This window comes from Azotobacter bryophylli (assembly GCF_042643485.1).
GTDB classification, from domain to species: Bacteria; Pseudomonadota; Gammaproteobacteria; order Pseudomonadales; family Pseudomonadaceae; genus Azotobacter; species Azotobacter bryophylli.
Map to the genome: position 1 here is coordinate 1 of NZ_JBHRSJ010000029.1, position 55280 is coordinate 55280.

Here is a 55280-nt window from a genome sequence, read left to right on the forward strand (position 1 = left end):
CCAGCGCGGCCCGCCGGCCGGCGGGCGAGCTGCGCCGCAGGCCGGCCTCGGCGCGGCGCCAGGGCATCTGCGCCGGCCACGGCAGCCGCCGCAGCCGGGCCAGCAGGCCATCGCCCAGATGCCGGAGCGACCGGGTCGCGGCGCGCCAGACCAGCACCGTCCGGGCGGGGCGGGCCGGCTCGGCGCCGTTGCGCCAGAGCAGCAGCCACAGGGTCTGCACCGCGAAACGCAGCGGGTCGCCGGGGCGCGGGGAACGCCCGGCCAGCTGCGGATACCAGTCGGCCCAGCGGCCCAGCAGCGGCTGCCAGTTCGGTCCTTCCAGGCGCAGCAGCGCCCAGGCCAGCAGGTTCAGCAGGCTGAGCAGCAGCGCCGTCGGCGCGCTGGCGCCGCGCTCGCCGCGCAGCCGGCGGTACGACCAGAGGCGCTGCCGCCAGCCGCCGGCGGGTGCCGGGTACGCCAGCGTATTCATGCGCTCACCCCGCGCGGCGCCGCCGTCTGCCGCGCACGGGCGGCCAGGCACCAGACCGCCAGGCTGTTCAGATCCTGCGCGGCCAGGCTGTGCGGCGCGTACAGGCCGACCGGCAGCTTATTCGCCAGCGCCTCGGCGAGCGCCTCGTCGGCGTGCACGCACTGCGGCACCAGGCGGCTGCCGAGGCTCTGCTGCCAGAGCAGGCGCAGATCGCGCTGCAGGGCGCGGGTCGGATCGAAGCGGTTGAGCAGCAGCGACTCACCCTCGCCCGTCCAGCCCTGGAGCAGCGCATGGCAGGCCGCGTCGGCCTCCAGCACGCGCAGCGCGAGATCCAACGGGCCGGCCGCGGCGTGGCCGGCGAGGCGCTGCGGCATGTCGAACAGCAGCCAGTCGAAATGCGCCGCCAGCTCCGCCCGGCGGGTGCTCCAGAATTCCGGGGTGCCGAGCAGGAAGCGCTCGAGCTGGCCCTGCTCGGCCGCCGCCAGACGGCCGTAGGGCAGCAGGCACAGGCCCTCGCGCAGTTGCCAGAGTGAGTCGGCCCAGAGCCGCTGGTCGAGCAGCGAGCGCGCCCAGCCGCCCTCGTCGGCGAACGGCAGGTTGCCGTGCAGGCGCAGCAGGTTCTCCGGACACAGATCGACCAGCAGCACGCGTTGGCCGAGCGCGTGCAGGGCCTGTCCGAGCCCGGCCACCAGGCTGCTGACGCCGCAGCCGCCGCGCAGTCCGACGAGCCCGAGACTGGTCATGCCGGCACTTCTTCCCGGCTCGCCGCGCCGCTCGGCAGCGCCGCGCGCGGGGCGAGCTCGGCCAGCAGCGGCCAGCGCGCGATGGCCTGTTCCAGCTCGAGGCGGACCGACAGGTCGAGGTAGTCCAGCCCGTTCAGGCCTAGGCGCTGGCGCAGGGCGTCGATGTCGCTTTCGCTCGTGCCGGGTTCGTCGTTTCGCATCACGGGTACCTCTTCCATCGCTCAGGGCTGGCTCTGCGGATAGGGCAGCCACTGCCCCTGGTCCTGCAGGCGCACATAGGGCCGGCCGGCATACTCGAGCACCACGCTGCCGGAGTTCTCCGATACCTTGGCGGTCTGCGGCAGGTCGCGCGCCAGGCTGGCCAGGTCGTAACCGGCCTGCCCGGCCGGCGGGCCGGCGTACAGGCGGGTCAGCAGCTCGGCCAGCGCCAGGTAGCTGGTCGGCGTGCCGATCCGCTGCGGCCCGGAAGCGCCGTCCAGCGGCAGGCCGACCAGCTTGACCCCCACCGGGATATGGGTGATCGACGGCGAGGGAATCTCGCGCATGCCGGCGATCTGCAGGCGGTCGCCGTGCAGCGAGGCGCCGTGCTCGGGGATCAGCACCACCACCGTCGGCCGTCCGCTGCGCTCCAGCTGGCCGACGAAGGCGTCGAGATCGTCCAGCATGCGCTGCGCGCGTTCGGCATAGCCGGCGCTGCGGGTGCCGCCCTCGGGGCGGACGATGCGGTTGCCGTCGTGCAGGGTGATGGTCTGGTACAGCAGCGACACCCGCTGGGACGGATCGGCCTGGCGCTGTTTCCACCAGGCCTCGAGCTGGTCGAGGTCGCGGTTGATCGGCGAGGCGTCGAAGCCGACCAGCGCGCGCGGCAGGCTGTCGGGCGGGAACAGCGGCGCGGGCAGATGGCCGCTCTGGCGGATCGCCTGCAGGTAGTTGTCGAAACGGCCGTCGTGGTTGAGTGCCAGCTCGATGTGGTAGCCGAGCCGGGCCAGCTGGTCGAACAGCTGGCACTGCTCCGGAGCCGGCTCGTACAGCGCGGCATGGGGGCTCTGCCCGCAGTTGGCGCGCTGCAGGCGCAGGGCCGCCGGGCCGCTGTAGGCGGTGGCCGAGTTGAAGTCGTCGAAGCGGATGTCCAGCCGCTGCAGCAGCGGATGCCGGTCCAGGCCGACCGAGCGCAGGTCGTCCCATGCCAGCGAGCAGACGTTGAGGAACAGCAGGTCGAAGGCCGGCCCCGGGCGGGCGCTGTCGAAACTCACCTGGCGCTCGGCTTCGCCGCGGTAGAAGTCGGCCAGATAGCGCTCTAGGGTGGCGTTGTCCGGCGGACCACCGGCACCGGCCGGTGCCGCGTTGCCGCCTGCCTGGGGCGCGGCGGCCTGCGCCATCGGCGGCAGCGCCGTCGCATAGGGCATCGGCAGGGCCTGCAGGCCGAGCCAGAGCAGCCCGGCCAGGCTGACCGTGGTCAGGCGCAACCAGGGCGCCAGCAGCTGGTAGGCCAGCAGCAACAGCAGTGCGGCGCCCAGCTCGTGCCAGTCGACGAAACGCCCGGCCAGCTCCAACAGATAGGCCGGCGAGAACTCCAGCAGCGCCTCCTGGCGCTCCAGCAGACGCTCGAGCGGCGGCAGCCAGCTGTCGTGGTAGAGCAGCGCGATTCCCGCCGGCAACGCCAGAACGGTGCGCAGGTGCGCCGCCCAGCGCGGCAGCGGCAGCAGCAGCGCGGCGGCGAACAGCAGGTTGGGCAGCGCCTGGAAGTTCAGCAGGCCGAACCAGACCAGGGCGAACTTGGCCAGGAAATACAGATTCCAGGCCCCCAGGCCGCGCCAGCGCGGGGACGACGCAACGGCGGGCAGCGTCATGGGCGTCCCTCCCCTTGCAACGGACGCCGGCGCGGCGGATAGGCGCGCAGATGGCGCGACGGCAGGAGTCGCGCCAGCCAGCCGGCCAGGCGGCGCAGGACGGCGATCAGCAGCAGCACCAGGGGAGCGCTGAGCAATGCGGTCAGACCCAGCAGCTGCCAGAATTGAACGTCGCTCATGGCGCCCCCCCCAGCCCGGCCAGGCCGATGCGCGCCGGCGCCAGCGGGCCGGCGGCCGGCGAGGCGCGCTCGGCCTCGCCCGGCTCCGGCAGGCGCTCGACCCCGGCCGCCGCGACGGCGGCCACCAGCTCCTCGGTGCCGGGGAAGATCCGGTAGCCGCTGAACAGCTCGCGCCAGGACAGGCGGAAGACGTGCCCCAGGGCCACGTCGAGCACGTCCTGGCGGCAGGCGAAGAGGAACAGCCAGAGATTGCCGCCGGCCACGCAGGCCAGGTCGCCGGCGCGACGCAGACGGCACTGGCCGAGCACCAGGGACAGGTTCAGGCCCTCCACCGGGCTCAGGCACAGCAGCAGGTGGTTGACCTCGCCGCCCTGCTCGGCGTCGAACAGGTCGACCACCGCCGCGGCGAACTCGTGGGCCGGCAGCAGTCCGCGCAGCGCCGGCGGGCGCAGGCGCTTGAGGGTCGCCCCCAGGTCTTCCGGCAGGCTGCGCGTCCACATCTGCCCGGGCAGGGTGTCCAGCAGCCCGAGGAAACGCGACAGGCCGGTGCCGAAGGGCACGACCAGGCTGGCGCCGCAGAGCAGCAGCAGGCGTTCGTCGAGATGGCGCAGGCAGGGCGCGATCTCGCGCACCACCAGACGCAGCGCCCGGCCGCGCCGCTGGCGCAGCCGGTAGAGAGACTCGGCCAGCTCGCCGACCCGGCCGTTGTCGGCGACGACGAAGACCACGCAGGCCGCAGTGGCGCCGCCGGCAGCGTTCAGCAGCGATTCGTCGTCGTCGTACAGGCGCCAGTGCTCCGACAAGGGCGGCGCGCCCTCGAGCGCAGTGCGCCGGGCCAGGTAGAGATGCCGGTCGCTGGCGGCGGCGGAAACGTCGGCGCGGGCGCTCTCGCCCTGGCAGGCGTAGCCGCCTTCGAGCCGAACCAGGCGCGCCTCGACCGCGGCCTGCACGCCAAAGGCGTTGCGCCAGTAGTGCACCTGGTAGTTCAGGGAGCCGTCGCCGTGGGTCAGTTGGGCCAGGCCGGAGAGGAACTCGTTGCACGCCAGCAGCCGCTCGCACGATCTCGCCACCTGGCCGTGGCCGAGCACCAGCAGGCTGCAGCCGCACTGCAGCAGCCAGCGCTGCAGCTCGCCGCACCAGGCTTGCAGGGCGGGATCGGAGAAGGCGTCCCAGCAGGCCGCCGGCGCCAGCAGCAGGATCAGTTGGCCGCGCGGCGCGCGCAGGCGCCGCAGTTCGCGGCCGAGCAGTCGCAGGGCGGACGCCGCGTCCTCCTCGGCGAAGGCGTAGGGCCAGAGCATGCCCGGCCCCTGGTCGGCGCCCAGCGAATCGAGCAGCGTCGTCGGCGAGCCGCCGCACACCACGAGGATGGCCCGCGACTCCGTCGGCAGGCCGGCCAGCACCTGGCGGCCGAGCGCCTCGGCATCCCCCGCCTGTTCGCAGCTCAACCAGTAGAGGCCGCCCTGCCGCAACTGCGCCCACTCTTCCCGCAACCCGGGAATGGGCAATGCATAATTATTATTGTTCAAGCGCGCCCTACTCCCGATAAACGCGTCGTCGCCCGATCCGGGGGTACATCTAGAGCCATGACAACCGCTGCCAGGGAGCGCCTTGAAACCAGCACCGACCGAAAAGCAAGTTATGAAGCTGTCAGGAACTGTGACGGGTACCACATAAGTGGCATATTCGTGCCAATTTATTCAAAATTTCGTGAAAAGTCGAAAAGTTTGACGTGGCAAATTGACGCACTCGCTGTAAGGGAACTTCGCTGCACCCGCGCGGTCCCCGATGACCAGCGACGACCGCGCCCCGGCGCGCCGCTACGGTTATAATTCCGCCCTTTCCGGCCGGCTGCCCGGCCTTCGTCTCCCGCATCAGCAGGAAGCCTCATGGACAGCATCAACTCCCGCATTGCCGAAGAACTGGGCGTGCGCCCGCAACAGGTCACCGCCGCCGTGGCGCTGCTCGACGAAGGGGCGACCGTGCCCTTCATCGCCCGCTACCGGAAAGAAGTGACGGGCAGCCTCGACGACACCCAGTTGCGCACCCTCGAGGAGCGCCTGCGCTACCTGCGCGAGCTGGACGAGCGGCGCGCCGCGATCCTCGCCAGCATCGAGGAACAGGGCAAGCTGACGCCCGAGCTCAAGCGCGAGATCCAGCTGGCCGATACCAAGACACGCCTGGAAGACCTCTACCTGCCGTACAAGCAGAAGCGCCGCACCAAGGGCCAGATCGCCCTGGAAGCCGGTCTCGGCGAGCTGGCCGACGCGCTGTTCGGCGACCCGCAGCTGAACCCGGAAAGCGAGGCTGCGCGCTTCGTCGACGCCGAGAAGGGCTTCGCCGACGTCAAGGCCGTGCTGGAAGGCGCCAAGTACATCCTCATGGAGCGCTTCGCCGAGGACGCCGCCCTGCTCGACCGGCTGCGCGGCTTCCTCAAGGCCGAGGCCACCCTGAGCGCCCGCCTGGTGCCGGGCAAGGAGCAGGAAGGCGCCAAGTTCAGCGACTACTTCGAGCACGACGAACCGCTCAAGGGCGTGCCCTCGCACCGCGCGCTGGCGATCTTCCGCGGACGCAACGAGGGCGTGCTGAGCGTCGCCCTCAAGGTCGGCGAGGAAGCCAGCGGCAGCGCGCATCCCTGCGAGGCGATGGTCGCCGAGCGCTTCGGCATCGACAACCGCGGCCGCGCCGCCGACAAGTGGCTGGCCGAGGTGGTGCGCTGGACCTGGAAGGTCAAGCTCTACACCCACCTGGAAACCGACCTCTTGGGCGAGCTGCGCGAGCAGGCCGAGAGCGAGGCGATCACCGTGTTCGCCCGCAACCTGCACGACCTGCTGCTGGCCGCACCGGCCGGCCCGCGCGCCACCCTCGGCCTCGACCCGGGCCTGCGCACCGGCTGCAAGGTGGCCGTGGTGGACGCCACCGGCAAGCTGCTGGACACCGCTACCGTCTACCCGCACGCGCCGCGCAACGATTGGGATGGCACCATCGCCGTGCTCGCCGCGTTGTGCGCCAAGCACCGGGTCGAGCTGATCGCCATCGGCAACGGCACGGCGAGCCGCGAGACCGACAAGCTGGCCGGCGAGCTGATCCGCCAGTTCCCACAGCTCAGGCTGACCAAGATCATGGTCTCCGAGGCCGGCGCTTCCGTGTATTCCGCCTCCGAGCTGGCCGCGCGCGAATTCCCCGAGCTGGACGTGTCGCTGCGCGGCGCCGTCTCCATCGCCCGCCGCCTGCAGGACCCGCTGGCCGAGCTGGTGAAGATCGAGCCCAAGGCCATCGGCGTCGGCCAGTACCAGCACGACGTCTCCCAGCTGCAGCTGGCGCGCTCGCTGGACGCGGTGGTGGAGGACTGCGTGAACGCCGTCGGCGTCGACGTCAACACCGCCTCGGCCGCCCTGCTGGCGCGCATCTCGGGCCTCAACGCGACCCTGGCGCAGAACATCGTCGCCTTCCGCGACGCCAACGGCGCCTTCAGGAGCCGCGCGGAGCTGAAGAAGGTGCCGCGCCTGGGCGAGAAGACCTTCGAGCTGGCCGCCGGCTTCCTCCGCGTGATGAACGGCGACAACCCGCTGGACGCCTCGGCGGTGCACCCGGAGGCCTACCCGGTGGTCAAGCGCATCGCCGAGACGACCTCCCGCGACATCCGCTCGCTGATCGGCGACTCCGGCTTCCTCAAGCGCCTGGACCCGGCGAAATTCACCGACGAGACCTTCGGCCTGCCGACCGTCACCGACATCCTCAAGGAACTGGACAAGCCCGGTCGCGACCCGCGCCCGGAGTTCAAGACCGCCGAGTTCCAGGAGGGCGTCGAGAGCCTCAAGGACCTGGTGCCCGGGATGATCCTCGAGGGCGTGGTGACCAACGTGACCAACTTCGGCGCCTTCGTCGACATCGGCGTACACCAGGACGGTCTGGTGCACATCAGCGCGCTGTCGGAGAAGTTCGTCAAAGACCCGTACGAGGTGGTCAAGGCCGGCGACATCGTCAAGGTCAAGGTCATGGAGGTGGACATCCCGCGCAACCGGGTCGGCCTGTCGATGCGCATGGGCGACACCCCCGGCGAGAAGGTCGACGGCCCGCGTGGCGGCGGCAAGCCGCGCGGCAACGCCCCGCGCAGCGAGCGTCACTCGGCCCAGGACAAACCGGCCCCGGCCAACGCCGCCATGGCCGCGCTGTTCGCCAACGCCAAGCAACTGAGGAAATGAGACCGTGAGCGCCCAAGAAGAAGCGATCGGCGTCAGCAGCGCCTTCGGCCGCCTGCTCGGCCTGGAGATCCTCAAGGCCGAGCGGGGCGAGGCCCTGGTGCGCCTGAGCATGCACGACGGCCTGCGCAACCTGCACGGCAAGCTGCACGGCGGCGCGCTATTCTCCCTGATCGACACCGCCATGGGCCAGGCCAGCCTCAGCCTCAGCGACGGCAAACCGGGCAGCGTGACTTTGGAGTGCAAGGTCAACTACATGCGCCCGGTCAGCGAGGGCGAGCTGACCTGCCACGCCAAGGTGCTGCACGACGGCACCCGCACCCAGGTGATCGAAGCCGAGGCGCTGCAGGAAGGCAAGCTGGTGGCCAAGGCCGTGGCCACCTTCGCCAAGCTCTGAATCGCCGCGTGCGGCCATCCGGGGCCTCTTGTAGAGTGCCCCGCAAGCCCCCATATTGGGCCGATCGTGCCTGAAGGAAGTCCGAACTTGAGCGAGCCATTCTCCCGCCGCCTGGCCCTGCTGGGCGAGCCCGCCAACCTGCCCCTGCTCAAGCAGTGCCGGCATGGCATCGAGCGCGAATGCCTGCGCGTCGATGGCGACGGCCAGCTGGCGCTGACCCCGCACCCCGCGGCACTGGGCTCGGCCCTGACCCACCCGCAGATCACCACCGACTATTCCGAGTCGCTGCTGGAGTTCATCACCCCGGCGGAAACCGACCCGGCGGCGACCCTGGACGACCTCGATCGCATCCACCGCTTCGCCTACAGCAAGCTCGCCGGCGAATACCTGTGGAGTCCGTCGATGCCCTGCCCGCTACCGGCCGAGGAGATCATCCCGATCGCCCGCTACGGCAGCTCCCACATCGGCCAGCTCAAGCACGTCTACCGCAAGGGCCTGGCGCTGCGCTACGGCAAGACCATGCAGTGCATCGCCGGCATCCACTACAACTTTTCCCTGGCCGAAGGCCTCTGGCCGCTGCTGCAGCAGGCCGAGGGCGACCGCCAGAACGCGCGCGACTACCAGTCCGAGCGCTACATCGCGCTGATCCGCAATTTCCGCCGCTACAGCTGGCTGCTGATGTACCTGTTCGGCGCCTCGCCGGCTCTGGACAAGAGCTTCCTGCGCGACCATCCGCACCACCTGCAGCAGCTCGACGACGAGACCCTCTACCTGCCCTGGGCGACCAGCCTGCGGATGAGCGACCTGGGCTACCAGAACAACGCCCAGGCCGGCCTCACGCCCTGCTACAACGACCTGTCCAGCTATACCGACAGTCTCCTCCAGGCGGTCTCCACGCCCTACCCGCCCTATGCCGAGGTCGGCACCCAGCGCGACGGCGAGTGGCTGCAGCTGAACACCAACCTGCTGCAGATCGAGAACGAGTACTACTCGAGCATCCGCCCGAAACGGGTGACCCGCAGCGGCGAGCGGCCGCTGCAGGCGCTGATCGCCCGCGGCGTGCAGTACATCGAGGTGCGCTGCCTGGACATCGACCCCTTCCTGCCGCTGGGCATCGACCTCGACGAAGCGCGCTTCCTCGACGCCTTCCTGCTGTTCTGCGCCCTGCAGGACAGCCCCCTGCTCGGCGGCGAGGAATGCCGCGACTGCAGCGCCAACTTCCTCAAGACGGTCAAGGAAGGACGCCGCCCCGGCCTGCACCTGCAGCGCCGGGGCCAGCCGGTGCTGCTGCAGGACTGGGCCGCCGAGCTGCTGGCGCAGATCCGCCCGCTCGCCGAGCTGCTCGACCGGGCCGACGGCGGCGACGGCCATCGGGCCGCCCTGCGCGCCCAGGAGGCCAAGGTCGCGGATGCCGCCCTGACCCCGTCGGCCCGGGTGCTCGCCGCCCTGCGCGACGGCGGCCAGAGCTTCCGCACCTTCGCCCTGCGCCAGAGCCGACTGCATGCCGAGCACTTCCGCAGCCGCCCGCTGGACGAGAGCGAGCGCCGGGCATTCGAGGACGGCGCCCGCGCTTCGCTGGAAGAGCAGGCCGAACTGGAGCGCAGCGAAGTCGGCGACTTCGGCAGCTTCGTCGCCGCCTACCAGGCGAGCATCCTCGGCATCGGCGTCTGACTCGCCGCCCCTCCGACGCATGTCGCAGCGCGCGGCGAGCGGAACGGCCGCTATACTGGCAATTCGGAGCCAAGCCGGCTCCGCCCCCGACCCGAGGAGTTCAGCATGAAGTTACGTTCCGCCCTGGCCGCTTGCGCCCTGCTCAGCCTGCCCCTGCTGGCCGTCGCCCAGGACAGCCCGGGCCAGCAGGCGATCCGCGAGAACAAGGCCATGATCCAGAGCCGGCTGGCCGACCTCGACTCCGAGCGCAAGGCCCTGGTCGAGGACAACATGGACCTCGACGAGGTGGAAGGCGCGAAGTTCTGGCCGATCTACAACAGCTATCGCACCGAGGCGGACAAGCTGAGCCTGGAGCACCTGGCGATCCTCATGGACTACGCCAGCGCCTACAACCAGGGCGCGGTGACCGACGCGGAGGCCCGCGAGTTGCAGAAGCGCTCGCTGGAGCTGGAAGAGGAGCGTCTGGAACTGAAGGAGAAATACCTCAAGCGCATCGCCAAGGAAGTCTCGCCGCGGCGCGCCCTGCGCTTCCTGCAGATCGAAAATCGGCTCAACGCCATGACCGTCATGGCGATCTCCCAGGAAGTGCCGCTGGCGCAGTGATCCGCCCGGCCAGCGCGCCGGCCTCTCGCGGCTTCCCCGGCCGCGAGGCGCCGGCGCGGCCTTCCCCGCTCCCGCCGCCTCACAACGCCTTCTCGAACACCTTGGAATTGCGCTGGTAGTTGTACAGCGAGGCCCGCGCCGCCGGCAGACGCTCGACGCTGCTCGGCTCGAAGCCGCGCTCGCGAAACCAGTGGGCGGTGCGCGTGGTGAGTACGAACAGGGTCTTCAGGCCCAGCTTGCGGGCCCGCGCCTCGATGTGTTCGAGCAGTTCATCGCCACGCCCGCCGTGGCGATACTCCGGATTGACCGCCAGGCAGGCCAGCTCGCCCCAGTCCGAGTCCGCCACCGGGTAGAGCGCGGCGCAGGCGACGATCAGGCCGTCGCGCTCGACGATGCTGAACTGGCCGATCTCCCGCTCCAGCACCTCCCGCGAACGGCGCACCAGGATGCCCTGCTCCTCCAGCGGCCGGATCAGGTCGATCAGGCCGCCGACGTCCTCGATGGTCGCCTCGCGCAGCCGCTCGAACTGCTCCTGGGTCACCAGGGTGCCGCCGCCGTCGCGGGTGAACAGCTCGGTGAGCAGCGCGCCGTCCTCGGCGTAGCTGACGATGTGGCTGCGCCGCACGCCGCCGCGGCAGGCCTGGGCGGCGGCGTCCAGCAGCTCGGCCTGGTAGTTGCTGCCCAGGCGCTCCAGATGCGGCGCGATCTGCTGCGGACGCAGCTCGCGGATCAGCGCGCCGTGCTCGTCCATCAGCCCCTGCTCGGCGCCGAACAGCAGCAGCTTGTCGGCGCCCAGGTCGATGGCGGCGCGGGTCGCCACGTCCTCGCAGGCGAGGTTGAAGATCTCTCCGGTCGGCGAATAGCCAAGCGGCGACAGCAGCACGATGGCGCGCTCGTCGAGCTGGCGGCCGATGCCGCGGCGGTCGATGCGCCGCACCTCGCCGGTGTGCTGGAAGTCGATGCCGTCGACCACGCCGATCGGCCGAGCGGTGACGAAGTTGCCGCTGACCACCCGCAGCCGCGCGCCCTGCATGGGCGAGGCGGCAATGTCCATGGACAGCCGCGCCTCGATGGCGAAGCGCAACTGGCCGACCGCGTCGATCACGCACTCCAGGGTTAGCGCATCGGTGATGCGCAGGTCGCGGTGGAATTTCGGGGTGAGCCCGCGAGCCGCCAGGCGCGCCTCGATCTGCGGACGCGAGCCGTGCACCAGCACCAGGCGCACGCCGAGGCTGTGCAGCAGCACCACGTCGTGGATGATGTTGCCGTAGTTGGGATGCTCGAAGCCCTCGCCCGGCAGCATGACCACGAAGGTGCGGTCGCGGTGGGCGTTGATGTACGGCGAGGCGTGGCGGAGCCAGTTGACGTAGTCGCGCATGGAAAACCTGTCGATGGAAAGTTCGTGTCTGCCGGCCCCGTCTTGCAGGAGCGGATTCGTCCGCGATTCGCGCTGCTCGAATCGCCAATGAATCGGCTCCTACGGGGTCGCTGCCGGAGCGAGGCAGTAGTGCCCGATCAGTTGGCGCAGCAGCTGCAGCGTCGGCTCGATCCTCGAGAGCTCCAGGTATTCGTTCGGCTGGTGGGCGCAGGCGATGTCACCCGGCCCGAGGATCAGCGTCTCGCAGCCGAGCTGCTGAAGATAAGGGGCTTCGGTGCCGAACGCCACCGCGCCGGCGGCGTGTCCGGTGAGGCGCTCGGCCAGGCGCACCAGCTCGCTGGCGGCCGGCTCCTCGAAGGGCGGCACGCTGGGGAACAGCGGGCGGAAGTCGATGCTCACCTGGCGCTGCTCGGCCAGCGGCTGCAGCTTCCGGAGGATCGCCGCGCGCAGCTGCTGCGGGTCCATGCCCGGCAGCGGGCGCAGGTCGAACTCCAGGGAGCACTGGCCGCAGATGCGGTTGGGGTTGTCGCCGCCGTGGATGCAGCCGAGGTTGAGGGTCGGCTGCGGCACGTTGAACAGCGGGTTGCGGTATTCGCGCTGCCACTGGCTGCGCAGGTCGAGCAGCTCGCCGATGGCCGCGTGCATGGCTTCCAGGGCGCTGCGGCCGAGGCTGGGGTCGGAGGAGTGGCCGCTCTGCCCGCGGATGTCGATGCGCTCCATCATCACCCCCTTGTGCAGGCGGACGGGCTTGAGGCCGGTCGGCTCGCCGATCAGCGCGGCGCGCCCGAGCGGCCGGCCGGCGGCGGCCAGGGCGCGGGCGCCGGACATCGAACTTTCCTCGTCGCAGGTGGCGAGGATCAGCAGCGGTTGGCGGAACGGCCGGTCGAGCAGTTCGCGCACGGCCTCGATGACCAGGGCGAAGAAGCCCTTCATGTCGCAGCTGCCGAGTCCGTGCCAGCGTCCGTCGCGCTCGCTGAGTTCGAGCGGGTCGCTGGCCCAGAGCGCGCCGTCGAAGGGCACGGTGTCGCTGTGCCCGGCCAGGACCAGGCCGCCGGGGCCCGAGCCGTAACTGGCCAGCAGGTTGCATTTGCCGGGCGCGACTTCCTGGATCTCGCAGGCGAAGCCGAGATCGCCCAGCCAGCCGGCCAGCCGCTCGATCACCGGCCGGTTGGGCAGGTCCAGGGCCGCCTGGGTGCAGCTCACCGACGGCAGGGCGATCAGCTCGGCGAACAGCTGTTTCAAGGGTGGGATGGCCATTCGCTGGGTTCCTCTGCAAGGGTCGGACCATGATAGGTCGTGTCGCTCACGGAGAAAACCGGCTCGGCGGCCGTCGGCGAATGAGGAACGAAGGTCCTCAATCTGGCATAATCTCGCCCCCTTCTCCGAACGGTCATCAAACCTTCATGTTCGATCTTTTCAGCGGGCTCGACGGCTGGGTCATGGTCAGTCTCGTTCTCGCCCTGCTCTTCGTCCTCACCTTCGAGTTCATCAACGGCTTCCATGACACCGCCAACGCGGTCGCCACGGTGATCTACACCAATGCGATGCCGCCACGCCTGGCGGTGTTCTTCTCCGGGCTGTTCAACTTCCTCGGGGTGATCCTCGGCGGCGTCGGCGTGGCCTACGCCATCGTCCACCTGCTGCCGGTGGAGCTGCTGATCAACGTCGACACCCGCCACGGCCTGGTGATGGTGTTCGCGCTGCTCACCGCGGCCATCACCTGGAACCTCGGCACCTGGTACTTCGGCATCCCGGCCTCCAGCTCGCACACCCTGATCGGCTCGATCCTCGGGGTCGGCCTGGCCAACGCCCTGCTCGCCGGCATCCCGCTGGGCGAGGGGGTGAATTGGCAGAAGGCCATAGACATCGGCATGTCGCTGATCGCCTCGCCGCTGGCCGGTTTCGGCATCGCCGCGCTGCTGCTGCTGGCGTTGCGCTGGTGGCGGCCGGTCAACAAGATGCACGAGACCCCGCACATCCGCCGCGAGCACAAGGGCAAGAAGCACCCGCCGTTCTGGAACCGCCTGGTGCTGGTGGCCTCGGCCATGGCCATGAGCTTCGTGCACGGCTCCAACGACGGGCAGAAGGGTATCGGCCTGATCATGCTGGTGCTGATCGGCATCGTCCCGGCCAAGTTCGTCCTCGACCAGAGCAGCACCCCCTACCAGATCGAGCGCACCCGCGACGCGGCGGTGCATCTGCAGCAGTTCTACGAAGGCCACCACGACCAGCTGCGCGATTACCTGGCCCTCGGCAAGCACAACGCCGGCACCGAACTGCCGAAGAAATTCCGCTGCGATCCCCAGCTCACCGAGCCGACCATCAGCGCCCTGCTCGGCAACCTGGGCACCGTGCAGGACTACAAGGAGATGAGTCCCGAGAGCCGAGTCCAGGTGCGCCGCTACCTGCTCTGCCTGGACGACACGGCGAAGAAGGTCGGCAAGCTCGGCGGCCTGTCCCTGCGCGAGAAGGCCGACCTGGAGAAGCTGCGCAAGGACCTCACCGCCACCACCGAGTACGCCCCGCTCTGGGTGATCGTCGCCGTCGCCCTGGCCCTCGGCCTCGGCACCATGTTCGGCTGGCAGCGGGTGGTGCGCACCGTCGGCGAGAAGATCGGCCGCCAGGGCATGACCTACGCCCAGGGCATGTGCGCCCAGGTCACCGCCGTCGCCGCCATCGGCCTGGCCAACGTCTTCAGCCTGCCGGTCTCCACCACCCACGTGCTCTCCTCCGGGGTTGCCGGTACCATGGTGGCCAACCGCAGCGGCCTGCAGGGCGGCACCGTGCGCACCATCCTCACCGCCTGGATCCTGACCCTGCCGGCGGCCATGCTGCTCTCGGCCGCCTTCTTCTGGCTGGGCACCAAGCTGTTCGTCTGAGCGGCTCTCCGATCGCCGTGCGGGGCCCTAAGCCCCGCCGGCGCGACCGCCCGACGCGGACCAACCTATCTACGAGTCGACGATGGTCAAAGAAACCGAGATCAAACTGCGCGTCAGCCGCGCCACCCTCGCCGCCCTGCGCGAGCACCCGCTGCTGAAGAAGCGCAACAAGAGCGGCTGGCAGCGCCACGAGCTGTTCAACCAGTACTACGACACCCCGGAGCGCGACCTGGCCCGCGCCCGCGTCGCCCTGCGCCTGCGCCGCGACGGCGAGCAGTACATCCAAACGCTGAAGAGCCGCGGCCAGAGCGTCGCCGGGCTGTCCGAGCGCAACGAGTGGGACTGGTACCTGGAGCAGCCCAGCCTGGACCTGTCCCGGCTCGACGACCAGTGCTGGCCGGCCAGCCTGGCGGAACTGGACAAGCGCAGCATCCAGCCGGTGTTCAGCACCGACTTCGTCCGCGAGAAGGCCGACATCGCCTGGGGCCGCGGCAAGGCCAAGGTGGCCATCGAGGTGGCCCTGGACCTGGGCAAGGTGGTCGCCGGCGAACGCGAGGAAGAGATCTGTGAACTGGAGCTGGAGCTGCGCGAGGGTGAGCCCGCGGCGCTGCTGGAGCTGGCCATCGAACTGGCCGCCGACCTGCCGCTGATGCCCAGCGACATCAGCAAGGCCGAGCGCGGCTACCGCCTGTTCGATCCGGACAGCTACGCCCTCAGCCTGCCGCAGCCGACCCTGCACGCCGGGATGCCGCTGGACGACGCCTTCGCCGCGCTCGCCTGGCACCTGCTCGGCAGTAGCCAGCGCCTGGCCGAGCAGTACCGCTGGAGCGGCCACTGGAAGCTGCTGGAACAGTGGCTGCAGCAGCTCGTCGACCTGCGCGCCCTGCTCGGCAGCCTCGGCCAGGCCGCGCCGCGTGCCAGCTCCCACGACCTGCGCGGCGCGCTGGACGCCCTGCTGAACGACTGGCGTCCGCGCCTGGCCGCCGGCCGCGACGACGAAACCGCGCGCCAGGCGGCGCGGGAAGGGTTCGCCGCCGAGCTGGAGAACACCCGCTGGGGCCTGTTCTCGCTGAACGCCTCGCGCTGGCTGCTGGCCCGCACCTGGAGCGAGAAGCGCAGCGCGCGCGGCCAGCGGCAGGGCGCCGCGCCGCTCGGCAACTGGCTGAGGCATCTGCTCGAGGAAGAGGCCCAGGACCTGCCCCTGGCGCGCTACGAACGCCAGCCGGAAGACCTCGCCGAGCAGTTGCCGCGGATCGAGCGCCTGCTGGCCTGGCTGCGCCTGGCCCGCGTAGCGCTCGAAGTGCCGGAGGCCGACCGCCTGTACGGCGAGCTGAGCAAGCTGGGCGAGCTCGCCGCCCGCCCGCTGGACGACGCCCAGCTCGAGCTGCGGGCCGCCCAGGCGCACACCCTGCTGACGCTCAAGGCCTGGAAAGCCCTGCTGAAGTAAAAAGCGGAACGCGACAGCGACGGGCGCCGACCTGGATCACGGAAAGCGACCCGGGGAGCGTCCAAGCTTGGCCCGCCGCCGGCGCGGGCCAATGCCGCCCGGGGCCGGCCCAGCCATTCGAGGAATTCCCATGCAGTCCCACGCTTCATCCCGACAAGAAGACCGCTGGCTCGATCTGGGCGATCTGCTGCGCGAACTGGTCGCCCAGGGCCGGCTGGAGCAGGAAGCCGCCGAGCAGTGCCTGGCGATCCGCCGCAGCGCGCTGAACAACCAGCAGCACCCGCTGGAGTTCGTCGCCGCCCAGCAGCTCGACGACCGCCAGCGGCCGGGCCGGAAACTCGACCTGGAAACCCTCACCGCCTGCCTCGCCCAGTTCGCCGGCCAGCCCTACCTGCGCATCGACCCGCTGAAGATCGACGTGGCGGCGGTCACTCCGCTGATGTCCTACGCCTTCGCCCAGCGCCACCAGATCCTCGCCGTGGCGGTCTCGCCCGAGGCGGTGACCATCGCCAGCGCCCAGCCCTTCGTGTGCGGCTGGGAGGACAACCTGGTCCACGTGCTCAAGCGGCCGATCCGCCGGGTGGTGGCCAACCCGGCCGACATCCAGCGCTACACCGTGGAGTTCTACCGTCTGGCCAGATCGGTCAGCGGCGCCAGCGCCACCGACCAGAAGATCAGCGGCGTCGGCAACTTCGAGCAGTTGCTCAGCCTCGGCGCCAGCGACCAGGAGCCGGACGCCAACGACTCGCACATCGTCACCATCGTCGACTGGCTGTTCCAGTACGCCTTCCAGCAGCGCGCCAGCGACATCCACGTCGAGCCGCGCCGCGAGGCCGGCACCGTGCGCTTCCGCATCGACGGGGTGCTGCACAACGTCTACCAGTTCCCGCCGCAGGTGACCATGGCGGTGGTCAGCCGGCTGAAGAGCCTGGGCCGGATGAACGTCGCCGAGAAGCGCAAGCCGCAGGACGGCCGGATCAAGACCAAGGCCCCGGACGGCGGCGAGATCGAGCTGCGCCTGTCGACCCTGCCCACCGCCTTCGGCGAGAAGATGGTGATGCGCATCTTCGACCCCGATGTGCTGCTCAAGGGCTTCGACGAGCTGGGCTTCTCCGCCGACGACCTGCGCCGCTGGCAGAGCATGACCGCCCAGCCCAACGGCATCATCCTGGTCACCGGGCCCACCGGCTCGGGCAAGACCACCACCCTCTACACCACCCTCAAGCAGCTGGCCACGCCGGAGGTGAACGTCTGCACCATCGAGGACCCGATCGAGATGATCGAGCCGGCGTTCAACCAGATGCAGGTGCAGACCAACATCGACCTGACCTTCGCCAGCGGCGTGCGCGCGCTGATGCGCCAGGACCCGGACATCATCATGGTCGGCGAGATCCGCGACCTGGAAACCGCCGAGATGGCGATCCAGGCGGCGCTGACCGGCCACCTGGTGCTCTCCACCCTGCACACCAACGACGCGCCCAGCGCCATCACCCGCCTGCTGGAACTGGGCGTGCCGCACTACCTGCTCAAGGCCACCATCCTCGGCGTGATGGCCCAGCGCCTGGTGCGCACCCTCTGCCCGCACTGCAAGGCGCCGGCGCAGCTGGACGCGGACGACTGGCAGGCCCTCACCCGGCCCTGGAACGCCCCGCTGCCGACCGGCGCACACAAAGCGGTGGGCTGCCTGGAATGCCGCGAGACCGGCTACCGAGGACGCGCCGGGGTCTACGAGATCATGCTACTGAACGATGCCATCAAGCCGCTGATCAATGCCGACACCGACCTCACCGCCCTGCGCCGCGCCGCCTTCAAGGACGGCATGCGCAGCCTGCGTCTGTCCGGCGCGCAGAAAATCGCGACCGGCCTCACGACCCTCGAGGAAGTCCTGAGAGTCACCCCACAAAGCGAGCACCGATAACCGGCTAGGATGCCGCCTCGGCAAGCGCGACGGCGGCCTTCCGCGGGGCGCCACGCTTGGCCTCCCGGCCCATCCTCGAGAGATCCATGAACACCCGCCGCACTCCCCGCCCCCGCCCCGACCGTCTCCGGAACCGCTGATGCTGACCTATCTGCACATGCTGTCGGGCTGGGACTGGCTGAGCCTGGGCATCGTGCTGCTGATCCTCGAGGTGTTCGACGCCGGCGGCTATCTGCTGTGGATCGCCTCGATCGCCGCCAGCCTCGGCCTGCTCCTGCTGTTCTTCCCGCTGCCCTGGGAGCTGCAACTGCTGCTCTTCGCCGGGCTCTCGGCCCTCGCCGCGGGGGTCTGGCAGCGCTGCCGGCGGCGCCTGCCGCAGGGTTTCTGAACGATAGTCCCAAATTTTTCGCACGGGTCCGGAACTAGCGAAGCGGCGGGCAATCTGATCGCGGTCTTTTCCCCGGAGTACCCCCATGCACAGAAAGATCGCCCTCCTCGTCCTGGCCCTCGGCGCCGCGCCCATGAGCCCCGCACAGGCCGACGAGGACGGCTGGCGCGACCTGATCTCCACCGGCATGACCAGCGCCTCGACCTACCTGACGGTCAAGGACGACAAGCTGATCGTCGCCGCCCAGGACGACGCCGGCAGCTTCGTCGCCAGCGACGGACAGATCCGCGGCCCCTATCTGGAGGCCGCACTGCGGCAGATGCGTCGGCAGCAGCCGCAGCTGCAGGCCAGCGACATGGAGCTGGCCACGGCGATCCTCGCCGCCTCCGCCGACGCGCCCGGGCAGCGCTTCGCCGGCCACTGACGCCCTCCGCCCGACCTCCCGCAGGCGAAGGGATTCGCCTACTCCCGATACTCCTCCAGCGGCACGCAGGCACAGAACAGGTTGCGGTCGCCGTAGACGTTGTCGATCCGGTTCACCGTCGGCCAGTACTTGTGCGCCCGGGTGTGTGCGCTCGGCGTCACCGCCTGCTCGCGGCCGTAGGGCCGCTGCCAGTCCTCGAGCAGATCGGCCAGGGTGTGCGGCGCGCGCCTGAGCGGGTTGTCCTCGGCCGGCCAGTCGCCGGCCTGGACCTTGGCGATCTCCGCGCGGATCGCCAGCATGGCCTCGGCGAAGCGGTCCAGCTCGCGCTTCGACTCGCTTTCCGTGGGCTCGATCATCAGGGTGCCGGGGACCGGGAAGGACATGGTCGGGGCGTGGAAGCCGTAGTCCATCAGGCGCTTGGCCACGTCCTCCTCGGTGATGCCGGTCTCCGCCTTGAGCGGGCGCAGGTCGAGGATGCACTCGTGGGCCACCCGCCCGTTGCGGCCGCTGTAGAGCACCGGAAAGGCGCCGCTCAGGCGATGCGCCAGGTAGTTGGCGTTGAGGATCGCCACCTCGGTGGCCTCGACCAGCCGCGGCCCCATCATGGCGATGTACATCCAACTGATCGGCAGGATGCTGGCGCTGCCCCAGGGCGCTGCGCTGACCGCTCCGTTGCCCGGATTCGGCCCCTCCAGCGGCACCACCGGGTGGTTGGCGAGGAAGGACGCCAGGTGCGCCTTGACGCCGATCGGTCCCATGCCCGGGCCGCCGCCGCCGTGGGGGATGCAGAAGGTCTTGTGCAGGTTCATGTGCGAGACGTCGGCACCGATGTCCCCCGGCCGGGTCAGGCCGACCTGGGCATTGAGGTTGGCGCCGTCCATGTAGACCTGGCCGCCGTGGTCGTGGATCACCTCGCAGATCTCGCGGACGCCCTCCTCGTAGACGCCGTGGGTCGAGGGATAGGTGATCATCAGGCAGGACAGCTCGTCGCCGGCTTCGGCCGCCTGGCGCCTGAGGTCGTCCAGATCGACATTGCCGGCCTTGTCGCAGTCGACGATGCGCACCCGCATGCCGGCCATTTGCGCCGAAGCCGGGTTGGTGCCGTGGGCCGAGGACGGGATCAGGCAGATGTCGCGCCGGGCGTCGCTGCGGCTCTGGTGGTACTTGCGAATCGCCAGGAGTCCCGCGTACTCGCCCTGAGCGCCGGAATTGGGCTGCATGGAGAGGGCGTCGAAACCGGTTATGGCGCACAGCCAGCTCTCCAGCTCGGCGATCATCGCCCGGTAGCCGGCCGCCTGCTCGCGTGGGGCGAAGGGGTGCAGGGCGGCGAACTCCGGCCAGGTGATCGGCATCATCTCGCTGGTGGCGTTGAGCTTCATGGTGCAGGAGCCGAGCGGGATCATCGCCTGGTCCAGCGCCAGGTCCTTGTTCTCCAGGCGCTTGAGGTAGCGCAGCATCTCGGTTTCGCTGTGATGGGCGTTGAACACCGGATGCTGCAGGTAGGCCGAGGTGCGCTGCAGCTCGGCGGGAATGCCGCAGGGCAGTTCCCCGGCATCCAGTTCGGCGATTTCCAGGCCGTGGTCGGCGCCGAGGAAGACGTCCAGCAGCCGCGCCACCGTCTCCTCCGTGCAGGTCTCGTCCAGGCTGACGCCGAGCCGGTGGCGGCCGAGGATGCGCAGGTTGATCCGCGCGTCGCGGGCGCTCTCGATGATCGCCGTCTGGGCACCGCCGACGTCCAGGGTCAGGGTGTCGAAGAAGTGCCGGTTGATGCGCTGCACGCCCTTGCGCTCCAGACCGGCGGCGAGAATCGCGGTCAGCCGGTAGACGCGCTGGGCGATGCGCCGCAAGCCTTCGGGCCCGTGGTAGACGGCGTAGAAGCCGGCCATGTTGGCCAGCAGCACCTGGGAGGTGCAGATGTTGGAATTGGCCTTCTCCCGGCGTATGTGCTGCTCGCGGGTCTGCAGGGCCATGCGCAGGGCGGGGTTGCCGCGGGCATCCTTCGACACCCCGATGATCCGCCCGGGCATGGCCCGCTTGTAGTCGTCGCGGGTGGCGAAATAGGCCGCGTGCGGGCCGCCGTAGCCCATCGGCACGCCGAAGCGCTGCGCCGAGCCGAACACGATGTCCGCGCCCAGCTCGCCGGGCGGGGTCAGCAGCAGCAGGCCGAGCAGGTCGGCGGCGACGCAGGCCAGCGCCTGCCGGGCGTGCAGATGCTCGATCAGGGGCTTGAGGTCGGGAATTTCGCCGTGGGTGTCCGGGTACTGCAGGATGGCGCCGAACACTTCCTGATCGCCGAGCTTGTCCAGGGTGTCCACCACCAGTTCGAAGCCGAAGGTCTCGGCGCGGGTCTGCACCACGGAAATGGTCTGCGGATGGCAGTTCTCGTCGACGAAGAAGCGGTTGCTCCTGCTCTTGGCCACCCGGCGGGCCATCGCCATGGCCTCCGCGGCGGCGGTGGCGCCGTCGAGCAGGGAGGCGCTGGCCAGATCGAGGCCGGTGAGGTCGATGGTCAACTGCTGGAAGTTGAGCAGCGCCTCCAGCCGGCCCTGGGCGATCTCCGGCTGATAGGGCGTGTAGGCGGTGTACCAGCCGGGGTTTTCCAGCACGTTGCGCTGGATCACCGGCGGCGTGACGGTGCCGTAGTAGCCCATGCCGATCAGGCTGGTCCACAGCTCGTTGCGCGCGGCATGCTCCCGGAGCTTGGCCAGCGCGGCCTGCTCGTCCAGCGCCGGCGGTAGATCCAGCGGCCGCCCGAGGCGGATCGCCGGCGGCACCGTCTGCTCAATCAGCTCGGCGCGGCTGGCAAGTCCGAGGCTGGCGAGCATGGCCTGCTGCTCGGCGGCGTCGGGGCCGATATGCCGCTCGAGAAAGGCGTCGGTGGACTGGAGCTGGGCGAGGCTGGGGGTCAGGGACATGGACGCACTCCCGTAGAAAAGCGAAAGCCTCGACGAGCGAGGCTTTGCAGGATTTAGAGAAGTTTTCCGAACGCGTTGCGCCCCGGCACCCTCATCCGGGCGTCAGGACGGAACCTGCGCAGGCTGCGCGGCAGGGCCGGGCAACCTCCGGGGCGATCAGGCCTCGGCTTCACAGGCGGTCTGGTAGGCGGCGGCGTCGAGCAGCTTGTCCAGCTCACCGGCATCGCTCGGCTTGAGCTTGAAGAACCAGCTGCCGTAGGGATCGCTGTTCACCAGCTCGGGGCTGTCGGTCAGGGCCTCGTTGATCGCCACGACCTCGCCGGAGACCGGCGCGTAGATGTCCGAAGCGGCCTTCACCGACTCAACCACGCCGGCTTCCTGACCGGCGGTCAGCTGCTTGCCGACTTCCGGCAATTCGACGAAGACCACATCGCCCAGCGCGTCCTGGGCATGGTTGGAAATGCCCACGGTCACGGTGCCATCGTTTTCCTGACGGGCCCATTCGTGACTGCTCGCATAACGCAGGTCGGCGGGGATATTGCTCATGTCATTTCCTCGAGTGATGGCGAATAGCGTCCGCCTAATTTAGATCAAGGCCTTGCCGTTACGAACGAATTTAGCCTGCACCACGCGCACCGGGTACCACTTGCCGCGGATCTCCACCTCGGCCCGCACCCCGGTCGCCGCCGGCACCCGGGCCAGGGCGATGGACTTGCCCAGGGTCGGCGAATAGCTGCCGCTGGTGATTTCGCCATTGCCGAGGCCCTCGACCCGGACCGTCTGGTGGGCGCGCAGCACGCCGCGCTCCTCCAGCACCAGCCCCACCAGCTTGGGCTGGTCGCCGGCGGCGCGCTGGGCCTCCAGGGCCCGTCGGCCGACGAAGTCGCGGCCGGCGGGCTCCCAGGCGATGGTCCAGGCCATGTTCGCGGCCAGCGGCGAGACGTTCTCGTCCATGTCCTGGCCGTAGAGGTTGAGCCCGGCCTCCAGGCGCAGGGTATCGCGCGCGCCGAGGCCGATCGGAGCGATGCCGGCGCCCACCAGTTCGTTGAAGAGATCCTGGGCCTGCGCCGCCGGCAACATGATCTCCAGTCCGTCCTCGCCGGTGTAGCCGGTACGGGCGATGAACCAGTCGCCCTCGGGCAGGCCTTCGAAGGGCTTCAGCTGGTCGATCAGCGCGGCGCGCGGCGCGGAGACCAGCTCGGCGGTGCGCGTGCGCGCCTGCGGGCCCTGGATGGCGAGCATGGCCAGGTCGTTGCGCTCGCTCAGCTCGACGGCGAAGCCGTCCGCCTGCGTGCGCATCCAGGCCAGGTCCTTGGCGCGGGTGCCGGCGTTGATCACCAGCCGGTAGCCGAAGTCGGTGCGGTAGACGATGAGGTCGTCCACCACCCCGCCGCGCTCGTTGAGCATGGCGCTGTAGAGCGCCCTGCCGGTGGCCTGCAGGCGGCCGACGTCGTTGGCCAGCAGGCGCTGCAGCCAGGCGGTCCCCTGCTCGCCGCGGACATCCACGAGGGCCATGTGGGAGACGTCGAAGACGCCGCAGTCGCGGCGGACCTGGTGGTGCTCCTCGACTTGCGAGCCATAGTGCAACGGCATGTCCCAGCCGCTGAAGTCGACCATCTTGGCACCCAGGGCTAGGTGCAGGTCATAGAGGGGGGTGCGCTGTCCCATGGGGATTCTCCTTCCGTGCCTGGCGAGATGCGGGCGGGGCGCTGAGCGAAAAGTCTCTGAGCGGGCCATGATCCGGTAAGGCCCTGTCCGTGAGACCGTATCGAATGGCGCGCATTGTAGCTCCAAGGCATCCGCCGGTCATCGGCGAGACGACGAGGGAACCCGCCGGCCGGCACCGCCCCGGCCCGCAGGCCAGGAACGGCGCGGCCGGCCTGGCTACCCCCGGGCCAGCAGGGGCAGGTCGCCGCTCAGGCCCAGGGCCTGACGGACGAACAGGGCCTTGGCCTCGGGCAGCCGCTCGACCAGCTTCATGCCGGCGTTGCGCAGCCAGCGCAGCGGCAGCGGGTCGGCCTGGAACAGCCGCTCGAAGCCCTCCATCGCCCCCATCATGGCCAGGTTGTAGGGCATCCGCCGGCGCTCGAACCGGCTCAGCACGCGCTGATCGGCCAGACGCTCGCCGCGGGTGCGGGCGTGCAACAGGGTTTCGGCCAGCACCGCGGCGTCGAGGAAGCCCAGGTTGACCCCCTGCCCCGCCAGCGGGTGGATGCTGTGCGCCGCGTCGCCGATCAGCGCCAGTCCGGGCTCGGCGTAGCGCCGGGCATGGCGCTGACGCAGCGGAATGCACAGCCGCGGATCGACCTCCAGCACCTCGCCGAGACGCCGCTCGAAGGCATCTCCCAGGGCCTCGGCGAACGCCTCGTGGTCCAAGGCCATCAGGCGCTTGGCCTGTTCCGGAGTGGTCGACCAGACGATCGAGCACCAGTGCCGGTCGCCGTCCCGCTCCAGCGGCAGGAAGGCCAGCGGGCCGTCGTCGGTGAAGCGCTGCCAGGCGGTGCGCCGGTGCTCCTCGGCGCAGCGCACGCTGGTGACGATGGCATGGTGCAGGTAGTCCCACTCGCGGGTGGCACAGCCGGCCAGGCGTCGCACCGCCGAGTTGGCGCCGTCGGCGGCGATGAGCAGCGGCGTGCGCAGCTCGCGGCCGTCACCGAGGGTCAGCAGCCAGCCGTCGCCGGAGCGGCGCAGATGATCCAGCCGCGCGCCCGGCAGCAGGCCGACGTCGCTGGCGCGCAGCCGCTCGAGCAGGGCATCCTGCACCACGCGATTCTCGACGATGTGGCCGAGCACCTCGGCATGCACGCTGGCCGCGCCGAAGTGGATCTGCCCGGTGCCGGAGCCGTCCCACACCCGCATCTCGCCATAGGGGGCGATGCGCCGCGCGGCGATGCCGTCCCAGGCGCCGAGGCGCTCGAGAATGCGCTGGCTGGCGCAGGACAGCGCGCTGACCCGCGGCTCGAAGGGAGCCTCCGGCGCCCAGGGCGCGACCTCCAGCGATCCGCCGTCCAGCAGGAGAACGTCCAGCCCTTGCCCCTGCAGGGCCAGGGCCAGGGTGCTGCCGACCATTCCGGCACCGACGATGATCAGATCCGCGTCCATCCTTTCCTCATCACAGTAATCATGGGCGTCGCGCCCGCCGTCGAAGAGTTCCGCCTCAACCATCCGCCCGGATTCCGAGGCCCATGGCCTGGCGGGCGAACCAGCGCTTGGCCGGCGGCAGCAGATCGAAGCCGAGCAGACCGAGACTGCGCCCGCCGGCGAGCAGCGGCGCGCCCGTGGAGAACAGCCGGGTGACCCGGTCGGAGAAGCCCACGGTCAGTTGCTGGTCGAGGCGCTGGCGCTCCCGGTAACGCAGCAGGGTGGCGAAGTCGCCGGGCGCCGCCGGGCTCTCCAGCAGCGTCTCGGCCAGGCTCAGGGTGTCGCGCAGGGACAGGTTGTAGCCCTGCCCGGCGATCGGGTGCAGGCTGTGGGCGACGTTGCCGAGCAGCGCCAGATGCGGTCGCACCTGCTCCTCGGCCTCGATCAGGCTGAGCGGATAGAAGTTCCGGGTGCCGACCTGGCGGAAGGTTCCCAGCCGATAGCCGAAGTTCTGCTGCAGCTCGGCGAGGAACTGCCGGTCGTCCAGCGCCAAGAGGCGTCCGGCGTCCTCGCCAGGACGGGTCCAGACCAGGGCGCAGCGGTTTTCCGGCAGCGGCAGCAGGGCCAGCGGGCCGTGTTCGGTGAAGCGCTCGAAGGCCCGGCCGCAATGGGGCTCGCTCGGCGTGACGTTGGCGATCACCGCGCTCTGCCCGTAGGGCTGCTGGCGAACGCCGATGCCGAGCTGTCCGCGCAGGCCGGAGCGGCCCCCGTCGGCGAGCACCGCCAGCGAGCAGTCGAGGCTGCGTTCGTCGTCGAGCTGCAGGCGGTAGCCGTCGACCAGGGGCTCCAGGCCGACCACTTCGGCCGGGCAGTGCCAGGTGACCACTTCGGCATCCAGCGCCCGCCACAGGCAGCGGCCGAGCCAGGCGTTCTCCGCCACGTAGCCGAGCGCCGGCACGCCCTCCTCCGCCGCGCGCAGGCGCGCCGCGCCGAAGTGGCCGCGGTCGGAGACCTGGATCTGCAGGATGGGTTCGGCGCGACGGGCGATCTCGCTCCACAGGCCGAGGCGCTCGTAGATCTGCCGGGTGCCGTAGGAGAGCGCCGAGGAGCGCGCGTCGTAGCTGGGCTGGTAGTTGTCGCCGGGGGCGAACGGCTCGATCAGGACGATCTTCCAGCCTCGCCGCTTGGCGCCCTCCTGCAATGCCAGGGCCAGGCTGGCGCCGACCAGGCCGCCACCGATGATCGCCAGATCCACCCGTCCCATGCTCAGGCCACCTGCTCGCGTGCGGCGGCCATCAGCGCCTCGATCTCCTCGACGCTCTTCGGCACGCCGCCGGTGAGGATCTCGCAGCCGTCCCGGGTGACCACCACGTCGTCCTCGATACGCACGCCGATGCCGCGCCACCTCGCCTCGACCTTGAGGTTGTCGGGGGCGATGTAGATACCGGGCTCGACGGTCATGGCCATGCCCGGCTCGAGCACCCGCCACTCCCCGCCGATCTTGTAGTCGCCGACATCGTGCACGTCCATGCCCAGCCAGTGACCGGCACGGTGCATGTAGAAGGGCTTGTAGGCGTCCGCGGCGATCAGCGCGTCGACCTCGCCCTCCAGCAGCCCCAGCTTCACCAGGCCCGCGGTGATGACCCGCACGGTAGCCTCATGGGCCTCGCTCCAGTGCTTGCCGGGAGCGATGTGCTTGAAGGCTTCCAGATTGGCCGCCAGCACCAGTTCGTAGATGGCCTTCTGCTCCGGCGAGAACTTGCCGCCGACCGGGAAGGTGCGGGTAATGTCGCTGGCATAGCAGTCGATTTCGCAGCCGGCGTCGATCAGCACCAGGTCGCCGTCCTTGAGCGGGGACTCGTTCTCCCGGTAGTGGAGGATGCAGGCGTTGCGCCCGGCGGCGACGATCGAGCCGTAGGCCGGCATCTTCGCCCCGCCCTTGCGGAACTCGTAGTCCAGCTCGGCCTCCAGGTGATACTCGCTGAGCCCCGGTCGGCACGCCTGCATGGCGCGCACGTGGGCACGGGCGGAAATCGCCGCGGCTTCGCGCATCACCTTCACTTCGTGGGCGCTCTTGTAGAGGCGCATGTCGTGCAGCAGGTGATCGAGAGCGACGAACTCGCTCGGCGGCTGGGCGCCCTGACGGGCCTTGGAACGGATGGTCTTGATCCACTCCATCAGCTGGTGGTCGAAGGCCTCGTTGCTGCCGATGGCGTAGTAGACGCGGCTGCGGCCCTCGACCAGGCCCGGCAGGATGTCGTCGATGTCGGCGATGGGGAAGGCGTCATCCGCGCCGTAGTCGCGCACCGCGCCTTCCTGCCCGGCGCGCAGGCCGTCCCACAGCTCCCGCTCGGGGTCGCGCTCGCGGCAGAACAGCACGTACTCGCCATGGGCCCGCCCGGGAATCAGGGCGATCACCGCCTCCGGCTCGGGGAATCCCGACAGGTACTGGAAGTCGCTGTCCTGGCGGTACACATGCTCGACGTCGCGATTGCGGATATGCACCGGCGCGGCCGGCAGGATGGCGATGCTGTTGGGCTCCATCTGCGCCATCAGCTCCTTGCGCCGACGGGCGTATTCCGATTTCGGGATGCGGATCATGCACGCTCCTCGTAGACAGTGAAGGCGACTGCGCCGGGCGGCTCAGTGCAAAGAGGGTTTGGCCGGTGCCTCGACCGGCTTGGCGCATTCGGCGAAGAGCAGGAGCGGTGCGACGCGCAGGTATTCCATGACCTCCATGTAGTCGCTCTCGCCATCCTCGGTCTCTTCCAGGGAGTCCTGAACCTGGGCGATGGCGGCGATGTCCTGCAGCACCTCCATGGCCTCGGCGCTCAGCGCGCGATCGCCGGCGGTGAAGCCGAAACCGGTGAGGAAGCCCTGGCACCACTGCCCCAGGGCGACGGCGCGCTCGGCCAGCGGCGCCTCGTCGGACGGCAGCAGCAATACCAGGCTCATCTCGCCGCCGGCCAGTTCGCCCTTGACCATCTCCTGCAGACCGACAAGCGCTTGGCGCACGTTGTCCGGCATCTGGCTGCCGACCAGATCGGTGGCGTCGCTCAGCCAGGGCTCGATCTCGAAGCCGGCCCCCGCACAACTGCGACCGAGCAGCAGACCATGCAGTTCCGCCGGGGATGCCGCCTGGCCGGTGCTGGCCAGCAGGGCGGCGAAGGCCGCATAGGGGGATTTGTCGATGGACATGATGGACTCGCTTCCTGGTACCTCGGCGCCGCACGCAAAAGCCGGCAGGGGGCTATAGGCGCCGAAGGGGGTGAATGGCTAGAATAAAGCATCCGTATCCTAGCATCGGCGGGTGCGCCAGGACCAATCCGAGCGCAGCCGCCGGGCTATCCTGACAGGCCGCCGACGATCCGGCGAACAAGGCGAATCCAGCCGAAAAAGCGGCGTTTGCCCCTGACAGCTCGACCTTCCGCCAACGGCCTGACATCCCGTTTCACTCGCAGTCCACGTAGGGGATTCCATGGAAGATGCCAACCTTCAAGCCCTTGCCGCCAAGGTGGAGCTGCTGATCGAGCGCATCGAACAGATCAAGGCTCACAACAGGTTCCTGCTGGCAAACGAGAAGGCTTGGCGCGAGGAGCGCGCTCATCTGATCGAAAAGAACGAAATCGCCAGGCACAAGGTCGAATCTATGATCTTACGCCTGAAAGCACTGGAGCAGGATTCATGAGTCAGCCCAATACCGTCGTCGTCCATATTCTCGACAAGGATTACTGCATTTCCTGTCCGCCGGAACAACGCGCCAACCTGGAAAGCGCCGCCCGCTACCTCGATGGCAAGATGCGCGAGATCCGCTCCGGCGGCAAGGTCATCGGCGCCGAGCGAGTCGCCGTGATGGCTGCCCTCAACATCACCCACGACCTGCTGCACAAGCAGCAACGCCAGGACCAGCAGGCCGGCGCCACCCGCGAACAGGTGCGCACCCTGCTGGACCGGGTCGACCGGGCCCTGTCCAACAATCCGGATGAGCTGCACGGCTGAATCCGCTCGGGATTAGGGTATACTGGCCTCAACTCCCTGGTGTGTGCGCCAGTTGGCCACGTCCCTCTCCCGATACGCAAAACCTCGGAGGCTGCACGTGCGATCCGTGTGCATGTCCGCCTGACGGAAAGCCTTAAGATCGCCGGCAGTCGCCACCTTGAACTTTCGGGTTCAAGGGTCAAGCCGACAGCGGCACTTCGGGGAGCCCTCGTCTCTCGCCTCGCTTACCCCATCCGATTGCGGTAGGCTCTGCGCAAGTTATCCCTCCCGACTCGACCCATCATCGGCATGATCGAATCCGCCGGCCTTTCCCGTGCCCAGTTACGCCGCCTGCTGCGCCAGCGACGCCGCGCGCTCAGTATCTCCCAGCAACGCCAAGCGGCGCGCAGACTCTATCGCCAGCTGGCGCAGCATCCACTGTTCCGCCGCAGCCGGCATATCGCCCTGTATCTGCCCAACGACGGCGAAATCGATCCGCAGCTGCTGCTTCGAGAAGCGCAGCGGCGCGGCAAGACGACCTATCTGCCGGTCCTCAATGCCTGGCCGGCGACCCGCATGGTGTTTCAGCGCATACGGCCGGGGGAGAGGCTGACGCTGAACCGGTTCCGCATCCGCGAACCGCGCCCGAACCACGCCCGCCAGCGCAAGGTCTGGGCCTTGAGCCTGCTGCTGATGCCGCTGGTGGGTTTCGACCCGCACGGGGGACGTCTGGGCATGGGCGGGGGGTTCTACGACCGCAGCCTGGCCTATCGCGCCCGACGCAAAAATTGTCAGAAGCCGACGCTCTTGGGGCTTGCCCACGAATGTCAGAAGGTGGACCGGCTGGAACTGGCCAGCTGGGATGTGCCTTTGCAGGCAACGGTGACGGACAGAGCCTGGTACGGCGAGGAAGATCGGAGAACAACAGCACCGCACTCCCTGCGGTGCCAGTCGAAAAGGTAGGAAGCTACTGCAGCACGCTGGCGTTGACCGGCAACTGGTTTTGTTCCCAGTGGCTCTCCGCGTAACCGGTCGTGACCACCCCCAATCCGAACAGAATGACTAGAACCCACAGTAGATCTGGCTTGCGTTTCATCGACTGCCTCCCCCTTTAAGGCAACATTCCTTACGATGAACAGCGGTTTGACGGTGACCACAAAAAAGTGCTGGCTTCCCGAAAGCGGCGGCATTCTCCGCTAACCCGAGACGCCGCGCAAATGCTCCATACAACCGATCGTCGGCTGGTTTCGCCCAAGACTTTAGGGCGATTCGAGCCGGAACCTTGAGGCAATCTCCATGCCGTTTTGGCTGATGAAATCCGAGCCCGAAGAATTGGCGATCAGCACCCTACAGAAACTCGGCCAGACGCGTTGGGACGGGGTGCGCAATTACCAGGCGCGCAACTTCCTGCGCGAAATGCGTGACGGCGATCTGTTCTTCTTCTACCACTCCAGCTGCCCGCGCCCGGGCATCGCCGGCATTGGCCGGATCGTTGGCGAAGCCTATCCGGACCCGAGCGCACTCGATCAGCGGAGCCCCTATCTCGATCCCAAGGCCAGCATGGAGAAGAACCCCTGGAGCGCGGTGGATGTGCGGTTCGTCGAGGCCTTCGCCGACATCCTCGACCTGACGAACCTGCGCGGCAGGCCGGAACTGGCCGATCTGGCGCTACTCAAGAAAGGCAACCGGCTTTCGGTAATGCCGGTCGCCGAGGAGGAGTGGGCCGCCGTGCTCGCTCTACGCTGAGGCATTCAGCCCCGCGGCGCGTAGGCGAAGACATCGGCACGCATCTGATGGGGGTTCATGCCAGCCTCGACAAGAGCGTCCAGGGTGGCATAGACCATGACCGGCGAGCCGCTGGCATAGACATGCAGGTGCTTGAGATCGGTGAAATCCTCCAGCACCGCCTGGTACAGCATGCCGCAGCGCCCTTCCCAGCTGCACAGATCGCTGACCACCCTGTGCAGATGCAGATTCGGCAGGCTCTGCCACTCCTGCCAATGGGCCAGCGCGTAGAAATCCTCCGGCTGCCGGGCGCCCCAGTAGAGATGCACCGGATGGGGGAAGCCCTCGGCCCGGCAATGCTCGATCAGGCTCTGCATCTGCGCCATGCCGGTGCCGGCGGCGATCAGCACCAGCGGGCCTTCGGGCAGTTCGGCCAGGTGGGTATCGCCGAAGGGGAGCTTCACCCGCGCCATACCCTGGCGCCGGATGAACGCCAGCAGCTCCCGGACCGGAGCCTCGCGCGCCAGGATGTGCAGCTCCAGTTCGCGCCCCATGGCCGGCGCCGAAGCCAGCGAGAAAGCGGAGTATTCGCCGTTCTCGCGGGCCAGCAACAGGTACTGACCGGCGTAGTAGCGCGGCGATTTGCCGGCCGGCGCACGCAGGCGCAAGCGGAAGACGTCGCCGCCCACATCAAGGCATTCGACCAGTTGGCAGCTCAACTCGCGGACCGGTAGCTCTCCGCGGGCCATCACGCCATCCCAGTGCAACACGCAATCTTCCAGCGGCTCGGCCAGGCAGGTGAAGAGTTCGCCATGGTCACGCTCCTCGCCAGCCTGGCGCACCCGCCCCTCCACCAGCAACGCGGCGCAAACATGGCAATTACCGTTGCGGCAGCTATGCGGACATTCGTAGCCCTGCCGGCGGGCGGCATCGAGAATGCGCTCGCCCGCGCGTACATCCAGTCGGGCGCCGGAGGGCTGCAGGGTGACTTTCATCGGCTCAACTCGTTATCAAGATTATCGGGACGACCTGCGGACGAGGCCCTCAAGCTTGCACCATAGCGCAGACGGCCTCGTGCTTACAAAACGCCGGATCAGTCGATCCCCAGTTGAGCCCAGAGCTCGTCGACACGCTGCTTCACCGCCGGGTCCTGGCGGATGGCACGTCCCCATTCGCGATTGGTCTCGCCGGGCCACTTGTGGGTGGCATCCAGGCCCATCTTGCTGCCGAGGCCCGAGATAGGCGAGGCGAAGTCCAGGTAATCGATCGGCGTGTTGTCGATCATCACCGTATCGCGCTTGGGATCCATGCGCGTGGTGATCGCCCAGATCACGTCGTTCCAGTCGCGGGCATCGATATCGTCGTCGGTGACGATGACGAACTTGGTGTACATGAACTGGCGCAGGAACGACCAGACACCGAGCATCACCCGCTTGGCGTGCCCCGGATACTGCTTCTTCATGGTCACCACCGCCATGCGGTAGGAGCAGCCCTCCGGCGGCAGGTAGAAATCGACGATCTCGGGGAACTGCTTCTGCAGGATCGGCACGAACACCTCGTTCAGCGCCACGCCAAGGATCGCCGGCTCATCCGGCGGACGACCGGTATAGGTGCTGTGGTAGATGGCGTCGCGGCGCTTGGTGATCCGCTCCACGGTGAACACCGGGAAACGGTCGACCTCGTTGTAGTAGCCGGTATGGTCGCCGTAGGGCCCTTCGTCGGCCATCTCGCCGGGATAGATGTGTCCCTCCAGCACGATCTCGGCGCTGGCCGGCACCTGCAGATCACTGCCGAGACACTTCACCAACTCGGTCTTGTGGCCGCGCAGCAGGCCGGCGAAGGCATATTCGGAAAGGCTATCCGGCACCGGAGTGACCGCACCGAGAATGGTCGCCGGATCCGCACCGAGCGCCACCGCTACCGGGTACGGTTTCCCCGGATGCTTCTCGCACCACTCGCGAAAATCCAGGGCGCCGCCGCGATGGCTGAGCCAGCGCATGATGACTTTGTTGCGACCGATCACCTGCTGACGGTAGATGCCCAGATTCTGCCGTTCCTTGTTCGGCCCGCGGGTGATGGTCAAGCCCCAGGTGATCAAGGGACCGGCATCGCCGGGCCAGCAGGTCTGCACCGGCAGCCGACCGAGGTCAACGTCGTCGCCTTCGAGGATCTCTTCGTGGCAGGGAGCGTCCTTGAGCACCTTTGGCGCCATGACCAGAACTTTCTTGAAGATCGGCAGCTTGGACCAGGCATCCTTCAGCCCCTTCGGCGGCTCCGGCTCCTTGAGGAAGGCCAGCAGCTTGCCGACCTCGCGCAGCTCGCCGACCTCCTCGGCCCCCATGCCCAGTGCCACGCGCTTGGGCGTGCCGAACAGGTTGCCGAGCACCGGCATGGAGAATCCGCTGGGTTTCTCGAATAGCAGCGCCGGCCCCTGCCTGCGCAGGGTACGGTCGCAGACTTCGGTCATTTCGAGCACGGGGGAAACCGGCGTCTGGATGCGCTTGAGTTCGCCGCGCGCTTCCAAGCCGCGAATGAAATCGCGCAGGTCGCGATACTGCATGCTGGTGCCTCGGAAAAATCGAAGGGGCAAGTCTAGCGCCGATCGGAGGCGCTTCGGAACAGTGAAACAGAAACGACAACGGCCGGAAGCACCGGCCGTTGTCTCTGTCCGAGGAGAAGCTTACTTGCGCTTCATCGACTGGAAGAATTCCTCGTTGGTCTTGGTATCTTTCAGACGATCCAGCAGGAATTCGATGGCGGCGATCTCGTCCATCGGGTGGAGGATCTTGCGCAGGATCCACATGCGCTGCAGCTCCTCATCGCCGGTCAACAGCTCTTCGCGACGGGTGCCCGACTTGTTGATGTTGATGGCCGGGAACACGCGCTTCTCGGAGATCTTGCGATCGAGCTGCAGCTCCATGTTGCCGGTTCCCTTGAATTCCTCGTAGATCACCTCGTCCATCTTCGACCCGGTCTCCACCAGCGCGGTGGCGAGGATGGTCAGGCTACCGCCTTCCTCGATGTTGCGCGCAGCACCGAAGAAGCGCTTGGGCTTCTCCAGGGCATGGGCGTCGACACCGCCGGTCAGCACCTTGCCGGAGCTGGGGATCACGGTGTTGTAGGCCCGCGCCAGACGGGTGATGGAATCGAGCAGGATGACCACGTCCTTCTTGTGCTCGACCAGGCGCTTGGCCTTCTCGATCACCATCTCGGCGACCTGCACGTGGCGGGTCGGCGGCTCGTCGAAGGTGGAGGCGACCACTTCGCCGCGCACGGTACGCTGCATCTCGGTCACTTCTTCCGGGCGCTCGTCGATCAGCAGGACGATCAGGTGGCACTCGGGATTGTTGCGCGTGATATTGCTGGCGATGTTCTGCAGCATGATGGTTTTGCCCGCCTTCGGCGGAGCGACGATCAGGCCGCGCTGGCCCTTGCCGATCGGGGCGCAGAGATCGATCACCCGGCCGGTCAGGTCTTCGGTGGAGCCGTTGCCGGCCTCCATGGTCAGACGCTGGTTGGGGAACAGCGGGGTGAGGTTCTCGAACAGAATCTTGTTCTTGGCATTTTCCGGACGATCAAAGTTGATCGAATCGACCTTGAGCAAGGCGAAATAACGCTCGCCCTCCTTCGGCGGCCGGATCTTGCCGACGATGGTGTCGCCGGTGCGCAGGTTGAAACGGCGGATCTGGCTCGGAGAGACATAGATGTCGTCCGGACCGGCAAGATAGGAGGAGTCCGCCGAACGCAGGAAACCGAAGCCGTCCTGGAGAATCTCCAGCACGCCGTCACCGGAGATTTCCTCGCCACTTTTCGCGTGCTTCTTCAGCAGGGAGAAGATCACATCCTGCTTGCGCGAACGGGCCATGTTTTCCAGGCCCATCTGTTCGGCCATTTCCAACAGTTCGGTAATCGGCTTTTGCTTGAGTTCGGTCAGGTTCATAGAGGGCGTAGGTTGGAAGCGGAAGCGTTGAGCTTGGGAAGCCGCGTCACGGAAAGGGCGAACGGATCGCTGTACTTATTCGAAAGGAGTGCGTCGGCGACGGCTGGCGGAGGGCAACGGGTAATACAGGTTGCGAGCGTCGAATGTAACACCGGCGAGAAGTGGCGTCCAGTCTCCTGCTTCAAAAACCGCAAGAAGCCCGAAACGCGGCGCTCAACGGGCAGATGAAGAGAAACAGGCCGCAAGGCCTGTCTCCGCTCATCGGCCCCGGGCACGGGGCTTTCATCGGCCCGGAGCAGCGCCTCAGATATTGCTGTCGAGGAAAGCAGCCAATTGCGATTTGGACAGCGCGCCGACCTTGGTCGCCTCGACGTTGCCGTTCTTGAACAGCATCAGCGTCGGAATCCCGCGGACACCGTACTTGGACGGAGTGCCCTGGTTCTCGTCGATATTCAACTTGCAGACTTTGAGCTTGCCCTGATAGTCCTTGGCAATCTCATTGAGCACCGGCGCAATCATCTTGCACGGGCCGCACCACTCGGCCCAGTAATCGACCAGCACGGGCCCCTCGGCACGGAGCACATCCTGCTCGAAGCTATCGTCGCTGACGTTGGTAATGAGGTCGCTCATGGAAAATCTCCGGGGATCGGTAAGCAGATCAGCCGACATCATAGCCCGCCTCGCGCGGAACTGGGAAGGCGAGCGCCCGCAAGTCCTTTCTGCGAACCAGAGCATCCCGCCAGCGGTCGATACTGCGGCAGGCCGAGCGGGAGAAAACGCCGCCCGTTCGGTTCGTTCCGCTTTAATCCCCACAATCCGAACGCCCTATAATGGTCCCGCCATGTCATTCATTTTCAACCATACGAAATTGGCGTAGCCGTATCCCCATGGCAGGATGCTCCGGTTCGCCCCTTGAGACGCCCGTCATGCCGAGAATCCCAGCCGAGAACTTTTCACTGATTGCAGCCATCGATCTGGGCTCCAACAGCTTCCACATGGTTCTGGCCAAACCCGAGCAGAGTGAGATCCGCCTGCTCGATCGTCTCGGCGAGAAAGTTCAGCTGGCCGCAGGACTCAATGCGCAACGCCATCTCAGCGAAGAGTCCATACAACGCGGCCTCGACTGCCTGCGCCGCTTCGCCCAGCTGATCAGCGGGCTGCCGCAGGGCGCGGTGCGCATCGTCGGCACCAACGCACTGCGCGAGGCACACAATCGCGCCGAGTTCATTCGCCGCGCACAGGAAATTCTGGGTCATCCCGTCGAGGTGATCTCCGGTCGCGAGGAAGCACGCCTGATCTATCTCGGCGTCTCCCACAGCCTCCCTGCTGCGGAGGGCAAGCGCCTGGTGGTCGACATCGGCGGCGGCAGCACGGAGTTCATCATCGGCGAAAGCTTCGAGCCGCAGCTGCGCGAAAGCCTGCAGATGGGCAGCGTGAGCTTCACCGGCCGTTTCTTCCCGGACGGCAAGATCACCCCCGCTCGCTATGCTCAGGCCTACACCGCCGCCCGTCTGGAACTGATGAACATCGAGAAGGGGCTGCAGCGCCTCGGCTGGCAGGAGGCCGTGGGCTCTTCGGGTACCATCCGCACGGTCGGCCAGGTCATACAGAACGGTGGCTACAGCAACAACGGCGAAATCACCGCGGACGGCCTGGTCTGGCTGAAACGCAAGGTCCTCAAGCAGAGCGAGGTCGACAAGCTGGACCTGGACGGCATCAAGCCGGATCGCCGGGCGATCTTCCCCGCCGGCCTGGCGATCATCGAAGCGATATTCGATGCTCTGCAGCTTCGGAGGATGATCTATTCCGAAGGTGCCCTGCGCGAAGGCGTGCTCTACGACATGCTCGGCCGCTACCATCACGAAGACGTGCGCGAACGCACGCTCAGCTCGCTGATGGAGCGCTACCACGTGGACCTGGAGCAGGCGGCACGGGTCGAGGCCAAGGCGCTCTCGGCGCTCGACCAGGTGGCCGAGCCCTGGGGGCTGCAGGACGAGTCTTACCGCGAACTGCTGAGCTGGGCGTCCCGTGTCCACGAGATCGGCCTGGACATCGCCCACTACCACTACCACAAGCATGGCGCCTACCTGATCGAGCACTCCGATCTGGCCGGCTTCTCCCGCCAGGATCAACAGGTGCTGGCGCTGCTGGTGCGCAGCCATCGCCGCAACATTCCCAAGGAAAAGTTCAGCGAGTTCAGCGCAGACGACGGCGACAAGCTGGTGCGGCTGTGCATCCTGCTGCGCGTCGCCATCCTCTTCCACCACATCCGCGGTACCCAGGAGATGCCCAAGGTGCAGTTCAAGGCCGAAGAGCGCAGCCTAGAGCTGATCTTCCCCGAGGGCTGGCTTAGTGCCAACCCGCTGACCCAGGCTGACTTCGAGCAGGAGGCCGAGTGGCTGGCGCGAGTCGGCTACCGCATTTCCGCTCGCTGAGCCACTCCCATGAAAAAGGGGGCGTCAGCCCCCTCTTCCCTCTTCGCCGGCACGGCCCCTGCGCTCAGCGGGTATTGAGCATCGGGCTGCCCAGCCTCTCCAGCAGCATGGCCTGGACGCTGCGCGGGTTCTGGTTGCCGGTCGGCTGCAGGCGCTGATAACTGCCGTCGCTGTGCAGCACCCAGGCATGGGTGTTGTCGGTCAGATAGGCCTCGAGCTCCTTTTTCACCCGAGTGAGCAGTTTCTTGCCCTCCACCGGGAAGCAGGTCTCAACCCGGTGATCGAGGTTGCGCTCCATCCAGTCGGCACTGGACAGGTAGACCTGCTCGTCGCCGCCATTGAGGAAGTAGAACACCCGGGTGTGTTCGAGAAAACGGCCGATGATCGAGCGCACCTGGATGTTGTGCGAAACGCCGGGAATACCCGGGCGCAGGCAGCACATGCCGCGCACGATGAGGTCGATCTTCACCCCGGCCTGACTGGCCCGGTACAGCGCGCGGATCATCTTCGCATCGGTGAGCGCGTTGATCTTGACGATGATCTGCGCCGGCTTGCCCTCGTGGGCATGCTGGGTCTCGCGGGCGATCAGATCGAGCAGGGTCTTCTTCAGGGTGAAGGGCGCATGCAGGAGCTTTTTCATGCGCAGGGTCTTGCCCATGCCGATCAGTTGGTTGAACAGCTTGGAGACGTCTTCGCACAGCGCCAGATCGGCGGTCAGCAGGCTGTAGTCGGTGTACAGGCGGGCGTTGCCGGTATGGTAGTTGCCGGTCCCCAGGTGCGCGTAGCGGCGCAGCTCGCCGTTCTCGCGCCGTAGGATCAGCATCATCTTGGCGTGGGTCTTGAAGCCGACCACGCCGTAGATGACCACGGCCCCCGCCTGCTGCAGACGACTGGCCAGGGCGAGGTTGGATTCCTCGTCGAAGCGCGCGCGCAGCTCGATCACCGCGGTGACCTCCTTGCCGTTGCGCGCCGCCTCCACCAGGGCGTCGACGATCTCCGAATTGGCCCCGGAGCGGTACAGGGTCTGCTTGATGGCCAGGACGTAAGGGTCCTTGGCCGCATGGCGGAGCAGGTCGACCACCGGGGTGAAGGATTCGAAGGGATGCAGCAGCAGCACGTCCTGCTTGCCGATCACGTTGAACATGTTCTCGCTGTTCTGCAGCGCCTTGGGGATGACCGGGGTGAAGGGCTTATTCTGCAGCTCGGGATGGCTGTCCAGGCCGGTGATGGCGAACAGCCGGGTCAGGTTGACCGGACCGTTCACCCGGTACATCTCCGACTCGGACAGGCCAAACTGCTTGAGCAGGTAGTCGGTGAGGTGCTGCGGGCAGCTGTCCACCACCTCCAGGCGCACCGCGTCGCCGAAACGCCGGGAGAACAGTTCGCCGCGCAGCGCGCGGGCGAGGTCCTCGACGTCCTCGGCGTCCACCGACAGGTCGGCGTTGCGGGTCAGGCGGAACTGGTAGCAGCCCTTGACCTTCATGCCCTGGAACAGGTCGTCGGCATGGGCATGGATCATCGAGGAGAGGAACACGAAGTTGTCGCCGGGGCCGCCGACCTCTTCCGGCACCCGGATCACCCGCGGCATCTGGCGCGGTGCGGGCAGGATGGCCAGACCGGAGTCACGCCCGAAGGCATCGACGCCCTCCAGCTCGACGATGAAGTTCAGACTCTTGTTCACCAACAGCGGGAACGGGTGGGTCGGGTCCAGGCCGATCGGGGTCATGATCGGCGCGATCTCCTCGCGGAAATAGCGCCGCACCCAGGTCTTGATCTTCGTCGTCCAGTAACGGCGGCGGATGAAGCGGATCTCGTGCTGCTCGAGCATCGGCAGCAGCACGTCATTGAGGATCGCGTACTGCCGCGCCACCAGCTCGTGCACCTGCTCGCTGATCCGCGTCAGCGCCTGGTGCGGCTGCAGGCCGTCGGCGCCGGTCAGCTCGCGGGCGAAAGCCACCTGCTTCTTCAGGCCGGCGACGCGGATCTCGAAGAACTCGTCGAGATTGCTGGAGAAGATTAGCAGGAACTTCAGCCGCTCGAGCAGCGGATAGGACTCGTCCAGCGCCTGGGCCAGCACGCGGGCATTGAACTGCAGCTGGGACAGCTCGCGGTGGATGTACAGGCCGGTGTCATCCAGGCTCGGCACCGGCGCGGCCGCCGGCGCCTCCGCCGCAGCCGGAGCGGGCGACGGAACGGACGGCGCAGGCACCTCGACGCTCGCTTCCGGTACGGGCACGGATTCGAGCACGGCTTTGTCGTTGAGTCCTTCGGTGTTCATCTCTTCATCCCCGCAGCGGGCTATTGCCCTTGTTTTAGTAGTTGTGCCGCGCGCTTGGCGAAATAGGTGAGGATGCCGTCGGCCCCGGCGCGCTTGAAGCCGACCAGCGACTCCAGGATCACCGCCTCGCTCAGCCAGCCGTTCTGGATCGCCGCCATGTGCATGGCGTACTCGCCGCTGACCTGATAGGCGAAGGTCGGCACCTTGAAGGCCTCCTTCACCCGCCAGAGCACGTCCAGATAGGGCTGACCGGGCTTGACCATCACCATGTCGGCGCCTTCGGCCAGATCGGCCGCGACCTCGTGCAGGGCCTCGTTACCGTTGGCCGGGTCCATCTGATAGGTGTTCTTGTTGCTCTTGCCGAGGTTGGCGGCGGAGCCGACCGCGTCGCGGAACGGGCCGTAGTAGGCGCTGGCGTACTTGGCCGAGTAGGCCATGATCCGCACGTTCGGATGATCGGCCAGCTCCAGCGCCTCGCGGATCGCCTGGATGCGACCGTCCATCATGTCCGACGGCGCGACCACCTGGGCTCCGGCCTCGGCATGGGAAAGCGCCTGCTTCACCAGGGCATCGACGGTGACGTCGTTCTGCACGTAACCGTGCTCGTCGAGAATGCCGTCCTGGCCGTGGGTGGTGAACGGGTCAAGGGCCACGTCGGTGATGATGCCGAGTTCGGGAAAGCGCTCGCGCAGGGCGCGGGTGGCGCGCTGGGCGATGCCCTCCGGGTTCCAGGCCTCGGCGGCATCCAGCGATTTCTTCTCCAGGGGCGTGACCGGGAACAGCGCCAGCGCCGGAATCCCCAGGGCCACCAGTTCTGCCGCCTCCTCGAGCAGCAGATCGATCGACAGCCGCTCGACGCCCGGCATCGACGGCACGGCCTCGCGACGGTTCTCGCCGTCGAGGACGAATACCGGCAGGATCAGATCGCTGGGAGTCAGTACGCTCTCGCGCACCAGGCGGCGGGAAAAGTCGTCGCGGCGGTTGCGGCGCAGGCGGGTGGCGGGGAACAGGCGATTGGCGGGGGTAAAGCTCACGGCGGACTCCAGGTCCCGCATCAGCGGGCGCAGTATGACAGTTATAAGCTGTCCGAATGACCAAGATATTACAGGTAAAAGTCGACCCTAAGGTTCATGGCAATACCAATGGCCATTGTCACCAGCCCGCGCCTCGAGGGCCAGTCCTTCGCCGGCGATTTTCCCCGAATGCGGCACTGTCCCTCGGCAGCCCGGTCGAAATAGACGCCCGGGAGCGACTCGCAGTCGTCCCCTCGCAGGCCGCAAAAAGCTAGGATTGCTCCCATTGTCCCGATCCTGCGCCTCCGAGCGACCGACGAGCGGTATCGATCCGCCGCAGTCCTTCGAAACGCAGCCTTCCCAACCACCGGGGCGCATGCCCACGCGGCGCGCCCGGTCCGAACAAGGAGCATGTCCATGAACAAAAAAGTTGCCGTCATCCTCGCCGGCTGCGGCGTCTACGACGGATCCGAAATCTACGAGAGCGTGATCACCCTGCTGCGCCTCGACCAGCGAGGTGCCCAGGTGCAGTGCTTCGCGCCGAACATTCCGCAGCTGCACGTGATCGATCACTACACCGGCGACGAGATGGCGGAGAGCCGCAACGTGCTGGTGGAGGCCGCCCGTCTGGCCCGCGGCAAGATCAAGGACATCCGCGAAGGCAGGCCCGAGGAGTTCGACGCGCTGATCATCCCCGGCGGCTTCGGCGCGGCGAAGAACCTCTGCGACTTCGCCGTGAGCGGCGCCAACTGCACGGTGCAACCCGATGTGCTGGCCTTCGCCCAGGCCTTCGCCCAGGCCGGCAAGCCGGTGGGCCTGATCTGCATCTCCCCGGTGATGGCGGCCAAGATCTACGGCCCCGGCGTTCTCTGCACCATCGGCCACGATCCGGAGACCGCCCAGGCCGTCACCGGCATGGGGGCGCAGCACGAGGAATGCGAGGTCAGCGACATCGTCGTCGACGTGTCGCGCAAGCTGGTCACCACCCCGGCCTACATGCTGGCCCAGTCGATCAGCGAGACCGCCACGGGCATCAACAAGCTGGTCGATCGCGTCCTCGACCTGGCCTGAGCGGGGCGCTCCGCCTCCGGGCTGCCCGCACCGGAGGCATAGCTGATTGCCAGTCCTGGCGAGGAATGAATTAGCAAGCGCAGACGGGCCATGGCCAGACTCGGCCGTGCCGTATCACCGGCCATCGGGGGAAGTCACGAAAGCGCAGGCCCCTGCGCCGGGGAAAGCCTGAGCCGCGTCAGGATGCGGTCGAGGGCATTGGCGAAGGCCTGTCGCTCGCGCTCGCCGTACGGCGCCTGCCCGCCGCCCATCTGCCCCTGATCGCGCAGATCGCTGAGCAGGTTGCGCACCGCCAGGCGTTCGCCCATGTTGCGCTCGTCGAACTCCCGACCGCGCGGGTCCAGGACGGCCACGCCCTTCTTGATCAGTCGGTCGGCCAGCGGGATGTCGCTGCAGATGACCAGTTCGCCCGGCGCCGCGTGCTCGACCAGATAATCGTCCGCCGCGTCCGGCCCGCTCGGCACCACGACCAGCCGTACGCAGGCGAACGCCGGCTTGACCTGCGCCTGTCCCGCCACCAGGACTACCTGGAATCGGCGCTTGAGGGCGAACTTGACCACCTGGTCCTTGGCGGCCTTGGGACAGGCATCGGCGTCGATCCAGACTCGCATGGGGCAACTTGCTCTCTCGTCGGGAACGGAGCCCCCGGCACGATCGCCGGGGGCCGTTTCGTTCAGGTCAGCCGGGGGGGGGATTCAGCCGAGCTGTCCGCCCGACCGGGCACGCAGCCAGCTGCGCCCGTACAGCGCGGCGACCACGCCGAGGGCCAGCACCTGCGCACCCAGGCTGTAGGCGTCGGCATGGATGCCCAGCCAGTCGAAATCGAAGAAGGCTACCGGATGCAGATCCAGTACGCCCGCTTCCTGCAGGGCGGCGACGCCATGGCCGGCGAACACCACGGCGAGGATGCACAGCAGCGCCGCGTTGATGCTGAAGAAGGTCGACAACGGCAACCGGCGCGAGCTGCGCAGGATCACCCAGCCGAGCCCGAAGAGCAGCAGCACCGCCGCCGCCGCACCGGCCAGGACCATGTTGTGGCCGGTCGGTCCGGCCTGCAGCCAGAGGGTTTCGAAGAACAGGATGACCTCGAACAGCTCGCGGTAGATGGCAACGAAGGCCAGCAGCGCGAAGCCCAGGCGCCCGCCGCCACTGGACAGACCGCTCTTGATGTAGTCCTGCCAAGCGGCGGCATGGCGGCGGTCGTGCATCCACACGCCGACCCACAGCAGCACCAGGCTGGCGAACAGTGCGCTGAAGCCTTCCAGCAGCTCGCGCTGGGCACCGCTGATGTCGATCGCGTAGGCGGCCAGCGCCCAGGTGCCGGCACCAGCCAGCACGGCAAGACCGCAGCCGGTGTGCACGCTGCGCAGCGCCTGCTGCTGGCCGGTCTTGTGCAGATAGGCGAGGATCGCCGCCAGCACCAGGATCGCCTCCACGCCCTCGCGGAGCAGGATCAGCAGACTGGAGAAGAAGCTCAGCGAAGCCGACAGGCCGTCGCCTGCCAGCAATGCGGCACTCTTGTCCAGCTCGGCCTTGGCCGCATCCAGACGCTGCTCCAGCTGTTCGGCCGGCAGCCCGTCCTGCAAGCCCTGGCGGTAGGCCATGAGTACCCGCTCGGTGGCCTTGCGCTGCTCCGGATCGATGTTGTTCAGGGCGCTCTCGACCAGCTCGAAACCTTCCAGGTAGGCGGCCACCGAGAACGCGTAGGCCTGATCGCGCTCGCCTTCGCGGTAAGCGGCGAAGCTGCGCTCCAGGGTGGCCAGGGACTTGTCGATCAGTTGCTGGGAGCTGTGCTGCTTGACGGTCGGCTTGGCCCGCTGGGCGCGGAAAGCCGCCGCCGCTTCGGCGCCCTGCTCGGCCGCCACCTGCTGCGGAGTCAGCTTGGCCAGTTGCTCCAGGGTGAAAGAGGGCCCGGTAGCAGTCGGCTCGGCGCTGAGGCTGGCGACATAGCTGGCCAGGTCCCAGCGCTGACGCTCGTCGAGCTGCGCTGCGTAGCCCTGCATGCCGGTGCCTTCGATGCCGAGGCTGATGGTGTTGAACAGACCATAGAGGCTCAGCAGGTCCATCCGTGCCTTGTCCCGCATGTTCGACGGCGGCGGATCGAGATTGACCCCGGCCGGGCCGTCCCCGGCCCCCGTCTGACCGTGGCAGGCCGCGCAGTGCTGGGCGTACAGCGGTGCGCCGCGGGCCGGCTCCGGAGACAGTCTCGGCGTCAGGCTGACCTGATAGGTCTGCACCAGGGCATTGGCCAGCCGGCGCGCCTGCGAGGTCACCTCGGCGCCGTCACGGCGCTCTTCGATCGCCTTGCCCAGCTCCTCGACTCCGCGCATCAGCTCGGCCTTGCCCTGCCGCTCGGGGAAGGCGGCGACGAGGTCGCGCAGGACACCCTGGAACTCCACCTGCTCCGCATACTCGCTGCTGTCGACCACCTGCCCGTTGGCCACGGTCGCCGGATAGTCGGCCCCGAGATAGCCCAGCAGGTGAAGGGCGCGAGCCGTGCCATCGGGCTCGGCATGGGCCACCAGCCCCCATATAACCAGCAATGGCAGGAACAGCCAGCTTGTGAGTCGAGCGCGGGTAATCATTATCGAATCCCAATGAGAATTAATGGCATTGATTGTCGACCTAGTGGCCGGTCATCACAAGAGTCGATCACCGACAAACATGCGACAATTTGTCGCATAGACTGCCCGAATGCTAGGTCGGAGAGCGGTTCACCAGCGTCAGCAGGCCGGCTGCACCGACGAACATGCCGGCGAAACCGCGGTTCAGCAAACGCTGCTGGTGGGGCTGGCGCAGCAGGTGCAGGACCCTGGCCGCCAACCCGGTGTAGCCGGCCATGACGACCAAGTCGACGCCGATCATGGTCGCCGCCATCAGCAGGTATTGAGGGAGGAGCCGTCGTCCCGGATCGAGGAATTGCGGCAGCACCGCGAGAATAAAGACGATCGCCTTGGGATTGCTGGCATTGACCAGAAAGCCGCGCAGCACCAGGGCCAGCGGCCGCCCCGGGGGACGGGCGGCCCGTTCCGCGGCCAGATGGCCGACCGGCGCCCGCCATTGGCGCCAGCCGAGGTAAGCCAGATAGGCCACGCCGAACCATTTGATCAGGCCGAAGGCCAGCTCCGAAGTCGCTAGCAATGCCCCAACTCCAGCGGCGACGATGCCGATCTGCAGGGCCAGGGCCAACTGCAGACCGAGGGCGTTCCAGTAGCCGTGCCGGAAACCGTAGCTCAGACCGCTGGTCATGGAGGCGATGGCGCCGGCCCCTGGGGTCAGGCTGATCACCCAGCAGGCGGCGAAATAGGCGAGCCAGACATCCAGCTCCATGGGCAAGCCTCGGACGGGATGGGGAAAGGAGAGAGGGAGCGGCGCCGACCGCGGGGGCCGGCGCCGGACGGCGTCAGTTCGGCATGTCCTTGTGCAGCTTCACCGGCTCGTTGAGCTTGCGCTTCATGGCCGTGCGCATGCGGATGTTGAGCGCCTCCACCGCCAGAGAGAAGGCCATGGCGAAGTAGACGTAGCCCTTGGGCACGTGCACGCCGAAGGACTCGGCGACCAGCAGGGTACCGACCACGATCAGGAAGGACAGCGCCAGCATCTTCAGCGACGGGTGTTTCTCGATGAAGTCGCTGATGGTGCCGGAGGCCGCCATCATGACCAGCACGGCGACGATGATGGCGGCAATCATCACCGGCACGTTCTGCACCAAGCCCACCGCGGTGATCACCGAGTCGAGGGAGAAGATGATGTCGATCACGGCGATCTGCAGGACCACTCCGACCATGCCGGCCTTGGCCTTGCCGCCCTCGTGCTCGTCCTCCGCCTCGCCTTCCAGGCTGTGCCAGATCTCCAGGGTGCTCTTGAACAGCAGGAACAGGCCGCCGAAGAACAGGATCAGGTCACGCCCCGACACGCCATGGTCGAATACCGTGAACAGGACGGTGGTCAAGCGCATCACCCAGGTGATCGACAGCAGCAGCAGGATCCGCGTGCCCATGGCCAGCGCCAGCCCCAGAATGCGTGCCCTGGGTTGCTGCTCCCTGGGCAGACGGCCGACCAGGATCGAGATGAAGATGATGTTGTCGATGCCGAGGACGATCTCGAGCACGGTCAACGTCAGAAACGCGACCCAGGTTTCCGGGGTGCTAAGCCATTCCATAACGAACTATTTCTCTTCTTGAGTGGGGTTTAAAAAATCGACTTCGGTACTGTGCCAGCGCCGGACCATTTTCTGGAAGGACATGCGCTGGGCACGCTCAGGCAATGAGGTTCGCCGGCCTCGCCGGTTTCCTTCAGTGGATCAGCCCGATCCCGGGCTTGGGAGCCGAGCGGCAACTGATCGCCGCCCTGCTCCGCGAGGAGCAGCAACGGCGCCTTCACGCACCGGCCTCCAGTTCGCTCTGCAGCGCCTCCAGGGTTTCGAGCGCTTCCAGCCAGGCCTCTTCCAGCTCGCCCTCGCGGGACTTGAGCCTGGCCTGCTCGGCCAGCAGCTCGCGCAGCTCGTCCTTGCGGGCGGCCTCGTACAGGGCGGGATCGGCGAGCCGGGTCTCCAGCTCCGCGAGCTTCTCCTGCAGGGTACCCAGCTCCTTCTCCAACTTCTCCGCCTGACGCTTGTGCGGCGCCAACTGCTGGCGCAGGGCGGCAGCGGCCTGGCGCTGGGCGCGCTTGTCGGCGACCGGCGCGGAGCTGGCGACGACCGGCGCCTGACGGGCGCGATAGTCGATCAGCCAGCGGGCATAGTCGTCGAGATCGCCGTCGAAGCCCTGCACGCGGCCGTCGGCGACCAGCAGAAAATCGTCGGTGGTGCTCTTGAGCAGGTGGCGGTCGTGGGACACCACCAGCACCGCGCCCTCGAAATCCTGCAGGGCCAGGGTCAGAGCCAGGCGCATCTCCAGATCGAGGTGGTTGGTCGGCTCGTCCAGCAGCAACAGGTTGGGCTTGCCCCAGGCGATCAGCGCCAAGGCCAGGCGCGCCTTCTCGCCGCCGGAGAAGTTGACCACCGGCTCGTCGCAGCGCTCGCCACGGAAATCGAAACCGCCGAGGAAGTCACGCAGGGTCTGCTCGCGCTCGCCCGGGGCGATGCGCTGCAGGTGCAGCAGCGGGCTGGCCTTGGCGTCGAGGGCGTCCAACTGATGCTGGGCGAAGTAGCCGACCACCAGGTTTTCGCCACGGGCCAGCCGGCCGCCGAGCGGCTCGATCTCGCCGGCCAGGGTCTTGATCAGGGTCGACTTGCCGGCGCCGTTGGGGCCGAGCAGGCCGATCCGCGCGCCGGGGGCGAGCTGCAGCTTGACCTTCTCCAGCACCGTCTTGTCGCCGTAGCCCAGGCGGCCTTCTGCGAGATCGAGCAGCGGGCTGGAAACCTTGTCCGCCTCGCGAAAGCGGAAATCGAACGGCGAGTCGATGTGCGCCGGCGCCAGCTCCTCCAGGCGCTCCAGGGCCTTGATCCGGCTCTGCGCCTGGCGCGCCTTGGTCGCCTTGGCCTTGAACCGGCGGATGAAGTCCTCCATGTGCGCGCGCTGGGCCTGCTGCTTCTCGTAGGCCTGCTGCTGCTGCGCCAGACGCTCGGCGCGGGTGCGCTCGAAGGCCGAATAGCCGCCGCGGTAGAGGGTGAGCTTGCGCTGCTCCAGATGCACCACGTGGTCGACCACCGCATCGAGGAAGTCGCGGTCGTGGGAAATCAGCAGCAGGGTTCCCGGATAGCTCTTGAGCCAGCCTTCGAGCCAGAGGATCGCGTCGAGATCCAGGTGGTTGGTCGGCTCGTCCAGCAACAGCAGGTCGGACGGGCACATCAGGGCCTGGGCCAGATTCAGGCGCATCCGCCAGCCGCCGGAGAAGTCGCCGACCCGGCGCTCCATCTGCTCGCCGGTGAAACCGAGACCGGCCAGCAGCTTGCGCGCCCGGGCGTCGGCGCTGTAGCCGTCGGCATTGTCCAGCTCGGTATGCAGGCGGGCGATGGCCGCACCGTCGTGGGTCGCCTCCGCCGCCGCCAGCTCGCGCTGGATGCGCCGCAGGTCGTGGTCACCGTCGAGCACGTAGTCCACCGCCAGGCGGTCGAGGGTATCGACCTCCTGACGCATGTGGGCGATGCGCCAGTCGGGCGGCAGTTGGCAGTCGCCGGCATCCGGCGTCAACTCGCCGCGCAGCAGGGCGAACAGGGTGGATTTGCCGGCGCCGTTGGCGCCGATGAGGCCGACCTTCTGGCCGGGATGCAGGGTCAGCTCGGCGTCCTCGAGCAGGCGCTGCGGACCGCGTTGCAGGGTAAGATGCTGGATTCTGATCATGATGGCCGCGGAGTTTATCAGCTTCGCCTGGAGCCGCGGAGGGAAGCTGCATGCCCGTCGACCTGTGGAACTTCGCCTTGCGCCTGTACCGGCGTCCGGGTGTCGAGCCAGCCTGCCTGCAGCTGCAGGCCGAAGGCGGCGATGTCTGCCTGCTGCTCTGCGCCACTTGGCTGGAGTGGCGCCGGATCGCCCCCGACGGGGAGCGCTGCGCCCTTCTGCGCGACCTGGCCCGGCCCTGGCAGGAGACGGTGGCCGCCCCGTTGCGTCGGCTGCGCCAGGACTGGCGAGAGGCCGCACGAGAAGACGTCCGGCTCGCCGCGTTGCGAGGCCGGCTGCAGCAGCTCGAACTGGACGCCGAACGGGAACTGCTCACCCGCCTGGAAACGGCCTGCCGGGACTGGCCGGAAGCCGGCGCCGACGAAGGGACTAGCTGGCTGGAGCGTCTGGCGGGCAATGCCGCCCATTGCCGCGACGCGCTGGAAACCCTGCGCGCCGCGTGCCACCTGCCTGATTAGGAAGCGCTGAGCGGTTCGCTCGCGGTGGGCGCCTTGTCGGTCGGCTTGGCAGTGCGGGCCCGGCTCGGCGCTTTCCGCGCGGCCGGCTTGCTGGCGGCAGCCGCCTTGGGCGCACGCTTCGCGGTCTCCTTCGTCGTTGCGCTGTTCTCGGGTTCAGAGGGAGCAGTCTCGGCCTTGGCAGCCGGCTTGACCCGGCGGGTCGCCTTGGGCCTGCTCTGAGGCGCGGCCGGCTTGGCGGTGGTCTTGCTGGTCTCAACCAGCTCGGCATCGGGTGCGGCAGCGGAGTCCCTCGCTCCCAGGGCCTTGGCGGCGGCCTCCCTCACCTTGCCGATGCCCTGGGCGAGCTTCAGGGCTTCCGCGCTGTCGCGCTTGAGCCGGGCGATGAAATCGCGGGTCTCGCCCTGGCGGGCCTTCAGGGTATCCAGGGCCTCCTCGAGTTCTTCCGCCGCCTGCCGGGCCTTGGCCTGCGCCTTGGCCTTGCCGGCCTGCGCGGCCTCCTGCAGCTTGTCGCGATTCTTGTGCAGCTTGTCCTGCACCTTGACGCGCTGCTTCTCCAGCTTGGCCAGCAGCTTCTCGGCGTCGGTCAGCGCCTCGGCGCAGGCCTTTTCCAGATGGGCAATCAGGCTTTCGGAAAGGTCACGAAGAAGATGCAAGGGAGTGGTGACGGGAGGCTGCTTCTGGTCCGGCATGACGGTGCTCCTGACAGGCGATGTTCTGCCCATGGTAATCCCCGGATCGCGCAGCCGCCACCGGACCGCCGGCGCTGCGATGCCACGGCACCGACATCGAGAGCCGGCCCGGGGCTCGTCCGGCAGAACTGGTCTGCCGCGAACCCCGCGACCGTCGGCCTCAGACGCTGGCCAGGCTTTCCTTGTGGGCGGTATGCAGTACCTCGATCAGGCAGTCTTCCAGCTCGAAGCGTTCGCCCAGCAAGCCGCCGAGCTCTTCGAGCTCCCGACTCAGACAGCCGTCCAGGCAGTCGCCATCGTCGCAGCAGTCGTTGAAGGCCAGAGCCGCTTCGGTGAGGGATTCGAGTCGCGGGTAGATCTGCCGGGCCAGTTCGAGTCCGCGCTGATTGCCGAAGGCCTTGGCCTCGTTCATCAGCTGCTCATAGATCTCGAAGTGACCGGCAGAGACGTAATCGACCAGCAGTTGGCAGAAGTCCTGGACGCCTGCGGCATCCGCCGTGGGAGCCCGCTGTCGGAGGGAATCGAAGGTCTGGAGCAGCTCGCAGCGTTCCCTGAGCCAGCGATCGATCAGGAGGTGTACCCCACCCCAGCGCTCCTGGGCGTTTCGGCATCGTTCAAGCATGATGAGGGTTTCCCTACTTTGTTTTATTGGCCCCCGAAGCATCGATTGTCGGGCATCGGCTCGGGAAGTCGCGTCGTCTGCCAAGCGGGAGGGGGCGACGCGTGCGGGCCAGAGTATGCCCGCCTCGCCGAGCCTTCAAGGCATGCGCCGACGAATGTTCATACGAACGTTTGATCGGCGGGGAGGGAAAAACGCTCAGGCGCGACGAAACAGCTGGTACAGGGACAGCAGGATCATGCCGACGAAGGCCAGCAGGCTCCACTCGGGAACGCTCATACCGAAGAGGGTCCAGTTGACCTCGGCGCAGTCGGCGGTGCCGTGCAGGACCTGACGGACGATCTCCTGGAATGGCAGGGCCTCCATCATGTACTCCAGGCTCGGCAGGCAGGACGGCAGCTGCTCCGGCGGGATGCCCTGCAGCCAGATCTGCCGCCCGGAAGTGGCCGCCCCGGCGCCGGCCAGCAGCAGGGCGAGCCCGGCGTAGATCCGCCGCCCCGGCGCGGCCGGGCCATGCAGTGCGGCGATCAGGCTGACGAGACCGAAGAGGATGACGAAGATCCGCTGGACAATGCACAGCGGACAAGGCTCCAGGCCGACCGAGTGCTCCAGGTAGAGCGCCCCTCCCATCAGCGCGAGGCAGCCGAGGAAGGCGAGGAAGAACAGGGAACGTGGACTGGCCAGGTTCATGGCGGCTCCGAGAACAGGGCAAAGCCGCTACGGTAGAGGAAAGCACATCGGCCTTTCAAGGCACTGCGCCGCAAGGCCGCGCCGCGTACCGAGCGACGCGGCGGCGGAGCGGCGCTCGACAGTCGGCTAGTGTGCAGGCTGCGGCAGGGCCGGCGAGCGGGCTCCGTGCAACTGCATGCCTTCCTGGAACAGCCGGTTGCTCTGCTCGGTCTCTCCCAGCTGGGCCAGCAGGCGCGCCAGTTCGCTGCAGGTCTCCGGGCTGCGGGCAAGCTTCAGGCTGGCCTCGAAGTATTCGCGCGCCTTGCCCCACAGCTTGTTGAACAGACACAGGCGCCCTAGGGTCAGCAGCAGCAGAGGGTCCTTGGGATGTCCATTCAGCCAGCCCTCGGCCAGCTGCAGCTGGCGGGCTGGGTCGTTGCCGCGAACCTGGCCGTAGAGATAGGCCAGGCGTTCCTCGTAGTGCTGTCCGAGCGCGGTGCGCAGCACGGACTCGGCCTCCTCGGACGCCCCCAGGTCGCGCAGCCGCGAGGCGTAGGCCTGCACCAAGCCGGCATCCTCGCGCAGCCCCTTGGGCAACTGCCGCCAGCACTGGGCCAGGGCGTCCCGGGCCGACGGTCCCTCCTTCAGTCCGTCCTGGCCGGCCTGTTCAAGAGCCGCGGTCCAGGCCAGGCGCTCCAGCTCGATCAGCCTGGCTTCCGGAAGCGCCTTGTACTTGCGCAGTTGCGGCAGCAGCTGGCACAGCGCCGACCAGTCCTGCAACTGCACGTAGAGCCGCTGTAGGAGCTGCAGGACGTAGGGATGCCGGGGATGCTCGACATGCAGCTGCTGCACGCAGGCCAGGGCTTCGGCGTACTGGGAACGGGCGATCAGCAGACTCGCCTGGGTCAGGCCGATGGCCATGTCCGCCTGCGGTTCGCGTTCCCGTGCCTCGTGCAGCAACCGGTCGCTCTCGGTGAAATCGCCCAGTTCATTGGCGGCCCGTGCCGCGCCCAGATAATGCACCAGCGGCTGTTGGTCGCCGGACGCGGCCCGACGCAGATGGCGCAGGGCATCGCTCCAGCGCCCCTCCGCCAGATCGCGCTGGCCACGGCGCGCCGCCAGGCGGATGCGCCGGTTGTGGTTGCGCCGCGACCAGGGATTGACCACCCCGCCCGAAGTGACGATCAGGCCCAGCAGCAGACGCAGCACCCAGCCCAGTCCGCCGACCAGCAACAGCAGACCGAGGAAGGCCCACAGGCTGGATTCGAAGCGGAACCCCTTGTAGGCGAAGAGGACGTAGCCGGGATGCTCGGCGATGGCCATGCCGAGCACGGCCGCGCCGGCGATGGCCGCCAGCAGGAGGAGATAGAGACGGCTCATGGACGGGCCTCCTGCCCTTCACCGGCGGCGCTTCCGTCCGCCTGCGGCTGCTCCAGCGCCTGCCGCCGCTGCAGGTAGGTCTGCAGGGTCGCCAGGGCCGGAGCCAGATCCGGGGCCTGTACCGCGACCGGCTGCTCGGCCAGCTCGGCCAGACGCTTGAGCAGGGCCGCGCTCTGCGGATGGTCGGTATTGAACTGTCCGGCGAGGACGTCCTGCGCTTCCTTCAGCGCCTGCCGGTAGACCTCTGGCTGGGCATGCAGTGCCGCCCACTGGGCCTGCTCCAGGGCCAGGTCCAGGGTCAGGCGCACCTGGGACAGGTTCTGCCCGGACAACAGCGGGCGGATGTCCTGATCGGCGTGCAGGTCGATGCGCACGAAGCGGGAGATCTTCTCCCACCACTGCTGCCAGCGACCGGCGACGGCGGGAGCCTGCTCCTGCTGGAAGATCGGCGCCAGAGGCTGCAGCTGGGCCACCTGCTCGCGCAGGGCGCCGAGCTTGAGGAACAGCCCGGTGCGATCGGGCTGCTGCACGCTGCGCAGGGCCTCGACCGCCTTCGCCAGCTGCTGGCGGGCGGCGAAGGAAGCCGGATCGTCCTGCTCGCGGAGGATCTCGTCGGCGCCCTCGACCAGCGCCCGGGCGCTGTTGACGTCCTGCAGGGCGGACAAGCGCAGGCTGGCCAGACGCAGCAGGTGCTCGGCCTCGGCCAGACGCCACTCCTTGCGACTGCCGCCGAGCACGGTATCCAGGCGCTGGCTCATGCGCTGCTGGTCGCCCTGGAGCACGCCCAGGATACGCCGCTGCTCGTCCAGCTCGGCGCTGCCGGGCAGCTGATCCAGGCTCGCGCGCAAGCGCTGATCGCTCTGGACCAGAGAGTCCAGCTGGCTGCGGATACCGCTCTCGAACCGGCTGCTCTGGCTTTGCAGGCTGCCCTGCAGACCCTGCAGCCGCCAGAAGCTCCAGCCGCCGGCGGCCAAACCGCCGGCCCCGACCAGCAGGGCCAGGGCGACCAGCGTGAAGGGAGCACCGCCGCGGCTGTCGGAAACTTTCGACGGGGCCGCGGCAGGAGAATGGGACGGCCCGGGGGCGGGCTGCGGGTCTTTGTTCGGGGAGGCTGCTTCGCTCACAAATCCTTCCTATGCATCAGGCGGTCGGCGCTGTTCGGCTCTCGAGCGCCGCCAACAAGGCCGCGGCACTGGCGCCACGGCAATCCGTTACATCCTGCGCACCGGCGACGCGGGCCATTTCGGCGACCCGCGGGCTGGGCACGAACAGGGGCAACCGGCAGAGTGCCGACCAGTCGCCCGCGGCCAGCTGAAGCAGATGCTCGAAGCCCTGACCACTGCTGACCTGCAGGCCGTTCAGGCGTTCCGCTCGGACCCGCTCGGCCAGGGCGCCCGGCGGATAATCCGGCAGGCACCGACGGTAAAGCTCCAGATAGTCGACGCTCACCCCCTGACCGCGCAAGTGTTCGGCGAGCAATTCCCGGCCGCCCTCCCCGCGCAGGATCAATACCCGCGGCTGCGGCACCGCCAGCGCGGCGGTCAATTCGGGCTGCTGCAGAAGGGCCTCGCTGTCGTCCCCGGCAGCCGGCCAGTTCACCGTCAGACCGTAATCCTCGAGGATCTCGCCGGTGGCCGCGCCGACGCAGAACCAGTGCTGGTTCGCCGGCGGCTGCGGCCAGTAGCGGTCGAGCCGGTCGAGGCCCAGCCGGGCGGCCGGCTTGCTGACCACGATCACCGCGCTGTAGCGGTCCAGGTCGAGGAAGGTCGAGCGCTGCTCCGGGGTTTCCGCCAGCGGCTCGATGTCCAGCAGCGGCAGACTGCTGCTGTGGATACCTCGCTCGGCCAGCTGCCCGGCCAGTGTCTGGCATTCATCGGCCGGCCGGGTGATCAAGAGACGCCAGCCGCTCACGGATGGCCTTCCTCTCCATAGACCGCACGCAGGATGCGGTCGGCACCCTGGGCCAGCAGCGCCTCGGCCACCTGCACGCCGAGCGCCTCGGCCTGGGCGCGCGGGGCGCGGGCCTCGGCGCGCAGCAGCTCGCCGCCGTCGGGCTGGCCGACCAGGCCGCGCAGCCACAGCTCGTCGTCCTCCAGCAGCGCGTAGCAGGCGATGGGCACCTGGCAGCCGCCGTTGAGATGCTTGTTCAGCGCGCGCTCGGCGTTGACCCGGTCGGCGGTGTCGATGTGATGCAGCGGGGCCAGCAGGGCGTGCACCTCGGCATCGGCGCTGCGGCACTCGATGCCGACGGCACCCTGGCCGCCGGCCGGCAGGCTGTCCTCGGCGCTGATGAAGGTGCGGATCCGCTGCTCGAAGCCGAGGCGGATCAGCCCGGCGGCGGCGAGGATGATCGCGTCGTACTCGCCGGCATCCAGCTTGGCCAGACGGGTGTTGACGTTGCCGCGCAGGAACTGGATCTTCAGGTCCGGCCGGCGTGCCAGCAACTGAGCCTGGCGGCGCAGACTGGAGGTGCCGACCACGCTGCCGGCGGGCAGCGCGTCGAGGCTCTCGTAGGTGTTGGAGACGAAGGCGTCGCGTGGGTCTTCGCGCTCGCAGATGCAGTAGAGGCCGAGGCCCTCGGGAAACTCCATCGGCACGTCCTTCATGGAGTGCACGGCGATGTCCGCTTCGTTCTCCAGCAACGCGGTTTCCAGCTCCTTGACGAACAAACCCTTGCCGCCGATCTTCGCCAACGGCGCATCGAGCAGCTTGTCGCCGCGGCTGACCATCGGCACCAAGCTCACCTTCAGGCCCGGATGCGCCTGTTCCAGGCGCGCCTTGACGTATTCGGCCTGCCACAGGGCCAGGGCGCTTTTGCGGGTGGCGATACGGATTTCACGGGACATGGGCGATTCCACAGCAAGAAATGCCCAGATGATAACAGGCTCGCAGGCCGCGAGCCTGCCGGCGGGGCCAAGGACCGGATCAGACGGATCGGAGCGGGGCGCCCTGCCCCGTCGTTACAGGTTGTGCATCAGCTTGCGCACGCCGGCGACATGCCGCCGGCTCACGGTCAGGGCGTCGTTGCCGAGGCCGCGCAGATAGAGCTGGAAATGCCCGAGCGGAGTGCGCTGCAGGCGCTCGATGCGATCCCGGGCGACCAGGGCGTTGCGATGAATGCGTACGAAACGCTCGCCGAACTCGTCCTCCAGGGCCTTCAGCGGCTCGTCCAGCAGCACTTCGCCGCCCTCATGGCGCAGGGTCACGTACTTGTGGTCGGCGATGAAGAAGATCACCTGGTCCAGGGGAACCAGCTCGATGCCCTTGCGCGTGCGTGCGCCGATATGGCTGCGCGGGGCTGCGCCAGTGGCCGCGACCGGACGGGTCAGGGCAGCCAGCTGCACCCGTGTGGGTCGCTGGGCCTTCTTTAGCGCCTCCTTCAGATCCTCCAGGCGGACCGGCTTGACCAGATAGCCCACGGCGCTGGTGCGGAAGGCCTCCAGGGCGAACTCGTCATGGGCGGTACAGAAGATCACCGCCGGCGGCGCCTCCTTTTCGCAGAGCCTGGCGGCCACCTGCAGACCGTCCAGCCCCGGCATGCGGATATCCAGCAGGACGATATCCGGCTTCAGGCTGTCGATCAGGGCCAGCGCCTCCTCGCCGTTGCCGGCGGAAGGCTCAAGCACGCGGTACCCCTCCAGCTCGCTCACAAGACGGCTGAGGCGCTCCCGTGCCAGCGGTTCATCGTCGACGATCAAGACATTCATGGTGCTTCTGCTTCCTGCTTCAGTCCTGCACAAGGATAGCGTAGACAGGTGATATGACGGCCGTCACGGCGTTCCACGGTGAGACTGGCGGCGGGTCCGAAAAGTGCCGCGAGACGGGCGTCGATGTTGCGCAGAGCCTGCCGTGTGCCGCCCGCGGAGGTGCCCTCTCCCTTCCCGCAGGGATTGCTCACGGCCAAATGAAAAACACCTTCCCGGTAGCCTGCCTCGACCCGGACCAGGCCGCCCTCGATACGTGGCTGGATGCCATGGATCAGCGCGTTCTCCAGCAGCGGCTGGAGGGTCAACTGGGGAATCGGCAGATCGCGCGGAACGCTCTCCACCTGCCACTCCAGGCGCAGGCGCTCGCCGAGGCGATATTGCTCGATGGCGAGGTAGCGCCGGGCGAGCGCCAGCTCCTCGTGCCAGGGCACCAGGG

51 protein-coding genes, 1 other RNA gene and 1 pseudogene (1 of these 53 running past the window's edge) are annotated in these 55280 nt (G+C 68.0%); 17 read left to right on the plus strand and 36 right to left on the minus strand.

Annotated features, from left to right (window positions below):
• The 6 genes and pseudogenes from ACFOJE_RS12995 to bcsE all read right to left on the minus strand — a co-directional run.
• A pseudogene (locus ACFOJE_RS12995) lies at positions 1–469 on the minus strand (hypothetical protein); the annotation flags it as partial.
• Complete coding sequence (gene bcsQ, locus ACFOJE_RS13000) at positions 466–1212, minus strand: cellulose biosynthesis protein BcsQ (RefSeq protein ID WP_377814794.1); 747 nt, start codon at positions 1210–1212, stop codon at positions 466–468. The pseudogene ACFOJE_RS12995 and the gene bcsQ, both read right to left, overlap by 4 nt.
• Positions 1209–1412, minus strand: a complete 204-nt coding sequence (bcsR, locus tag ACFOJE_RS13005; RefSeq protein WP_377814795.1) for a cellulose biosynthesis protein BcsR — start codon at positions 1410–1412, stop codon at positions 1209–1211. The genes bcsQ and bcsR overlap by 4 nt, the downstream gene beginning before the upstream one ends.
• A 21-nt stretch (positions 1413–1433) precedes the next feature.
• Positions 1434–3062, minus strand: coding sequence for a cellulose biosynthesis protein BcsG (gene bcsG, locus ACFOJE_RS13010; RefSeq protein ID WP_377814796.1), 1629 nt, complete (start codon positions 3060–3062; stop codon positions 1434–1436).
• A complete protein-coding gene (locus ACFOJE_RS13015) occupies positions 3059–3241 on the minus strand; it encodes a hypothetical protein (protein WP_377814797.1) in 183 nt (60 codons plus the stop codon). Before ACFOJE_RS13015 ends, bcsG begins: the two co-directional genes overlap by 4 nt.
• A complete protein-coding gene (bcsE, locus tag ACFOJE_RS13020; protein WP_377814798.1) occupies positions 3238–4767 on the minus strand; it encodes a cellulose biosynthesis protein BcsE in 1530 nt (509 codons plus the stop codon). The genes ACFOJE_RS13015 and bcsE overlap by 4 nt, the downstream gene beginning before the upstream one ends.
• Before the next feature lie 360 nt (positions 4768–5127).
• On the opposite strand from bcsE, the gene ACFOJE_RS13025 reads away from it, so the two are divergent.
• The 4 genes from ACFOJE_RS13025 to ACFOJE_RS13040 all read left to right on the plus strand — a co-directional run bounded on the left by ACFOJE_RS13025 (position 5128) and on the right by ACFOJE_RS13040 (position 10111).
• Entirely contained in the window at positions 5128–7443 is a 2316-nt protein-coding gene (locus ACFOJE_RS13025) for a Tex family protein (protein ID WP_377814799.1), read from the plus strand.
• A gap of 4 nt (positions 7444–7447) precedes the next feature.
• Positions 7448–7837 (plus strand): PaaI family thioesterase, encoded by a 390-nt coding sequence (locus tag ACFOJE_RS13030; protein ID WP_377814801.1) that lies wholly within the window; start codon positions 7448–7450, stop codon positions 7835–7837.
• Positions 7838–7924: 87 nt separating this feature from the next.
• Complete coding sequence (gene gshA / locus ACFOJE_RS13035) at positions 7925–9508, plus strand: glutamate--cysteine ligase (protein WP_377814802.1); 1584 nt, start codon at positions 7925–7927, stop codon at positions 9506–9508.
• A gap of 105 nt (positions 9509–9613) precedes the next feature.
• The gene (locus ACFOJE_RS13040) at positions 9614–10111 is read left to right on the plus strand and encodes a transcriptional regulator (protein WP_377814803.1); all 498 of its coding nucleotides are present in this window, start codon (positions 9614–9616) and stop codon (positions 10109–10111) included.
• 79 nt (positions 10112–10190) lie between these two features.
• Here ACFOJE_RS13040 and argA read toward each other — a convergent pair whose 3' ends face one another.
• Positions 10191–11489 carry an amino-acid N-acetyltransferase gene (argA, locus tag ACFOJE_RS13045; RefSeq protein WP_377814804.1) on the minus strand — a complete coding sequence of 433 codons (1299 nt, stop codon included), beginning with the start codon at positions 11487–11489 and terminating at the stop codon, positions 10191–10193.
• Between the two features lie 99 nt (positions 11490–11588).
• Positions 11589–12746, minus strand: a complete 1158-nt coding sequence (gene argE, locus ACFOJE_RS13050) for an acetylornithine deacetylase (RefSeq protein WP_377814805.1) — start codon at positions 12744–12746, stop codon at positions 11589–11591.
• Positions 12747–12892: 146 nt separating this feature from the next.
• On the opposite strand from argE, the gene ACFOJE_RS13055 reads away from it, so the two are divergent.
• From ACFOJE_RS13055 to ACFOJE_RS13075, 5 genes are all read left to right on the plus strand, one after another.
• Entirely contained in the window at positions 12893–14368 is a 1476-nt protein-coding gene (locus ACFOJE_RS13055; RefSeq protein WP_377814806.1) for an inorganic phosphate transporter, read from the plus strand.
• Between the two features lie 82 nt (positions 14369–14450).
• Complete coding sequence (locus ACFOJE_RS13060) at positions 14451–15815, plus strand: CYTH domain-containing protein (protein WP_377814807.1); 1365 nt, start codon at positions 14451–14453, stop codon at positions 15813–15815.
• Positions 15816–15945: 130 nt separating this feature from the next.
• Complete coding sequence (locus ACFOJE_RS13065) at positions 15946–17733, plus strand: GspE/PulE family protein (protein WP_377814808.1); 1788 nt, start codon at positions 15946–15948, stop codon at positions 17731–17733.
• 139 nt (positions 17734–17872) lie between these two features.
• Entirely contained in the window at positions 17873–18121 is a 249-nt protein-coding gene (locus ACFOJE_RS13070) for an NfeD family protein (RefSeq protein ID WP_377814809.1), read from the plus strand.
• A gap of 85 nt (positions 18122–18206) precedes the next feature.
• Positions 18207–18545: a DUF2388 domain-containing protein gene (locus tag ACFOJE_RS13075; RefSeq protein WP_377814810.1), complete on the plus strand. Its 339-nt coding sequence runs from the start codon at positions 18207–18209 to the stop codon at positions 18543–18545.
• 38 nt (positions 18546–18583) lie between these two features.
• Here the strand turns inward: ACFOJE_RS13075 and gcvP are convergent, their stop codons facing one another.
• The 7 genes from gcvP to ACFOJE_RS13110 all read right to left on the minus strand — a co-directional run bounded on the left by gcvP (position 18584) and on the right by ACFOJE_RS13110 (position 27739).
• Positions 18584–21460: an aminomethyl-transferring glycine dehydrogenase gene (gcvP, locus tag ACFOJE_RS13080; protein WP_377814811.1), complete on the minus strand. Its 2877-nt coding sequence runs from the start codon at positions 21458–21460 to the stop codon at positions 18584–18586.
• Between the two features lie 156 nt (positions 21461–21616).
• Positions 21617–22006 carry a glycine cleavage system protein GcvH gene (gene gcvH, locus ACFOJE_RS13085; protein WP_377814812.1) on the minus strand — a complete coding sequence of 130 codons (390 nt, stop codon included), beginning with the start codon at positions 22004–22006 and terminating at the stop codon, positions 21617–21619.
• A gap of 39 nt (positions 22007–22045) precedes the next feature.
• Positions 22046–23128: a glycine cleavage system aminomethyltransferase GcvT gene (gcvT, locus tag ACFOJE_RS13090; protein WP_377814813.1), complete on the minus strand. Its 1083-nt coding sequence runs from the start codon at positions 23126–23128 to the stop codon at positions 22046–22048.
• A gap of 216 nt (positions 23129–23344) precedes the next feature.
• Positions 23345–24562, minus strand: coding sequence for a 2-octaprenyl-3-methyl-6-methoxy-1,4-benzoquinol hydroxylase (locus tag ACFOJE_RS13095; protein ID WP_377814814.1), 1218 nt, complete (start codon positions 24560–24562; stop codon positions 23345–23347).
• A gap of 55 nt (positions 24563–24617) precedes the next feature.
• Positions 24618–25805, minus strand: coding sequence for a 2-octaprenyl-6-methoxyphenyl hydroxylase (gene ubiH / locus ACFOJE_RS13100; protein WP_377814815.1), 1188 nt, complete (start codon positions 25803–25805; stop codon positions 24618–24620).
• 2 nt (positions 25806–25807) lie between these two features.
• Positions 25808–27142: a Xaa-Pro aminopeptidase gene (pepP, locus tag ACFOJE_RS13105; RefSeq protein WP_377814816.1), complete on the minus strand. Its 1335-nt coding sequence runs from the start codon at positions 27140–27142 to the stop codon at positions 25808–25810.
• Positions 27143–27184: 42 nt separating this feature from the next.
• On the minus strand, positions 27185–27739 hold the full coding sequence (locus ACFOJE_RS13110) for a YecA/YgfB family protein (RefSeq protein WP_377814817.1): 555 nt from the start codon (positions 27737–27739) through the stop codon (positions 27185–27187).
• A gap of 280 nt (positions 27740–28019) precedes the next feature.
• On the opposite strand from ACFOJE_RS13110, the gene ACFOJE_RS13115 reads away from it, so the two are divergent.
• From ACFOJE_RS13115 to ACFOJE_RS13130, 4 genes are all read left to right on the plus strand, one after another.
• Positions 28020–28229, plus strand: a complete 210-nt coding sequence (locus tag ACFOJE_RS13115) for a TIGR02449 family protein (protein ID WP_377814818.1) — start codon at positions 28020–28022, stop codon at positions 28227–28229.
• Positions 28226–28540, plus strand: coding sequence for a cell division protein ZapA (locus ACFOJE_RS13120; protein ID WP_377814819.1), 315 nt, complete (start codon positions 28226–28228; stop codon positions 28538–28540). Before ACFOJE_RS13115 ends, ACFOJE_RS13120 begins: the two co-directional genes overlap by 4 nt.
• Positions 28541–28570: 30 nt before the next feature.
• Positions 28571–28748: non-coding RNA, 6S RNA (gene ssrS / locus ACFOJE_RS13125), on the plus strand.
• Positions 28749–28828: 80 nt separating this feature from the next.
• Complete coding sequence (locus ACFOJE_RS13130; protein ID WP_377814820.1) at positions 28829–29482, plus strand: 5-formyltetrahydrofolate cyclo-ligase; 654 nt, start codon at positions 28829–28831, stop codon at positions 29480–29482.
• Positions 29483–29486: 4 nt separating this feature from the next.
• Here the strand turns inward: ACFOJE_RS13130 and ACFOJE_RS13135 are convergent, their stop codons facing one another.
• Positions 29487–29615 (minus strand): hypothetical protein, encoded by a 129-nt coding sequence (locus tag ACFOJE_RS13135; RefSeq protein ID WP_377814821.1) that lies wholly within the window; start codon positions 29613–29615, stop codon positions 29487–29489.
• 200 nt (positions 29616–29815) lie between these two features.
• Between ACFOJE_RS13135 and ACFOJE_RS13140 the strand changes: the two genes are divergently transcribed.
• Positions 29816–30265, plus strand: a complete 450-nt coding sequence (locus ACFOJE_RS13140) for an EVE domain-containing protein (protein WP_377814822.1) — start codon at positions 29816–29818, stop codon at positions 30263–30265.
• A 5-nt stretch (positions 30266–30270) separates the two neighbouring features.
• On the opposite strand, the gene ACFOJE_RS13145 is transcribed toward ACFOJE_RS13140, so the two are convergent.
• The 4 genes from ACFOJE_RS13145 to trxA all read right to left on the minus strand — a co-directional run bounded on the left by ACFOJE_RS13145 (position 30271) and on the right by trxA (position 34814).
• Positions 30271–31239: a CDP-6-deoxy-delta-3,4-glucoseen reductase gene (locus ACFOJE_RS13145; protein ID WP_377814823.1), complete on the minus strand. Its 969-nt coding sequence runs from the start codon at positions 31237–31239 to the stop codon at positions 30271–30273.
• 98 nt (positions 31240–31337) lie between these two features.
• Positions 31338–32804: a 4-hydroxy-3-polyprenylbenzoate decarboxylase gene (gene ubiD, locus ACFOJE_RS13150; RefSeq protein WP_377814824.1), complete on the minus strand. Its 1467-nt coding sequence runs from the start codon at positions 32802–32804 to the stop codon at positions 31338–31340.
• A gap of 120 nt (positions 32805–32924) precedes the next feature.
• Positions 32925–34184 (minus strand): transcription termination factor Rho, encoded by a 1260-nt coding sequence (rho, locus tag ACFOJE_RS13155; RefSeq protein ID WP_377814825.1) that lies wholly within the window; start codon positions 34182–34184, stop codon positions 32925–32927.
• A 303-nt stretch (positions 34185–34487) separates the two neighbouring features.
• Entirely contained in the window at positions 34488–34814 is a 327-nt protein-coding gene (gene trxA / locus ACFOJE_RS13160; protein ID WP_377814826.1) for a thioredoxin TrxA, read from the minus strand.
• A gap of 296 nt (positions 34815–35110) precedes the next feature.
• Between trxA and ppx the strand changes: the two genes are divergently transcribed.
• Positions 35111–36619 (plus strand): exopolyphosphatase, encoded by a 1509-nt coding sequence (gene ppx / locus ACFOJE_RS13165; RefSeq protein WP_377814828.1) that lies wholly within the window; start codon positions 35111–35113, stop codon positions 36617–36619.
• Positions 36620–36683: 64 nt separating this feature from the next.
• Here the strand turns inward: ppx and ppk1 are convergent, their stop codons facing one another.
• Both ppk1 and hemB read right to left on the minus strand, forming a co-directional pair.
• Positions 36684–38897, minus strand: a complete 2214-nt coding sequence (gene ppk1, locus ACFOJE_RS13170; protein ID WP_377814829.1) for a polyphosphate kinase 1 — start codon at positions 38895–38897, stop codon at positions 36684–36686.
• 20 nt (positions 38898–38917) lie between these two features.
• Entirely contained in the window at positions 38918–39931 is a 1014-nt protein-coding gene (gene hemB, locus ACFOJE_RS13175) for a porphobilinogen synthase (RefSeq protein ID WP_377814830.1), read from the minus strand.
• Positions 39932–40327: 396 nt separating this feature from the next.
• Between hemB and elbB the strand changes: the two genes are divergently transcribed.
• Positions 40328–40981, plus strand: a complete 654-nt coding sequence (gene elbB, locus ACFOJE_RS13180; RefSeq protein ID WP_377814831.1) for an isoprenoid biosynthesis glyoxalase ElbB — start codon at positions 40328–40330, stop codon at positions 40979–40981.
• A gap of 134 nt (positions 40982–41115) precedes the next feature.
• On the opposite strand, the gene ACFOJE_RS13185 is transcribed toward elbB, so the two are convergent.
• The 5 genes from ACFOJE_RS13185 to ACFOJE_RS13205 form a co-directional block, all read right to left on the minus strand.
• Positions 41116–41592 (minus strand): YaiI/YqxD family protein, encoded by a 477-nt coding sequence (locus ACFOJE_RS13185; RefSeq protein WP_377814832.1) that lies wholly within the window; start codon positions 41590–41592, stop codon positions 41116–41118.
• An 84-nt stretch (positions 41593–41676) separates the two neighbouring features.
• Entirely contained in the window at positions 41677–43566 is a 1890-nt protein-coding gene (locus ACFOJE_RS13190) for an FTR1 family protein (RefSeq protein WP_377814833.1), read from the minus strand.
• 112 nt (positions 43567–43678) lie between these two features.
• Positions 43679–44311 carry a LysE family transporter gene (locus ACFOJE_RS13195; protein ID WP_377814835.1) on the minus strand — a complete coding sequence of 211 codons (633 nt, stop codon included), beginning with the start codon at positions 44309–44311 and terminating at the stop codon, positions 43679–43681.
• A gap of 73 nt (positions 44312–44384) precedes the next feature.
• Positions 44385–45143 (minus strand): TerC family protein, encoded by a 759-nt coding sequence (locus tag ACFOJE_RS13200; RefSeq protein WP_377814836.1) that lies wholly within the window; start codon positions 45141–45143, stop codon positions 44385–44387.
• A 217-nt stretch (positions 45144–45360) separates the two neighbouring features.
• Positions 45361–47265 (minus strand): ATP-binding cassette domain-containing protein, encoded by a 1905-nt coding sequence (locus ACFOJE_RS13205; RefSeq protein WP_377814837.1) that lies wholly within the window; start codon positions 47263–47265, stop codon positions 45361–45363.
• 50 nt (positions 47266–47315) lie between these two features.
• On the opposite strand from ACFOJE_RS13205, the gene ACFOJE_RS13210 reads away from it, so the two are divergent.
• The gene (locus ACFOJE_RS13210) at positions 47316–47780 is read left to right on the plus strand and encodes a TIGR02444 family protein (protein WP_377814838.1); all 465 of its coding nucleotides are present in this window, start codon (positions 47316–47318) and stop codon (positions 47778–47780) included.
• Here the strand turns inward: ACFOJE_RS13210 and ACFOJE_RS13215 are convergent.
• The 9 genes from ACFOJE_RS13215 to ACFOJE_RS13255 form a co-directional block, all read right to left on the minus strand.
• Entirely contained in the window at positions 47777–48469 is a 693-nt protein-coding gene (locus tag ACFOJE_RS13215; RefSeq protein ID WP_377814839.1) for an AlgP family protein, read from the minus strand. The two genes, ACFOJE_RS13210 and ACFOJE_RS13215, sit on opposite strands and share 4 nt — an antisense overlap.
• Positions 48470–48629: 160 nt before the next feature.
• On the minus strand, positions 48630–49091 hold the full coding sequence (gene rsd / locus ACFOJE_RS13220; RefSeq protein WP_377814840.1) for a sigma D regulator: 462 nt from the start codon (positions 49089–49091) through the stop codon (positions 48630–48632).
• Positions 49092–49286: 195 nt separating this feature from the next.
• Positions 49287–49778 (minus strand): disulfide bond formation protein B, encoded by a 492-nt coding sequence (locus ACFOJE_RS13225; RefSeq protein ID WP_377814841.1) that lies wholly within the window; start codon positions 49776–49778, stop codon positions 49287–49289.
• Between the two features lie 126 nt (positions 49779–49904).
• Entirely contained in the window at positions 49905–51137 is a 1233-nt protein-coding gene (locus ACFOJE_RS13230) for a heme biosynthesis HemY N-terminal domain-containing protein (RefSeq protein ID WP_377814842.1), read from the minus strand.
• Positions 51134–52261, minus strand: coding sequence for a uroporphyrinogen-III C-methyltransferase (locus ACFOJE_RS13235; protein WP_377814843.1), 1128 nt, complete (start codon positions 52259–52261; stop codon positions 51134–51136). Before ACFOJE_RS13235 ends, ACFOJE_RS13230 begins: the two co-directional genes overlap by 4 nt.
• 16 nt (positions 52262–52277) lie before the next feature.
• A complete protein-coding gene (locus ACFOJE_RS13240) occupies positions 52278–53048 on the minus strand; it encodes a uroporphyrinogen-III synthase (protein ID WP_377814844.1) in 771 nt (256 codons plus the stop codon).
• Positions 53045–53983: a hydroxymethylbilane synthase gene (gene hemC, locus ACFOJE_RS13245; RefSeq protein WP_377814845.1), complete on the minus strand. Its 939-nt coding sequence runs from the start codon at positions 53981–53983 to the stop codon at positions 53045–53047. Before hemC ends, ACFOJE_RS13240 begins: the two co-directional genes overlap by 4 nt.
• Positions 53984–54097: 114 nt before the next feature.
• Entirely contained in the window at positions 54098–54844 is a 747-nt protein-coding gene (locus tag ACFOJE_RS13250; RefSeq protein ID WP_377814847.1) for a LytR/AlgR family response regulator transcription factor, read from the minus strand.
• Positions 54841–55280: the 3' end of a sensor histidine kinase gene (locus tag ACFOJE_RS13255; protein ID WP_377814849.1), read on the minus strand. It continues 640 nt past the right edge of the window; only the last 440 of its 1080 coding nucleotides appear in the window; the start codon falls outside the window, past its right edge; it ends in the stop codon at positions 54841–54843. Before ACFOJE_RS13255 ends, ACFOJE_RS13250 begins: the two co-directional genes overlap by 4 nt.

Excerpts from the sequence above, each read along its gene's own strand:
- bcsQ (WP_377814794.1), bottom strand. The coding sequence starts at position 1,212 with ATGACCAGTCTCGGGCTCGTCGGACTGCGCGGCGGCTGCGGCGTCAGC.
- bcsR (WP_377814795.1), bottom strand. The coding sequence starts at position 1,412 with ATGCGAAACGACGAACCCGGCACGAGCGAAAGCGACATCGACGCCCTG.
- bcsG (WP_377814796.1), bottom strand. The coding sequence starts at position 3,062 with ATGACGCTGCCCGCCGTTGCGTCGTCCCCGCGCTGGCGCGGCCTGGGG.
- ACFOJE_RS13015 (WP_377814797.1), bottom strand. The coding sequence starts at position 3,241 with ATGAGCGACGTTCAATTCTGGCAGCTGCTGGGTCTGACCGCATTGCTC.
- ACFOJE_RS13025 (WP_377814799.1), top strand. The coding sequence starts at position 5,128 with ATGGACAGCATCAACTCCCGCATTGCCGAAGAACTGGGCGTGCGCCCG.
- ACFOJE_RS13040 (WP_377814803.1), top strand. The coding sequence starts at position 9,614 with ATGAAGTTACGTTCCGCCCTGGCCGCTTGCGCCCTGCTCAGCCTGCCC.
- argA (WP_377814804.1), bottom strand. The coding sequence starts at position 11,489 with ATGCGCGACTACGTCAACTGGCTCCGCCACGCCTCGCCGTACATCAAC.
- argE (WP_377814805.1), bottom strand. The coding sequence starts at position 12,746 with ATGGCCATCCCACCCTTGAAACAGCTGTTCGCCGAGCTGATCGCCCTG.
- ACFOJE_RS13055 (WP_377814806.1), top strand. The coding sequence starts at position 12,893 with ATGTTCGATCTTTTCAGCGGGCTCGACGGCTGGGTCATGGTCAGTCTC.
- ACFOJE_RS13060 (WP_377814807.1), top strand. The coding sequence starts at position 14,451 with ATGGTCAAAGAAACCGAGATCAAACTGCGCGTCAGCCGCGCCACCCTC.
- ACFOJE_RS13065 (WP_377814808.1), top strand. The coding sequence starts at position 15,946 with ATGCAGTCCCACGCTTCATCCCGACAAGAAGACCGCTGGCTCGATCTG.
- ACFOJE_RS13070 (WP_377814809.1), top strand. The coding sequence starts at position 17,873 with ATGCTGACCTATCTGCACATGCTGTCGGGCTGGGACTGGCTGAGCCTG.
- ACFOJE_RS13075 (WP_377814810.1), top strand. The coding sequence starts at position 18,207 with ATGCACAGAAAGATCGCCCTCCTCGTCCTGGCCCTCGGCGCCGCGCCC.
- gcvP (WP_377814811.1), bottom strand. The coding sequence starts at position 21,460 with ATGTCCCTGACCCCCAGCCTCGCCCAGCTCCAGTCCACCGACGCCTTT.
- gcvH (WP_377814812.1), bottom strand. The coding sequence starts at position 22,006 with ATGAGCAATATCCCCGCCGACCTGCGTTATGCGAGCAGTCACGAATGG.
- gcvT (WP_377814813.1), bottom strand. The coding sequence starts at position 23,128 with ATGGGACAGCGCACCCCCCTCTATGACCTGCACCTAGCCCTGGGTGCC.
- ACFOJE_RS13095 (WP_377814814.1), bottom strand. The coding sequence starts at position 24,562 with ATGGACGCGGATCTGATCATCGTCGGTGCCGGAATGGTCGGCAGCACC.
- ubiH (WP_377814815.1), bottom strand. The coding sequence starts at position 25,805 with ATGGGACGGGTGGATCTGGCGATCATCGGTGGCGGCCTGGTCGGCGCC.
- pepP (WP_377814816.1), bottom strand. The coding sequence starts at position 27,142 with ATGATCCGCATCCCGAAATCGGAATACGCCCGTCGGCGCAAGGAGCTG.
- ACFOJE_RS13110 (WP_377814817.1), bottom strand. The coding sequence starts at position 27,739 with ATGTCCATCGACAAATCCCCCTATGCGGCCTTCGCCGCCCTGCTGGCC.
- ACFOJE_RS13115 (WP_377814818.1), top strand. The coding sequence starts at position 28,020 with ATGGAAGATGCCAACCTTCAAGCCCTTGCCGCCAAGGTGGAGCTGCTG.
- ACFOJE_RS13120 (WP_377814819.1), top strand. The coding sequence starts at position 28,226 with ATGAGTCAGCCCAATACCGTCGTCGTCCATATTCTCGACAAGGATTAC.
- ACFOJE_RS13130 (WP_377814820.1), top strand. The coding sequence starts at position 28,829 with ATGATCGAATCCGCCGGCCTTTCCCGTGCCCAGTTACGCCGCCTGCTG.
- ACFOJE_RS13135 (WP_377814821.1), bottom strand. The coding sequence starts at position 29,615 with ATGAAACGCAAGCCAGATCTACTGTGGGTTCTAGTCATTCTGTTCGGA.
- ACFOJE_RS13140 (WP_377814822.1), top strand. The coding sequence starts at position 29,816 with ATGCCGTTTTGGCTGATGAAATCCGAGCCCGAAGAATTGGCGATCAGC.
- ACFOJE_RS13145 (WP_377814823.1), bottom strand. The coding sequence starts at position 31,239 with ATGAAAGTCACCCTGCAGCCCTCCGGCGCCCGACTGGATGTACGCGCG.
- ubiD (WP_377814824.1), bottom strand. The coding sequence starts at position 32,804 with ATGCAGTATCGCGACCTGCGCGATTTCATTCGCGGCTTGGAAGCGCGC.
- rho (WP_377814825.1), bottom strand. The coding sequence starts at position 34,184 with ATGAACCTGACCGAACTCAAGCAAAAGCCGATTACCGAACTGTTGGAA.
- trxA (WP_377814826.1), bottom strand. The coding sequence starts at position 34,814 with ATGAGCGACCTCATTACCAACGTCAGCGACGATAGCTTCGAGCAGGAT.
- ppx (WP_377814828.1), top strand. The coding sequence starts at position 35,111 with ATGCCGAGAATCCCAGCCGAGAACTTTTCACTGATTGCAGCCATCGAT.
- ppk1 (WP_377814829.1), bottom strand. The coding sequence starts at position 38,897 with ATGAACACCGAAGGACTCAACGACAAAGCCGTGCTCGAATCCGTGCCC.
- elbB (WP_377814831.1), top strand. The coding sequence starts at position 40,328 with ATGAACAAAAAAGTTGCCGTCATCCTCGCCGGCTGCGGCGTCTACGAC.
- ACFOJE_RS13185 (WP_377814832.1), bottom strand. The coding sequence starts at position 41,592 with ATGCGAGTCTGGATCGACGCCGATGCCTGTCCCAAGGCCGCCAAGGAC.
- ACFOJE_RS13190 (WP_377814833.1), bottom strand. The coding sequence starts at position 43,566 with ATGATTACCCGCGCTCGACTCACAAGCTGGCTGTTCCTGCCATTGCTG.
- ACFOJE_RS13195 (WP_377814835.1), bottom strand. The coding sequence starts at position 44,311 with ATGGAGCTGGATGTCTGGCTCGCCTATTTCGCCGCCTGCTGGGTGATC.
- ACFOJE_RS13200 (WP_377814836.1), bottom strand. The coding sequence starts at position 45,143 with ATGGAATGGCTTAGCACCCCGGAAACCTGGGTCGCGTTTCTGACGTTG.
- ACFOJE_RS13205 (WP_377814837.1), bottom strand. The coding sequence starts at position 47,265 with ATGATCAGAATCCAGCATCTTACCCTGCAACGCGGTCCGCAGCGCCTG.
- ACFOJE_RS13210 (WP_377814838.1), top strand. The coding sequence starts at position 47,316 with ATGCCCGTCGACCTGTGGAACTTCGCCTTGCGCCTGTACCGGCGTCCG.
- ACFOJE_RS13215 (WP_377814839.1), bottom strand. The coding sequence starts at position 48,469 with ATGCCGGACCAGAAGCAGCCTCCCGTCACCACTCCCTTGCATCTTCTT.
- rsd (WP_377814840.1), bottom strand. The coding sequence starts at position 49,091 with ATGCTTGAACGATGCCGAAACGCCCAGGAGCGCTGGGGTGGGGTACAC.
- ACFOJE_RS13225 (WP_377814841.1), bottom strand. The coding sequence starts at position 49,778 with ATGAACCTGGCCAGTCCACGTTCCCTGTTCTTCCTCGCCTTCCTCGGC.
- ACFOJE_RS13230 (WP_377814842.1), bottom strand. The coding sequence starts at position 51,137 with ATGAGCCGTCTCTATCTCCTCCTGCTGGCGGCCATCGCCGGCGCGGCC.
- hemC (WP_377814845.1), bottom strand. The coding sequence starts at position 53,983 with ATGTCCCGTGAAATCCGTATCGCCACCCGCAAAAGCGCCCTGGCCCTG.
- ACFOJE_RS13250 (WP_377814847.1), bottom strand. The coding sequence starts at position 54,844 with ATGAATGTCTTGATCGTCGACGATGAACCGCTGGCACGGGAGCGCCTC.